The organism is Streptomyces sp. NPDC002386 (genome assembly GCF_053593175.1).
This window is the reverse complement of sequence record NZ_JBSFBX010000010.1, coordinates 1-56,463: the sequence shown is the minus strand read 5'-3', so window position 1 is coordinate 56,463 and position 56,463 is coordinate 1. Positions and strand designations below refer to the sequence as shown.

Below are 56,463 nucleotides of genomic sequence, written 5' to 3'. Positions count from 1 at the left end.
GCGTCGAGGCGGCCGCGCTCCTTGACCGCGTCGGCCAGCGAGTGGCCCTCGACCAGCTCCATCACGATCCACGGGCGGCCGTCGTGCTCCAGCACGTCGTGCACGGTGACGACGGCGGAGTGGTTGATGCGTGCCGCGGCCCGCGCCTCGGCCCGGGTGCGGGCGAGCAGAACGGCCCGGTCGCTGTCGGAGACGTAGAGCGCCGCTGTCAGTTCCTTGACGGCCACCTGCCGGTGCAGCACCTCGTCGTGGGCGCGCCACACCCGGCCCATGCCGCCGCTGCCGATGGAATCGGCCAGCCGGTAGCGGCCCGCTATGAGCAGGCCCTGCATCTGATTCACGTTGCCCCGCAATGCTATTGACAGGGTCAGACTAAGGACCGACCCTCCCCCTGGGAACACGAGGGGTACCAAGGTGACAGTCCTGTGACGGTTGCCGTATCCGGCGCGCGGGCGGTACCCAATCCCGTTTCACACAGGCGGTATACGGGGTGCTCAACCCGTGTAGCGGTACGTCGCGGTAGCTTGCTCGTAGAGCCGTGTCACCTCGTCGCGCTCGGCCTCCGGGCCCCGGACCTGGACGATGTGGTAGCGGCCGTTCAGCAGGATCGCCATGTTGCGCACGTACCGGTCGCGGCCCTGCCCGTCGGTCCAGGTGAACTGGCCCTCGGCCATGGTCCGCCCGCCCACCTCGATGGTCCGCAGACCGGTGGCGGTGGCCCAGCTCGAGTCCCGGTACGGCTGGAGTTCGCGCTCCTTGTCCCGCTGGTAGACCATCGGATCGCTGCCGTAGGTGCCCGTGCCGTCCCTTCCGGGGACGACGAGCAGCTCGAAGTTCCCGTGAGTGTAGACGACTTGGCCGCTGCCGTTCTTGGGTGCGCGGTCCCAGCCCTTGGCGACGGCGACCCGGAAGCCCTCCGGGTCCTTGCGCAGGGTGAACCCGTCGGCGACGGAGGGGTCGCCGCCGGTCTGGGTCTCGGTGGCGGGCCCGGACGCCGAGGGGCCGGAGTCGGACGGCCGCCCTGAGGACGGCCGCTCGGAGGGCGAGGGCGCGGAACTCGCCTGCCCCGCGCTGCCGGTGCGGTCCCCGCCCGTGGCGCCGCTCTCGCCCTGCTTCGGCATGAACAGCACCGCGTACGCCACCGCGCCGGCCAGCAGGAGCAGGATCAGCAGGAGCAGCAGCCGGCCGAGGCTGCGGGGCGAACGGGCCTGATCGGGGGCGCGCTTGTGCCGGGCGTGCGGATGGGTGGCGGGTACCCGGGCGCGCCGTCGGCGTACCAGCTCGCCGCGCCGCCGGACGATCGGCAGCCGCTTGGGGTCGGCGGGCGGCACGGGCACCACGTGGGCACCGGCGTCCGGCTCGGGCGCCGAGCGCACCAGGGAACGCAGCCAGCCGCTCAGCTCCTCGAAGTCCGGCCGGTCGGTCGGGTCCTGACGCAGCAGCGACTCCACGACCGGGCGCAGCGGGCCGCACTCCTCGGCGAAGGCGGGCGGCTCCGCGCACACGAGCTGCACCAGCTCGGCCGTGGACTCCTCGGGGTAGGGGGCGTGTCCCTGGACGGCGCGGAAGAGCAGCGCGCCCAGCGCCCAGAGGTCGGTGGCGGGCCCGATCGGCGCGGCCAGCTGCCAGTTCTCGTGCACGGGGCCCGCCTGTTCCGGCGCCCAGCGCTCGGTGACCGGCCCGACCACGGTCATCCGCACCTGCCGGGCCCGTTCGGCGGCAAGCGCGGTACCGGGCCCGCGGCGCACGGCCCCGACTCCGGCGCCGGGATCGTCCCAACGCGAGTCCATGGCGGAGGGGTTGGCGGATGTGTCCGGCACGGCGCCGGTGCCGGGTGCGGGGGCGGGTGTCCGGCCGGGAGACAGGGCGCTGGAGCCGGTGCCCGAGGTTCCGTGGCCCTGGGCGGCTGCCTGCCCCGGGACCACGGCACTGTGGCCCGGGCCGGCGGCGCCGTATCCGGGCGCGGGCGACAGGCCGGGGCCGGTACCGCCGTAGCGGGGCGCGGGCGACTGCCCGGGCACGGGCAGACGCCCTGCGCCGGGGGCCGGGTCGTCGCCGCCGGGCTGCGGTCCCGGGCGCGGCGGGTCGCCGGCCGGGCCGGTGCGGGGTGCGGCGCCGTGCCAGGCGGTGCCGGGCGCGCCGTGGGGGTCGGCCGTCCGGCCGGGCGGGACGACGGTCCGGCCGGCGGCGTACGGCGAGCGCGCCGCGCCCGCGGCACCGGTGTCGCCCTCGGCGGGCGGGCGGGCACCGGGCAGGGCGGCGCGGCCGTTCTGCTGGGCTTCCTGCACCCGGGCCGCGGCCCGGGTTCCGGCGCGGTAGGCGGCTATGGCCCCGGCGCGTGCGGCACGGACGTCGTCCCCGCTCTCCAGGGCACGGCGCCCGGACGGCGGAACCGGGACAGTCCCCGGGGGAGCGCCCCCCGGCACCGGCATTCCGCCGGCCGCCCGCGCCTGGATCGCGGCCCGCCGCGCGGCCTCGGGATCGGCGTCGGGAGACGGCGCGGCCACCGCGGGTCCGAGTGCGCCGCCGAACCCCTGGCTCCCGGCGCTGCCGGTCGTGCCCGGGCCGCCGGGTCCCGCGGGAGGGGCCAGGACGCCGGGCGGCTGCCCGCCGGGGGCCCGGGCGTCCGTGCCACCGCCGTCACCGGCCGGCCCGTACGGGTCCTGCGGCCCGTCCTGGGCCGGTACCGGGTCGTACCCGCAGAGCGCCTCCTCCGCCGCGCCGACCGCGAGTCCGGTCAGCATCACCCGGCCGTCGTCGCAGACGAGGACCGTGCGGGCGGTGATGTTGCGGTGCGTCCAGCCGTGGGCGTGCAGCACGCGCAGCGCCATGAGGACGTCCGAGGCGACCTCGGCCGCCCGGTACGGCGGCAGCGGCTGCTCGGCGAGCAGCGCGGACAGCGGCCGGGCGGCCACCCATTCGCTGACGATCCACAGCGAGCCGCCCTCGGCGAACACGTCGAAGACCTGGTCCAGGCGCGGATGGTCGGGGATGCGGGCCGCCGCCTGCGCGGCCTCCACGGCGCGCCGCACCGCGGGGTCCGACGGGCGGCGGGTGGCCGTACGAGCGGCGGGCGAGCGACGGGTGCCGCGCTCGCGGGCGGTGAAGCCCTCGGGCAGCCCCTCGGAGTCGAGCACCTCTGCCTCGACGACCTCGGGCAGCGGAACCTGACGGACCAGCACCTCCTGGCCGCTGTAGGTGTCGAACGCCCGGGTCTCGGTCAGCTCGTACTCGTCGGACGGCGGCAGCGGCAGGCGGTATCGGTCGGCGAGCACCCGGCCCGCGTAGTCGTCCACGTTGCCTCCCCCGGCCGCCTGGTCGTTCAGTTCCGTTCCCCTACGGTCCGTTCCCAATCCGCATCCGGCTCCGTACGGTCCGCAACCATTCACGATACGTGCCGGAGGCAACCCGCATTGAGGGGATGACGGATTCTCACGGATCCGAACCGGGCGCGGTCATGTCACGACTTGGGCTCGAAGGACTTCGTCAGCGTCCGCCAGGTGTCCTTGCGCAGGTCGCCCTGCCAGCTCGCGGCCTTGGCGGTGTACATCAGCGCGTACCCGAGATGCCCGTTCACCACGAACCCGCGGTCGATCGTCCGGTACCCGGTGCCGCCCTCGGAGTAGGTGAACTCCCAGTCGGCGGTGTTCCAGCCCCGGTAGTCCACCTTCTCTATGCGGATCCGGTGGTACTGGGAGCGCACCATGTAGCGCTCCTGGTTCTTCCAGTCCGCCACCGGGTCGTTCTTGGGGGTGCTGGTCCAGGCGACGAGCAGCTTCTGCCCGTCGGGCCCGGTGTAGCGGTCGCCGGCGGCGCCGGTCGACTGGTACTTCCAGCCCTTGGGCAGCCCGATCGAGTACCCCTGGCCGCCCTTGTGGGTCGACTCGGCGGGCGCGCTGCCGCCGCTCTTCGAGCCGGACGAGCCGGAGTCCTCGTTCTCGTCGCCGGAGGCGCTCGCGCTCGCCGCGTCGTCCGACGACGAGCCCGTGGAGGCGGACGCCGAGGCGTTCCCGTCGGTCCGTGTGCCGTCGCCGGGGCTGCTCTTGCCGCCCGTGTCCTTGTCCTCCTTGGTGGAGGCACTCGCGCTCGGCGCGGCCTTGGCACCGCTGCCGCGGTCGTCGCCCTTGTCGTCACCGCCGCCGAACACGAGGGCCAGTACGGTGCCGACGACCGCCAGCGCGACCACGATCGCGATGATCACCAGGGTCCGCCTGGGCACCACGTCGGTGAGCGGCGCCCTGGGTGCCGGCCGCGACGGCAGGTCCAGGTCCGGCGGCGGCACCACGGGCCACCCGGAACTCGGCTTGCCCGCGGCGGAGTTCGGTACGGAAGGCGAGCCCTGAGGGGCGGAACCATTCCGTCCGCCCCGCGAAGCGGCACCGGCCGTGGCCGCGGCGCCCGCAGCGCCCTCGGTGCCCGTGCCGCCGGTACCGGAGGTGGTCGTCCCGGCGTTGTTCTTCGCCCGCACGGCCGCCGCCGCTGTGGCGGCTCCGGCCGCCTTGCGGACCGAACGCAGGGCACCGCGCAGCTTCTCCCCGGCCTCCTCGCCCCGCTTGCCCTCCGGGCCGCCGGGCTGCGCCGGCAGCGGGACGACACGGGTGGCGTCCATCGGCTCGGGCGCGGGCGCGTGGATCACCGCGTTGAGCATGGTGCGGGCGCCGGCGTCGTCGAGCCGCTGCGCCGGGTCCTTGGTGAGCAGGCCGTAGATGACGTCCCTGAGCGGCCCCGCGTTCTTGGGCTCCTCAAGGGGTTCGGTCATCACCGCGGTCAGCGTGGCGATCGCCGAGCCCTTGTCGTACGGCGGCAGACCCTCGACCGACGCGTACAGCAGGCCGCCCAGGGACCACAGGTCCGCCGCGGGGCCCGGCTTGTGCCCGCGGGCGCGCTCCGGGGAGATGTAGGAGGGGGCGCCGACCAGCATGCCGGTGGACGTGATGGACGGGTCGCCCTCGACCTGCGCGATGCCGAAGTCGGTGAGCACGACCCGGCCGTCCTCGGCGATCAGCACGTTGGACGGCTTCACGTCGCGGTGCAGGATGCCCTCGCGGTGCGCGGAGCGCAGCACGTCGAGGACGGCGAGGCCCACCTCGGCGGCGCGCTTGGGCTCCAGCAGGCCGTCCTCACGGATGACCTCGGCCAGGGACTTGCCCTCGACCAGCTCCATGACGATCCACGGCCGGTCGTCCTCCTCGACCACGTCGAAGACCGTCACCGCGCTGTTGTTGCGGATCCGGGCGATCGCCTTGGCCTCGCGCAGGGTGCGCGTGATCAGGCGCCGCTTCTCCTCCTCGTCGATGTTCGACGGGAACCGCAGCTCCTTGACGGCGACCGTGCGGCCGAGGGTCTCGTCCTCAGCGCGCCACACCGTGCCCATGCCGCCGCGGCCCAGCACGTCTCCCAGCCGGTACCGCCCGGCGAGGAGACGCCGCTCGTTCTTGCCCTGACGAGTCTCCTGACGGGATGTTCCCGCCCGCTCCGCCTCCGACATGCGTCCCCTCATGCAACCCGCCCTGACAGAGCCTCCATTGTCTCTCACCCGACAAGTGGCCGACGCCCAGGGTGCCCCCTGCCGCGCCGGGGGCCGCGGACGCCGGAACACCCGCCGCACCGTCACCTTGAGTCCGCGTCAGGCCCAGCGCTCCACTCACCCTCCAGGAGTGCCCCGCTCCTTCCCGGGCACACACGCGGACTCGGCTCGGGAACCGCCCGGAACCGCCCCGCCGTCGCCGTTTCCGCCCTCGCACCGGGTACAACGGCCGGGCCCCCGGCAAGGGTCCCGGCCCGGGTCACCCGTCCGGGTGGTTCCGGCTACAGCGGCACGATGTCCGGCGCCCCCAGCCGGGCCGCGTCCGCCGTCAGGTCGTCCGGCTGGAGCTGGGACTCCCGCTCGGCCTCGACCCGCTTCTCGTAGTGCTCCACCTCGCGCTCGATCTGGCCCTTGTCCCAGCCGAGGACGGGCGCCATCAGCTCGGCGGCCTCGCGGGCGCTGCGGGTGCCCCGGTCGAAGGTCTCGATGGAGATGCGGGTGCGGCGGGTGAGCACGTCGTCCAGGTGGCGGGCGCCCTCGTGCGAGGCGGCGTACACCACCTCGGCGCGCAGGTAGTCGTCGGCGGCCTGCAGCGGTTCGCCCAGCGCCGGGTCGGCGGCGATCAGGTCCAGGATCTCCTCCGCCATGGAGCCGTACCGGTTCAGCAGGTGCTCCACCCGGACCACGTGCAGGCCGGTGCGGGCGGCGATCCGCGCCCGGGCGTTCCACATCGCCCGGTAGCCCTCGGCGCCGAGCAGCGGGATCTCCTCGGTGACGCAGTCGGCGACGCGCATGTCGAGCCCGTGCACCGCCTCGTCGACGGCGTCCTTGGCCATCACCCGGTACGTCGTGTACTTGCCGCCCGCCACGACCACCAGCCCGGGCGCCGGATGGGCCACGGTGTGCTCGCGGGACAGCTTGCTGGTGGCGTCCGACTCGCCGGCCAGCAGCGGCCGCAGCCCGGCGTACACGCCCTGCACGTCGTCGCGGCGGAGCGGCACGGCGAGCACCGAGTTGACGTGCTCCAGCAGGTAGTCGATGTCGGCGCTGGAGGCGGCCGGGTGGGCCTTGTCGAGGTCCCAGGAGGTGTCCGTGGTGCCGACGATCCAGTGCCGGCCCCAGGGGATGACGAACAGGACCGACTTCTCGGTGCGCAGGATCAGGCCGGTGGTGGAGTGGATGCGGTCCTTGGGCACGACGAGGTGGATGCCCTTGGAGGCGCGGACGTGGAACTGGCCCCGCTCCCCCACCATGGCCTGGGTGTCGTCGGTCCACACCCCGGTGGCGTTGACGACCTGCTTGGCGCGGATCTCGTACTCCCCGCCGCCCTCCACGTCCTGCACCCGGGCGCCGACGACCCGCTCGCCCTCGCGCAGGAACCCGGTCACGCGGGCCCGGTTGGCGACCCGCGCGCCGTAGGACACCGCGGTGCGCACCAGGTTGGTGACGAAGCGGGCGTCGTCCATCTGCGCGTCGTAGTACTGGAGCGCGCCGACCAGGGCGTCCTTCTTCAGGCAGGGCGCGACCCGCAGGGCGTGACGGCGGGTCAGGTGCCGGTGCAGGGGCAGGCCCCGGCCGTGCCCGCGGGCCATCGACATCGCGTCGTAGAGCGCGACGCCCGAACCGGCGTACCACCGCTCCCAGCCCTTGTGCTGCAGCGGGTAGAGGAACGGCACCGGTTTGACCAGGTGCGGGGCGATCCGCTCCAGCAGCAGCCCGCGTTCCTTCAGCGCCTCGCGGACGAGGGCGAAGTCGAGCATCTCCAGGTAGCGCAGGCCGCCGTGGATGAGCTTGCTCGACCTGCTGGAGGTGCCGGACGCCCAGTCACGGGCCTCGACCAGGCCGGTGGACAGACCGCGGGTGACGGCGTCCAGCGCGGTGCCTGCGCCCACCACTCCGCCGCCGACCACCAGCACGTCCAGTTCGCGCTCCGCCATCGCCGCCAGTGCCTCGGCGCGCTGCTCCGGGCCCAGAGTCGCTGTCCTCACCGCTGCCTCCCGCTGTCGCACGTCCTCGCGTCGGCCGCACCCGCGGTGGGGCGAAGCCCGTTCACCCCCTCCTCATGCCCAAATTCTGACCGGCTCGCCCTGTGCCGGCCACCACGCACCCGCGACCTGTGGACGACGTCCGCGCAACCACCCGGGAGACACACGAACACAATCCCACATAACGGTCATATTTACTCCTAGTGTGACAGTGCGCTCGTACATGCTGCCCACAGCGGTTGCGCACCTGTCCCGCTTCGGCTACTGGGAAGGACGGCCCACGCCCCATGCCCGCAGACCTCGCCGTGATCGGACTCGGTCCGTACGGCCTGCCGCTAGCCCAGGCCGCCGTCGCCGCGGGCATCCCGACCATCGGGTACGCCACCGGCCCCGAGGCCGGCTCGCTCAGCCCCGCCGAGCTGCGCCGGATGCGCTCCACCGGATTCCTGCCCGGCACCGACCCGGCCCAGCTCGGCCGGGTGCGCACCGCGGTGATCTGCGCGCCCACTCCGCGCGGCGCCGACGGCGGGATCGACCTCGGCCAGGTGGAGGGGGCCGCCCGCACGCTCGCCGAGCGGCTCCGCCCGCACACCACGGTCATCCTGGAGTCACCCGTGCTGCCCGGGACCACCGACGGGTTCCTGCGCCCCCTGCTGGAGGAGGGCTCCGGACTCCGCGCGGGGCGGGACTTCCACCTCGCCTACTCGCCCAGCCGCGTCGACCCCGGCAACCGCGACCGCAACCCGGCCAACACGCCCAAGGTGATCGGGGGCCTCACCCCGGCCTGCACCGAGTCGGCCGCCGCCTTCTACGGGCGGCTGACCGACAAGGTGGTCCGCGCGCGCGGGCTGCGCGAGGCGGAGACGGTGCAGTTGCTGGAGACGAACTACCGGCACGTGAACATCGCGCTGGTCAACGAGATGGCCGAACTCTGCCACGAGCTGGGCGTCGACCTGTGGGACGTCGTCCGCTGCGCGGAGACCAAGCCGTTCGGCTTCCAGGCCTTCCGGCCGGGCCCGGGCGTCGGCGGCCACGGCCTCCCCCAGGACCTGACCGGCCACGCGACCCGCACCCTGCGCATGGTGGAACTCGCCCAGCAGGTCAACCACCGCATGCCCGCGTACGTCGTCCGGCGCGCCGCCACCCTCCTCAACGAGCACGGCAAGTCCGCGCGCGGGGCCCGCGTCCTGCTGCTCGGCGTCACCTACAAGCCCGACATCGCCGACCTCCAGGGCACACCCGCGCGCGAGATCGCGGTCCGGCTGACCGAGCTGGGCGCGTCCGTGAGCTTCCACGACCCGTACGTCCACGCGTGGAGCGTCCTCGACCGCCCGGTCCCCCGGGCCGACGCCCTGTACGAGGCGGTCGCCGACGCCGACCTGACGATCCTGCTCCAGCAGCACCGCACCTACGACCTGCAGGGCCTGTCGGTGAAGGCCCAGCTCCTCCTGGACACCCGGGGCGCGGCCCCCACGGGGGCGGCGCACCGGCTGTGACGGGGGCGCGGCCCACCGACCGGGAATCCGCACGCGGTCGGGCACGCGCAAGGGCCGGTCGTCCTCCTGGACGACCGGCCCCTGACGTGTTGCCGAAGGCTCAGCGGCGGTGCTGGCTGTCCGCGACCGTCACCTCGACGCGCTGGAACTCCTTCAGCTCGCTGTAGCCGGTGGTGGCCATGGCGCGGCGCAGGGCGCCGAAGAAGTTCATGGAGCCGTCGGGGGTGTGGGACGGGCCGGTGAGGATCTCCTCGATGGTGCCGACCGTGCCCAGGTCGACCTTCTGGCCGCGGGGCAGCTCCTCGTTGACGGCCTCCATGCCCCAGTGGTGGCCCTTGCCGGGCGCGTCCGTGCCGCGGGCCAGCGGGGAGCCCATCATCACGGAGTCGGCGCCGCAGGCGATCGCCTTGGGCAGGTCGCCGGACCAGCCGACGCCGCCGTCCGCGATCACGTGCACGTACCGGCCGCCGGACTCGTCCATGTAGTCGCGGCGGGCCGCCGCCACGTCGGCGACCGCCGTCGCCATCGGGACCTGGATGCCGAGCACGTTGCGCGTGGTGTGCGCGGCGCCGCCGCCGAAGCCCACCAGCACGCCCGCCGCGCCGGTGCGCATCAGGTGCAGGGCCGCGGTGTAGGTGGCGCAGCCGCCCACGATCACCGGGACGTCGAGCTCGTAGATGAACTGCTTGAGGTTCAGCGGCTCGTGCGAGGACGACACGTGCTCCGCGGAGACCGTCGTACCGCGGATGACGAAGATGTCCACGCCCGCGTCCACGACCGCCTTGGAGAACTGGGCGGTGCGCTGCGGGGAGAGCGCGGCCGCCGTGACCACGCCGGAGTCGCGCACCTCCTTGATGCGGGCGCCGATCAGCTCCTCCTTGATCGGCGCCGCGTAGATCTCCTGGAGGCGGCGGGTCGCCTGGTCGGCGGGCAGCTCGGCGATCTCGTCGAGCAGCGGCTGCGGGTCCTCGTGCCGCGTCCACAGACCCTCGAGGTTCAGTACGCCCAGACCGCCCAGCTCGCCGATACGGATCGCGGTGGCCGGGGAGACGACCGAGTCCATGGGGGCGGCCAGGAACGGCAGCTCGAAGCGGTAGGCGTCGATCTGCCAGGCGATCGAGACCTCCTTCGGGTCCCGCGTACGGCGGCTGGGGACGACGGCGATGTCGTCGAAGGCGTACGCCCGGCGGCCGCGCTTGCCGCGCCCGATCTCGATCTCAGTCACGTCTTGGCCTTTCCCTGATGCGTTCAGCGTCTTCCAGTATCGCCGACGGGCACGGCGACGGCGGCCCCGGAGGTTCCGGGGCCGCCGTCGATACCCGTCACGCGCGCGCGTGCGTCACTTCTTGTTGCTGTAGTTCGGAGCCTCGACCGTCATCTGGATGTCGTGCGGGTGGCTCTCCTTCAGGCCCGCCGAGGTGATCCGCACGAAGCGGCCCTTGGACTCCATCTCCTCGATGGTGGCGGCGCCCACGTAGCCCATGGTCTGGCGCAGGCCGCCGACGAGCTGGTGCAGCACGTTGGCGAGCGGGCCGCGGTAGGGCACCTGGCCCTCGACGCCCTCGGGCACGAGCTTCTCGTCGGCGGTGACGTCGGCCTGGAAGTACCGGTCCTTGGAGAACGACCGGCCCTGGCCGCGGGACTGCATGGCGCCCAGCGAGCCCATGCCGCGGTACGACTTGAACTGCTTGCCGTTGATGAAGAGCAGCTCGCCCGGGGACTCCTCGCAGCCGGCGAGAAGGCTGCCCAGCATCACCGTGTCGGCGCCGGCGGCCAGCGCCTTGCCGATGTCGCCGGAGTACTGCAGGCCGCCGTCGCCGATCAGCGGGACACCGGCGGAACGGGCCGCCAGGGACGCCTCGTAGATGGCGGTGACCTGCGGGACGCCGATGCCGGCGACGACGCGGGTGGTGCAGATGGAGCCCGGGCCCACACCCACCTTGATGCCGTCCACACCGGCGTCGATCAGCGCCTGGGCGCCGTCGCGCGTGGCGACGTTGCCGCCGACCACGTCGACGTTCACGCTCGACTTGATCTTGGACATCCAGCTGAGGGCGTTGCTGTTGTGGCCGTGCGAGGTGTCGACGACCAGGAAGTCCACACCGGCCCCGGCGAGCGCCTGGGCGCGCTCCAGCGCCTCGGGGCTGGCACCGACCGCGGCGCCGACGAGCAGCCGGCCCTCGGCGTCCTTCGCGGCGTTGGGGTACTTCTCGGCCTTGACGAAGTCCTTGACCGTGATGAGGCCCTTGAGGACGCCCTCGTCGTCCACCAGCGGCAGCTTCTCGATCTTGTGCTTCCGCAGCAGTTCCATGGCCTCGGGGCCGGAGATGCCGACCTTGCCGGTGACCAGCGGCATCGGGGTCATGACCTCGTGCACGCGGCGGCCGCGGTCGCTCTCGAAGGCCATGTCGCGGTTGGTCACGATGCCGAGCAGCTTGCCGGCGGGGTTGGTGACCGGGACACCGCTGATGCGGAACTTGGCGCACAGCGCGTCCGCCTCGGCGAGCGTGGCCTCGGGGTGCACCGTGATCGGGTCGGTGACCATGCCGGACTCGGACCGCTTCACCAGGTCGACCTGGTTCACCTGGTCCTCGACGGAGAGGTTGCGGTGCAGCACGCCGACGCCGCCCAGCCGGGCCATCGCGATCGCCATGCGGGACTCGGTCACCTTGTCCATCGCCGCCGAGAGCAGCGGGATGTTCACCCGGACGTTGCGGGAGATGCGGGACGAGGTGTCGACCGCGTTGGGGAGCACCTCGGATGCGCCCGGCAGCAGCAGCACGTCGTCGTAGGTCAGCCCGAGTGTCGCGAATTTTCCGGGCACTCCGTCGACGTTTGCAGTCATGACACCTTCCCCAAATGGCCTTGATCGGTGCGGATGTCCATGCTAACGGCAAGCTTCGCTAGCAAATTCCACGTCAGGGCGCCGCTTCAGGCTTCGTATGTTCGTACGGGAGCGGGGGCGCGCCCGTTCAACGGAGGGAGCCGTGGTGGCTCCGTCCAGGGGGTTACTGCTCGGCCAGCGCGCGCAGGCGGCTCAGCGCCCGGTGCTGGGCGACCCGGACCGCGCCGGGTGACATTCCCAACATCTGCCCCGTCTCCTCCGCGGTCAAGCCCACGGCGATACGCAGCAGGAGCAGCTCCCGCTGGTTCTCGGGCAGGTTGGCCAGCAGTTTCTTGGCCCACTCGGCGTCACTGCTGAGCAGGGCGCGCTCCTCGGGGCCGAGGGAGTCGTCGGGACGCTCCGGCATCTCGTCCGAGGGGACGGCGGTGGAGCCGGGGTGGCGCATCGCGGCGCGCTGGAGGTCGGCCACCTTGTGCGAGGCGATGGCGAAGACGAAGGCCTCGAAGGGGCGGCCGGTGTCCCGGTAGCGGGGCAGGGCGAGCAGCACCGCCACGCAGACCTCCTGTGCGAGGTCCTCCACGAAGTGGCGCGCGTCGCCCGGCAGCCGGGACAGCCGGGTGCGGCAGTAGCGCAGCGCCAGGGGGTGGACGTGGGCGAGCAGGTCGTGCGTGGCCTGCGCGTCGCCGTCGACGGCGCGGTGCACGAGCGCGCCGAACGCTCCAGGGGCCGTGCCCGCCTCGTCGTCGCGCATCGGTCCATGGTGCCCTGCGGCCGTCCGGTCCGTCGCATCGTGCCCGTGGTTGTGCACCGAAGCGTTATGAGTAGGTGCGCCGGCACTCATCCCCTGCGCCCTCCCCTTCCGCTCGACCGACTCGTCCCCGAGAGACTCCACATCTCAAGGATGCGGCATCCGCGCCGAAACGAGCAGCGGGCGTCCGGCCACCGCCTCGCCCGGCCCCGTCCGCGCGTCTCCCACCGCCCACCGACCGGCCCGCGCCCGCGCGCCTCGCACCCGGTGGATGCCCGTCGGGCGAACGGCCGAACCGTTGCCGCGGGCGTGGGCCGTCCGGCGGACCACCGGGGTGACGCCCCGGGGAAGCCGGATGGCCGAAGATACCGGGCCGGCCGTGACCGTCACTCACGGTCACACCGCGGCCGGCCGGACCACGGTCTCGCCCGAACAGGCGCGCGCCCGTCGATCACATGACCGCGGGTCCTGGACGCGGGCCGCGGACACCGGCCGCCGGCGTCTCCCGGCAGACCGCCGAGCCGCACCCACCGTCGCCCGCCACCGCGCCACCTCACTCCCGGCCGCGCTCCGCCCCGTCCGCCGCGCGGCAGACGGGGATCCGCCAGGGGCCGGCCGCGGCCGTGCGCCACGGACCCGTCCTACCGGACCAGTCCCCAGCGGAATCCGAGTGCCACGGCGTGGGCCCGGTCCGAGGCGCCGAGCTTCTTGAACAGGCGGCGGGCGTGCGTCTTCACGGTGTCCTCGGAGAGGAACAGCTCGCGGCCGATCTCGGCGTTCGAGCGGCCGTGGCTCATGCCCTCGAGCACCTGGATCTCGCGTGCGGTGAGAGTGGGCGCCGCGCCCATCTCCGCCGAGCGCAGCCGGCGCGGGGCCAGCCGCCAGGTGGGGTCGGCGAGGGCCTGGGTCACCGTGGCGCGCAGCTCCGCGCGCGAGGCGTCCTTGTGCAGGTAGCCCCGGGCGCCGGCGGCCACCGCGAGGGCCACACCGTCGAGGTCCTCGGCGACGGTCAGCATGATGATGCGCGCACCCGGGTCCGCGGACAGCAGGCGGCGCACGGTCTCGACGCCGCCCAGGCCGGGCATGCGTACGTCCATCAGAATGAGGTCGGAGCGGTCGGCACCCCAGCGGCGGAGGACTTCCTCGCCGTTGGCCGCCGTCGTCACGCGCTCGACGCCGGGCACGGTCGCCACCGCGCGGCGGAGCGCCTCTCGGGCAAGCGGGGAGTCGTCGCAGACGAGGACGGATGTCATGACCGCCCTCCACAGCTGATGCGCGTCACCTTGAGCCTCCAGGCTGGTACGGAATCGTCACCTGTGCGGTCGACCGCTTGGGACGCCTGCCCGAGCGCTTGTGTCTTCAACCGCCTCCGCACTCTCAACGACGGTCACTCGAAAGAGTTACGGGGCTACATGCCGTCTTCGGCACTCTACGTGAGGGTCTCGACACGGTGCAGACATGCCCAACAGACTCTCAACTTTTCATCACAACCTATGCCCCATTTAGTCGCTTTTGCTCCCGTTTCTCAGTGTCTGGAGCTAGATTCGCAATGAGTCATATTTTCATCTCCTTAGACCGGAGATGTACGGTCGTTGGCACCGGATCCGCCCAGAACGGCTACAAGGGGTCACGTAATGGCAGATTTCTCCCGCCTTCCCGGACCGAACGCGGACCTGTGGGACTGGCAGCTGCTGGCTGCCTGCCGCGGAGTGGACAGCTCGCTCTTCTTTCACCCTGAGGGCGAGCGCGGGGCGGCTCGGAGCGCTCGAGAGAACTCGGCCAAGGAGGTCTGCATGAGGTGCCCGGTCCGTGCGGAGTGCGCCGCGCATGCGCTGGCGGTACGCGAGCCGTACGGAGTCTGGGGCGGCCTGACCGAGGACGAGCGTGAGGAGTTGATGGGGCGGGCACGCAACCGCCTGGTGGCGGCCTCGACCACCAATGGCGACACCGCCTCTCATCACTGAAGGAAACGTTTCTGCACCCACAGACCACCGGGTGCTTCCCATCCCCGCCGGGCACGCGGACCGCGTGCCCGCGACTCTGCCGCCTTACCGTTACTCCCGCCCGGCCGCCCGGGCGAGCTGCTCCAGTGTCGCCGCCACGGCCGGCACCTGTGCCAGGTCGGGCAGGGTGAGGGCGACGATCTGCCGCCGGACCACCGGTTCCAGATCCACCGTTCGCACCCCTCTCGGCCGTACCGACTCCACCGCGAGCTGCGGCAGTACGGCTACCCCGAGTCCCGCGCCCACCAGGCCGACCACCGCCGGGTAGTCGTCGGTGGCGAAGTCGATGCGGGGCGTGAATCCGGCGCTCTCGCACACCTCCACCAGCTGGCCGCGGCAGCGCGGGCAGCCCGCGATCCAGGGCTCCAGGGCCAGTTCCCCGATGCCGACGGACTCCGCGCGCGCGAGCGGGTGCCGTTCGGGCACCAGGGCGACCAGGCGGTCCGTCAGCAGGGGCCGTACGACGAGGTCGTCCCAGTCCTCGGCGACGGCCGCGCCCTCGTAGCGGAAGGCGAGCGCCAGGTCGCAGTCGCCCTCGCGCAGCAGCTCCACGGACCGCGGGGGCTCGGCCTCCTCGAGGGAGACGCGGGTGCCGGGGTGGGCGGCGCGAAGTGCGGCGAGGGCGGTGGGCACGAGGGTGGAGCTGCCACTGGGGAAGGAGACGAGCCGGACCCGGCCGGCGCGCAGGCCCGCGATCGCGGCGACCTCCTCCTCGGCCGCGGTGAGCCCGGCGAGGATGCCGGAGGCGTGCCGGACCAGGGCCTCGCCGGCCTCGGTGAGCCGCATCTCGCGGCCGCTGCGGACCAGCAGCGGGGTGCCGACCGAGGCCTCCAGGGCCTTCATCTGCTGGCTGACGGCTGGCTGGGTGCAGCCCAGCTCACGCCCCGCCGCGGAGAAGGAGCCGGTGCCGGCGACGGCGCGCAGGACACGGAGATGACGGGCCTCGATCACCCCAGAAGCATAAGCCTGACTTGGGTGTGGCGCCCAATATCGCCTCGACGCTTTGAGGTCCGGTCCCGTACCGTGCGCGCATGAAGCTTCTCTCGGTCAATCTGGGCAGCGCGCAGGCCGTGCCGTACACGGACCAGCCGCAGGGCGTGACGGGCATCGACAAGCGGCCCACCGACGGGCCGGTACGGGTGGCGGCGCCCGGCCCCAAGGGGACCGGCGCGAGCGGTCTCGCCGGGGACACCGTGTGCGACACCCGCCACCACGGCGGTGACGACCAGGCGGTGTACGCCTTCGCGCGCGAGGACCTCGACGACTGGGAGCGCGAGCTGGGCCGGACGCTGGCCAACGGGTGTTTCGGCGAGAACCTCACGACGGACGGTCTCGACGTGTCCGGGGCGCTGATCGGCGAGCGCTGGCGGATCGGTCCCCAGGTCGTGCTGGAGGTCACCTCCGGCCGGATCCCCTGCCGCACCTTCCAGGGCCATTTGGCCGAACGGGGTTGGGTCAGGAGATTCACCCGGAAGGGCGCGACCGGCGCCTATCTGCGGGTGATCGAACCGGGCGATATACGGGCGGGCGACTCCATCGAGATCGTGCACCGGCCGGACCACGGGGTGACGGCGGCCATGGAGTTCCGCGCGGTCACCACCGAGCGGGAACTGCTGCCCGGCCTGCTCGCGGCAGGCGACGCGCTGCACCCGGAGGCCCTGGCCGCGGCCCGCAAGTACGTCGCGGCCCAGACCCGCTGAGAGGCCGTCACCGCGGGCGGACGCGCTCGCTCCGGGTCACTACCCTTGGGCCATGACAACGGCTCTGATTACGGGATCGACCGCGGGGATCGGTGCCGCGTTCGCGCGGCGCCTGGCGGCTGACGGGCATGACCTCGTCCTGGTGGCACGGGACACCAAGCGGCTGCGCGAGCAGGCGACCGAGCTGCACGACCGGCACGGTGTCGAGGTGGAGGTGCTCACCGCCGACCTCGCCGAGGACAAGGGCATCGAGAGGGTGACCGACCGGCTCGGCGACCGGCGCAACCCGGTCGACCTGCTGGTCAACAACGCCGGCTTCGGCAACAAGGGCCGCTTCCTGGAGGTGCCCATGGCCGACGAGCTCAGGATGCTCAAGGTGCACTGCGAGGCGGTGCTGCGGCTGACCTCGGCGGCCACCGGGGCGATGCGGGAGCGCGGCCGGGGCGGTGTGGTCAACGTGGCGTCGGTGGCCGCCTTCGTGCCCCGGGGCACCTACGGCGCCTCGAAGGCGTGGGTCGTGCAGTTCACCCAGGGCGCGGCGCGGGACCTGGCCGGCAGCGGGGTCCGTCTGATGGCGCTGTGCCCCGGCTTCGTGCGCACCGAGTTCCACGAGCGGGCCGGCATGGGCACGGACAACATCCCCGGCTGGATGTGGCTGGACGCCGACAAGCTGGTCGCGGCGGCGCTGGCCGACCTCGCCCGCGGGAAGTCGCTGTCCGTTCCGGACCCGCGCTACAAGGCGCTGATGGGTCTCGTGAAGGTCACCCCGCGCGGTCTGCTGGGCGGGATCAGCTCGCGGACGGGCCGCAAGTACGGGCCCCAGTAGCACGGGTGACGCCGCCGTTCCGGTGGGAAGATGGTCGGGTCGGTACCGGACCAGGGGGGCCGGAGGCGGTGACATGACCTTCGTACAGCTCATCGAGTGCAGGACGAGCCGGCTGGACGAGATGAACCGGCTCATGGACGACTGGGTCACCCAGAGCAAGGGACGGCGCACGGCGACGCACGCGGTGGTCGGCAAGGACCGCTCGGACGCGTCGCACATCGTCGAGGTGGTGGAGTTCCCGTCGTACGAGGAGGCGATGCGGAACTCGAACCTCCCGGAGACCGGCAGGATCTTCCGGGACATGGCCGCCCTGTGCGACGAGACACCGACGTTCACCGACCTGGACGTCGTCAGGGACGAGCAGCTGGGCCTCGACGCCGTGCGGCGGCTCTTCGCGGCCCTGGAGAGCGAGGGCGAGCTGCCGCCGCTCAACGACCTGCTGGACGAGGACATCCACAGCCACGACCCGGTGAACCCGCAGGACACCATCGGGCTGGACAGCGTCCGGAGCGAGTACCGGATGTGGCGCGCCGCCTTCGACTTCGCCTTCACGGTCGACGACGTGCTGGCCCAGGGCGACCAGGCCTGCGCGCGCTGGACCTGGAACGCCACCCACAAGGGCGACTTCCTGGGCATCCCGGCGACCGGCCGCCAGGTCACCATGACCGGCATGACCCTCTTCCGCTTCGGCCCCCACGGCAAGATCACCGAAACCTGGTGGCAGCACGACCAGCTGGGGCTGATGCAGCAACTGGGGGCGCTGGACGAGCTGGAGCAGTAGGCGGGGGGTGAGCGCAGCTCCCTCAAGTGAAGGGCAACGACCAGGACGACCCGGTGCGCGGCTCCGCGGTTCCGCCGAGCACGGTGCCCGGCCCGACGGGTGCCCCCTGGACGTCGCCCCGAACGATGTGCAGCGGGGTGGACAGACCGCTCACCGTGCCGGTTCGGCCTAGGGAGCAGGCTGGGAGGACTGCACCTCACCGGGTGGCTTCAGGTCCGGCTGCGCCCATGTCCCGGCGATCGCGGTGGCGAACGCGGTGGCCCCGGCCACGAGCACAGTGCCGGCGGGGACCGTGATCGACGACAACCGGCGGAAGTTCCTGATCTGGGACCACTTCATTCCGGCGGCCCGGGCGAGCGACCATTCCCACCAGAGCCCCAGCAGCATGCACAGGACGAGCGTCTGCCCTGCGACCCCGCCGCACCCAGCCGCCAGATCGCTCAGGGAGGGGTCCCGCGTGTACTGCGGGTCCACAGTGAGGGTCGCCATGGGAAGGACCTCGGCCGGCAGGATCGCCAGCATGAGCCAGGCCGCCTTGCCTACGGGCGTGAGCCCGCGCAGCATCGCGTAGAAGTAGCCGAAGACGAATCCGTACAGCGCCCAGTGCGTGAACCGGAGAGTCTGGAACAGCACGTCCAGGTGGAACGGCATGAAATAGTCCGCTCCCACGGTGCCGCTCTGCACGGCCTTGTACACGGCCCACGGCAGGGCCAGAAGCTGTGCCCGTCCCGCGGCGGCGATCCCCGCGCTCCAGGGGCTGCGTCCCGCGTTCGTGCCCAGGGCGAAGCGCTTGGCACGTCTCATCCTCGACTCCGGGTCGTCGTTGCGCCCGGGTACGGCCAGTCCACGCCAGCGGTCGGAGAAGTCCGACAGGGTCATGTCCTCCGCGAGCGCGGACCGGGCGGATCGCTGGAAGTCGGCCCGTGTGTCCCAGATCAGCTGGGTCGTGAGCCAGCGGTCCATGAAGCGGGCGTGTCCCCGGCGGCTGACCCGCCGCAATCTGGCCGTGGAGCCGTCCGATCCGAGAGGCAGCAGTATCAGGGAGGCGAGCGCCACCGAGGCCACGGCGAGCGCCTCTCCCCACATCGTCAGGGTGCGCAGATCCGGGGCGCCGAACGCCATGAGCGCGGCACACAGCAGCAGCACCCTGCCGACGGGCTCCACGGCTCGCCCGGTACGACCGATGGCGCCGCGCCTCCAGAGATAGGCGATCTGCAGGACGATGCCGCAGACGGCGACGACGAAGAGCGGCCATGCCGCGTAACCCTTGAAGAGGGACACCCGATACTGGCTCCAGAGGTCGTCCTCCAGCTGATCGCCGTACGTGACGTACCGGGTCATCGTCAGATACGCCACCGCATACGGAGAGATCACCGCGGCCCAGAGGAGCAGGAAGCAGATCGTACGGACCGCCGGCCTCAGCGTGCGGCACAGTGCGGGCGCCGACAGCGAAGCGAGCCACGCCGCGGCAGGCCACGTACAGATCAGCACAGCAGCGGCGTTCCATCCCGTCACCGTCAGGTGATCGTCGGCGATGACGGAAGTCTGGCCGAGTTCGTAGGTGACGACGACTGTCCAGAGCAGTGCCCCGGCGGTGGGAGCCCATCTACGCAACGCGGGCTTCCTGTTCGGCCGTTTCCCGCAGATCGCCAAGGCGAAGGCGAGCAGCGCGGCCACCGTCAGCCGAAGCCACAGCCCGGTGGCCAGTACCGTCCCGCCGGCCTCTATGAGTAGCAGGGCGACAAGCGGAGGCGCACAGCTCACGATGAGCGTCCGGGGCGACGGCGGCCTGCCGGTCACCACCCGGTGAGTGAACCACCATGCCGAAACCGGAAGGACGTACCAAAGCCAGAGACCGAGGACAGCCTGCGGCGTCCACATGGAGGCCGGGGGGATCGGCAGAGAGGTCTCGATCAGGTCGATGCGTGTGGCGCCCGGCTGGACGAGCGGAACCGGCAGGGCGACAAGGGCGCAGGGGCACACGGCCGCCGCGAGCACCAGTGAGGCTTTCGCCCACCTGCGCGGCACGGCGGGTCCCGCCAGCCTTGCCACCAGGGCGGCGGCGACGGCACCGATCCCGCCGACAGCGACCGCGAATCCGGTCACCAGCTCGCCCGTGGTCTGAGGACGGGCCGTCGGCAGCCGGGTGGTCCTCACCGTGCGGGTCAGGTCGACCGAGCAAGTGGCCGGCGGGCTCTTCTTCCTCGAGTCCGTCGCGGTGTCCACACGCCATGTGACGGAATCCTGGGACTGCGACTCGACTGGCCCGAGGACGCCGGTGAACGACCACTTCGGCGCGCTCACCGTCACCAGCCACACGGCGGGGTAGCCACCGTCACCGCCTGTCTCCATGGCGGACAGCGGGCACAGCGGAATTCTCAGCCTCTGCTCGCCCGACCGGCGGACCAGATAGACGGCGTAGAAGGACTGCACCTGCGCTCGCGCGCCGGACGAACGTTGGGTCACCCTGACCGGTCGGGTCTTGTTCCCGTCGAAGTACGGCAGCTTGCCATCGCGATAGACCGCGAACGTACCGCAGTGTCCGTAACCGTTCCTCCGCACCTGCGCCAGGGCGCTGCTCCGCGCCGGAAGCGTGTAGGAGCAGGTCCGGCTGACCACCACTTCCTGCCGCGACCGGTCCCAGCCGACCCTCATGGTGATGGTCCCCACAGGTTCCTTCGGCTTTCGGCCGTCGGCCGCTGCGGCCCGGCCGGCACCGGGGAGCCACAGGGACAGCATGATCAGTAACAGCGCTGCGCCGACTCTCAGCAGCGGCGCGGCCGACGCCCTGCGGTTCGTTGAAGGCAGCATGGGCCCACCCCCCGTACGCGTGCCACGCACCCGTGCCCCCACCGGGCGTGAGCCTCTCGTTCCACGTCCGTCGATCACCGTCGACCGGACCTGACGATGATGGCCCCGTTCGCTCCGGTCCGCGAGGTCTTCGCCGGAAGAGGCATGTGGGACGGTATCGCCGCCGCTGGGTGCCCCGCCGACCTCATCTCCGCGGGTGTCCGGATCGTCGCCAGGGGCAGCGGCCTCAACATCGATCAGACGATCATCAACAAGTAGGCAGAACATGACTGACCTGGAACTTCTGGCGGCCTTCCCGGCCACCGGTGAAGCGGGCCTCGTGCCCAACGACTGGAAGCGGACCGCGGCGGTGCTGGGCGTCACCTTCCCCTCTGCCTTCATGCGTTTTCTGGACGTTTTCGGAGGTGCGAAGTTCGACGACTTCCTTCGCGTCTACCGGGCGGGCGCCGACAACCTGAACGCCGACCTCCTGACCCGGACCCAGCAGGCCAGGAAGACCATGGCCACGACCCGGCCCCATATCCAGAAGCTGCTGGCTGAACGGGGAACCAAGACGTCCGAGCTGGTGTGCTGGGGCGGCACGGACAACGCGGACATGTGCTTCTTGATCCCCGATGGGGACCACCGCAAGTGGGCTGTTCTGTGTGTCATCGGCCGGGGAGGCGAGTACGACCTCTTCGAAGGTCCGGTGGAGGGCTACCTGCTGCGCATCCTGCGGCGGGATCTTGTCAGCGACGTCTTTCCGGAGGGCTTCCCGGACGAAGCGCCCGCCTACGAACGTCACCCGCACATCTGAGTCACCGGAAGCGGAGCACAGGGGAGCGTGACGTCCTGCCCCGGTGCTCCCTCAAGACGGTGTGGGCCGTCGTACCCACCGAGCTCCCGTAGGCACCGCGTGGACGTCAGTAGCGGTGCCGGGCCTTGATGATCACGACTTCATTGTCGGTGCCCCGGTGGACGAGTCGGTGCTCGTCGTCGGTCCGGCGTGTCCAGTAGCCGGACAGGTGATCACCGGAGTGTCGGAAGCCTTGTCGGCGGCAACAGCTGCGCACTCACTCAGAAGGCGCCCGGTGATGCAAGCCGGGTGCCTCCAGGCCCCCCGTCCCGGCCTCGCTCACCGGCTCATCGCCGTCTCCCGGCCGATGCGGGACAGCTTCTCCGGGTTGCGGACCGCGTAGAGGCCCGTGACGAGGCCGGCGTCGAGGCGGAGGGCGATGACGGTGTCGAGTTCGCCTCCGCGGTGGAGGAGCAGGGCCGGGTGGCCGTTGATCTGGGCCGGCCGGACGGAGACCGAGGTGCCGATCCTCCCCAGGACCTGGATGACCTCGGCGGCGCCCACCACGGGCCGCAGCGCGGCGCGGACGATCCCGCCGCCGTCGGTCAGCAGGACGACGTCCGGTGCGATCAGGTCGAGCAGGCCGCGTGGGTCCCCCGTCTCGACGGCCCGCCGGAACGCGGCGAGCGCGTCGCGGGCCCGGTCCGGGGAGACGGTCTCGCGGGGGCGGCGGGCCGCCACGTGGGCCCGCGCCCGGTGGGCGATCTGGCGGACGGCGGCCGGGGTCTTGTCGACGGCCTCCGCGATCTCGTCGTACCCCAGGTCGAACACCTCGCGCAGGACGAACACCGCGCGCTCGGTCGGTGCCAGGGTCTCCAGTACCAGCAGCATCGCCATGGAGACGCTGTCGGCCAGCTCCACGTCCTCGGCCACGTCGGGCGCGGTCAGCAGCGGCTCGGGGAGCCAGGGGCCGACGTAGGACTCCTTGCGGCGGCGGAGCGTGCGCAGGCGGGTCAGCGCCTGGCGGGTGGTGATGCGGACCAGGTAGGCGCGCCGGTCGCGCACCGCGCCGAGGTCGACGCCGGCCCAGCGCAGCCAGGTCTCCTGGAGGACGTCCTCGGCGTCGGCGGCCGAGCCGAGCATCTCGTAGGCGACGGTGAAGAGCAGGTTGCGGTGGGCGACGAAGCTCTCCGTGGCGGGATCGGGGCCGGTGGACGGCCCGGCGGTGCCCTCGGTGTGCGCGCTCTGCTCGGTCATGGCCGGCTCCCCTGTTGGCTCTCGTCCGTGTCACGCACAAGACGCCGTGGCGGGCCGGATCGTGACACCGCGGCGGGTGGGCCGCGTCACACCCGAGGGCTGTCACACGGTCCGGGCGGGCGGCGTCTCGTGGTCGTCAGGACGCCGCGGACGATGCGCCCGGCGGCACCCGCACGAGTGAGGACGAGGTCATGGAACCCCGTTTCAACCTGTTCGACAGCCCGACCGCCGCGATGGTCGCCAGGCGGTTCTTCAGCACCTCGCTGGTCCTGGACGAGTCGACGCTCCCGAAGGCCCTGCGGGAGCTGGTGGAGCTGAGGGTCGGTCAGCTCAACGGCTGCGGCTTCTGCGTCGACATCCACTCCAAGGAGGCCGCGGCCGCCGGTGAGTCCGCGCTGCGGCTCAGCCTGGTCGCCGCCTGGCGTCATTCCACCGTGTTCACCGAGGCCGAGCGGGCCGCGCTGGCGCTCGCCGAGGAGGGCACCCGGCTCGGCGACCGGGGCGTGACCGACGAGACCTGGGCCGAGGTGCGCAAGCACTTCGACGACGACCAGGTCGGGGCACTGGTCTGCCTGGTCTCCCTGATCAACGCGGCCACCCGGATGAACGTGATCGTGCACAACCCGGGGGGTTCGTACGAGCCGGGGATGTTCGACCGCCTGTCGAGCTGACCGGCAGGCGGTTCCGGCGGGCGGGAAACGCCGGAGCGGAGGACGCCGGGAGCGCAGACGCGGGAGGCCCGGCACCCCGAAGGGTGCCGGGCCTCGTCGCTGAGGTGCCTCAGTGGGAGTGGCCGTGGCCGTGGCCCGCCGCGGCCGGCTCCTCCTCTTCCTTCTTCTCGACGACCAGGGTCTCGGTCGTGAGCAGGAGGGAGGCGATGGAGGCGGCGTTCTCCAGGGCGGAGCGGGTGACCTTCACCGGGTCGATGACGCCGGCCTTGACCAGGTCGCCGTACTCGCCGGTGGCGGCGTTGAAGCCCTGGCCCTTGTCGAGCTCGGCGACCTTGGAGGTGATGACGTAACCCTCCAGGCCGGCGTTCTCGGCGATCCAGCGCAGCGGCTCGACGGCGGCGCGGCGGACGACCGCGACACCGGTGGCCTCGTCGCCGGTCTTGCCGAGGTTGCCCTCGAGGATCTTGACGGCGTGGACCAGCGCGGAGCCACCACCGGAGACGATGCCCTCCTCGACCGCGGCGCGGGTCGCGGAGATGGCGTCCTCCAGACGGTGCTTCTTCTCCTTCAGCTCCACCTCGGTGGCGGCGCCGACCTTGATCACGCACACGCCGCCGGCCAGCTTCGCGAGGCGCTCCTGGAGCTTCTCGCGGTCCCAGTCGGAGTCGGTGTTCTCGATCTCGGCCTTGATCTGCGCGACGCGGCCCGCGACGTCGGCGGAGTTGCCGCCGCCGTCGACGATCGTGGTGTCGTCCTTGGTGATGGTCACGCGGCGGGCGGAGCCGAGCACGTCCAGACCGACCTGGTCGATCTTGAGGCCGACCTCCTCGGAGATGACGGTGCCGCCGGTGAGGGTGGCGATGTCCTGGAGCATGGCCTTGCGGCGGTCGCCGAAGCCCGGGGCCTTCACCGCGACGGCGTTGAAGGTGCCGCGGATCTTGTTGACGACCAGGGTCGACAGGGCCTCGCCGTCGACGTCCTCGGCGATGATCAGCAGCGGCTTGGAGGCACCCGACTGGATGACCTTCTCCAGCAGCGGCAGCAGGTCCTGGATGGAGCTGATCTTGCCCTGGTTGATCAGGATGTACGGGTCGTCGAGGACGGCCTCCATACGCTCCTGGTCGGTGACGAAGTAGGGCGACAGGTAGCCCTTGTCGAAGGCCATGCCCTCGGTGAAGTCCAGCTCCAGACCGAAGGTGTTGGACTCCTCGACGGTGATGACACCGTCCTTGCCGACCTTGTCCATGGCCTCGGCGATCAGCTCGCCGACCTGCTGGTCCTGGGCGGACAGCGCGGCGACGGCGGCGATGTCGGACTTCTCGTCGATCGGGCGGGCCGAGGCGAGCAGGTCGTCGGAGACGGCCTTGACCGCGGCGTCGATGCCCTTCTTCAGCAGCGCCGGGGAGGCACCGGCGGCGACGTTGCGCAGACCCTCGCGCACCAGCGCCTGGGCCAGCACGGTGGCGGTGGTGGTGCCGTCACCAGCGATGTCGTTGGTCTTGGTCGCCACCTCCTTCACCAGCTGGGCGCCGAGGTTCTCGTACGGGTCCTCGATCTCGACCTCACGGGCGATCGTGACACCGTCGTTGGTGATGGTGGGCGCGCCGAACTTCTTGTCGATGACGACGTTGCGGCCCTTGGGGCCGATCGTCACCTTCACCGTGTCGGCAAGCTTGTTGACGCCGCGCTCGAGGGCGCGACGGGCGTCCTCGTCGAACTTCAGGATCTTCGCCATGACAGCGGGAGCCCTCTCGGAAATCTGTGGGTGAAAAAGGCACTGCGCCCCGGGCGCCCGGCTTCTTATGTGGTCGCGGGGGCCAGGGGCGCAGCGTCAAGCATCAAAAGTGCTCGAGGTGTCTTACTTCTCGATGATCGCGAGGACGTCGCGAGCCGAGAGGACGAGGTACTCCTCGCCGTTGTACTTCACCTCGGTGCCGCCGTACTTGCTGTACAGGACGACGTCGCCGACCTTGACGTCGAGCGGCAGGCGCTCGCCGTTCTCGAAGCGGCCCGGACCCACGGCGAGGACGGCGCCCTCCTGGGGCTTCTCCTTCGCGGTGTCCGGGATGACCAGGCCAGAGGCGGTGGTCTGCTCGGCGTCGAGCGGCTGGACCACGATGCGGTCCTCGAGCGGCTTGATGGCAACCTTGGAGCTGGTGGTCGTCACGGTCCGACCTCCCCCTTCGGAGATCTCACGGGGTTAACTGTCTGAGGTGGCGACCAGGTGGATCCGTCGTCGCGGGTGCCGGACCTGCCCGTCGCGTGGTTGGCACTCTCATCTGCCGAGTGCCAGAGCCGAGACTATGACCGCGATTAGCACTCGGTCAAGCGGAGTGCCAATGGCGGTGCGGCGCGTCGGCCCGGCCGGGGCCGGTGGGGAGCGTCCCGGGTGGGCGGCTCAGGCCAGGTAGTCCTCCAGGCGGGCCACTGTCAGGCCCTGGCTCTGGGCCCGGCGCAGCAGGCGGGCGGTGCGTTCCGCCAGGCCGGGGCCGGCGTCCCGGCCGGGGCCCACGAGGACGATGTCGCCGGGGGCCAGGTGCCGCGGTCCCCCGCGGTAGACGATGCCGCCGGAGCCGACGGCGGCGCGCCACAGGACGACGGCGGAGACGCCGCAGTCGGCGGCGGCGCGCAGGGTGGTGGCGTCGTAGGCGCCGCGGGGCGGCCGCAGGAGGCGGGGGCGGACACCGAAGCGGGAGCCGAGCTTGTCGCGCTGGCCGCAGATCTCGGCGCGCTGCCCGGCGTAGGGCAGTCCGGGCAGTGCCGGGTGGTCGAGGGTGTGGTTCTCGATCGTGGCGCCGACCGCGCGCAGCCGGGCGAAGCGGCCGTAGCCGGGGCCCGCGACGGTGTCGGTGAGGAAGAGGCTGACCGGCAGCCGGAGTTCACGGACCATGTCGGCGAACCGCGGATCCCGCTCGGCGCCGTCGTCGTAGGTGAGGAAGACGACCGGGTCGGTGGTGTCGACGTGGTCCACGACCGGGAGCGGCGAGGCGTCGGTCCGGCGGGCGCCGAGGGGCCGGGCCGGGTGGCTCGGCGGGGCGGCGAGCGGGGCGTCCAGACCCCAGCGGCGGTGCGCCGCGCCGACGGCCGCGCTCGGCGGCCGGGCCCCCTGGGCGGCCCGCTTGCCCAGTCGCTCGATGGGGTCGACGGACTGGGCGCAGCCGGTGAGCAGGAGGGCCGCGGCGAGCGCGGCCGCCGCAGCGGTCCGCGTGCGCCGCGGCCGGCCCGCCGGCCGCCCCCGGCGCCTCACAGGTAGTCCTCCAGGCGCGCCACGGCGTACCCCTCGCGCGTGACCTTGTCGAGGAACCTGCGCATGTCGTCGACCATCGTGCCGTTCCAGTCGTCGCGGCCGCGGAAGTGGGTGAGCACGATGTCGCCGGGGTGCAGGCTGCGGTCCCAGTCGCGGTACTCCCAGTGGTCGACGAAGACCTCCTCGTCCCAGATCGGCGCGTACTTGATCCCGCAGGACTTGGCGGCGCGCAGGGTGTCGCCGTTGTAGTTGCCGTAGGGCGGCCGGAAGACGGTGGGCGCCTTGCCGAACTGCTTCTTCATGATGTCCTGCATGCCGCAGATCTCGTCCCGCTGCTGCTCGTAGGAGAGGCCGGGCAGGTAGGGGTGGGTGAGGGTGTGGTTGTTGAGGGTGTGGCCCTCGGCCTGCATCCGGCGGAAGTAGCCGTAGTCGTCCTTCACCAGGTAGTTGCTGAGGAAGGCCGAGTAGGGGATCTTCAGGTCGCTCATCATGCGCAGGAACGCCGGGTCCTTCTCGGCGCCGTCGTCGATGGTGAGGAAGACGACCTTCTTGCCGGTGGGGACGGTGGTGAAGACCGGGGGCAGGTTCTCCTCCTCCTGGCCGTCCACCTCGAAGCCGTCGCGCGGGGTGATCTTCGGCTTGACGGCCGGGGGCGCCGGGGGCGCGAGCGGCACCCGGGCCAGCTTCCAGCGCTGGGCGGCCGCGACCAGCCGGGCCTGTTCGGCGGCGCGGCGGGCCTCGGGGGTCAGGGCCTGGGCGGGGCCGCCCTGGCCGGAGTTGTGGCCCGGCCCGGAGTGGGCGCCGGAACCCTGGCCCGGGGAACCGCAGCCGGAGACGAAGGCGGCCGAGACCAGAACGGCCACGCCGCAGCGCAGGGCGGTCCCGGGGAGGGACGGACGTGTGTCACGAGACCGCTTTTTGTCATTTTGTACTACTTCTCGCATGGCGTCGGATCCTCGCAGGCCCCGGCGCCGAACCCGGTCCGACACCGCCGCCGGAGGCGCACCATCCACCGACTGGCCCACAATGACCCGGTGAACGACCTCGCCCTCCTCCTCACCCCCGAAGGCCGCGCCCTGCTCGACGAGGTGCGCGACACCGACCCCGCGCGCGAGCTGGCCGTCGCCACCCGGCTGCGCCGGGACCACCCCGCCGAGCTGGTGTCCGCGGCGCTGGGGCAGGCACGGCTGCGGCAACGGGCGGTGGCCAAGTTCGGCGAACGGGACGCCGCCCGGATGTTCTTCACGCCCAACGGCGTCGAGCAGTCGACGCGGACGAGTGTGGCGACGCACCGGGCCGAGTGCCTCCGGGCGAACGGGGTGCGGTCCGTCGCCGACCTGTGCTGCGGGATCGGCGGCGACGCGATCGCGTTCGCCCGCGCCGGGATCCGGGTGCTGGCCGTCGACCGTGACCCGCTGACCTGTGAGGCGGCCCGCGCCAACGCCGACGCGCTCGGTCTCGCCGGCTTGATCGAGGTGCGCGAGGCCGACGTGACGGAGGTGGACACGGCCGGATACGACGCCGTGTTCGTCGACCCGGCCCGCCGGTCCGGCAAGCGCGGCCGCATCTTCGATCCGGAGGCCTACTCCCCTCCCCTGTCATGGGCGGTGTCCGCCGCGCTCGGGGCGCCGCGCGGCCTGCTGAAGATCGCCCCGGGCATTCCGCACGAGGCGATCCCCGCGGACGCGACGGCCGAATGGGTCTCGGACGGAGGGGACGTGAAGGAGGCCATCCTGTGGTTCGGCCCGGACGTGACGCCGGGGGCCCGGCGGGCGACGCTGCTCCCCGCCGGCGCCGGCATCTACGTGACACCCGACACCATGCTCCCCGACCCGCGGGTCCGGCCGGTCGGGCGGTACCTGTACGAGCCGGACGGCGCCGTCATCCGCGCCCACCTGGTCGCCGAGGTGGCCGAGGACCTGGACGGTGGGCTGATCGACCCGACCATCGCCTACATCACCTCCGACGAGCTGCACAACACTCCGTACGCCACCGCCTACGAGATCACCGACCAGCTCCCCTTCAACGTCAAGAGGCTCAAGGCCCTGCTGCGCGAGCGCGAGGTCGGCATCCTGACCGTGAAGAAGCGGGGCTCGGCGGTCGAGCCCGAGGAACTGCGCCGCAAGGTCAGACCCCAGGGCCCGCACTCCGCAACGGTCTTCCTGACCCGGGTCGCGGGAGCCCCGACGATGCTGGTCGGCCGCCCGGCGCGCTGAGACCGCGACCGGCCCCTCAGCCTGCCTCGGCGGCCCGGCGCAGCAGCAGGGCGCGCTCGCGTGCGTTGCGGGTGAGCGAGGCCGCGCGTTCGAACTCCGCGCGGGCCTCCGCCGTACGGCCGAGGCGGGACAGCAGGTCGGCGCGGACGCTGGGCAGCAAGTGGTAGTCGCGCAGCGCGGGTTCGCCGGCCAGGGCGTCGACGAGCGCGAGCGCTTCGGCCGGGCCCTCGGCCCTCGACACGGCCACCGCGCGGTTCAGTTCGACGACCGGCGACGGGGCCCGGGCGGCGAGCAGGGCGTAGAGGGTGGCGATGGTCCGCCAGTCGGTCTCCGCGTAGGTGAACGCGTGCGCGTGGCAGGCCGCGATGGCCGCCTGGAGGGCGTAGGGGCCGGGTGCGCCGGTGGCGGTGGCCTCGGCGCGGGCCAGGGCCCGGATGCCGCGGGCGATGAGCATACGGTTCCAGCGGCGCCGGTCCTGGTCCTCCAGCAGCACCGGGGTTCCGTCGGGGGCGGTGCGGGCGGCGGTGCGCGAGGCCTGGAACTCCAGCAGCGCGGTGAGGCCGTGCACCTCCGGCTCCTTCGGCATCAGCCCGGACAGCAGCCGGGCCAGCCGCAGCGCGTCCTCGCACAGCCCGGGGCGCAGCAGGTCGTCGCCGGCGGTGGCCGCGTAACCCTCGTTGAAGATCAGGTAGATGACGTCGAGGACCGAGCCGAGGCGGGCCTCGCGGTCGGGCCCGTACGGCACCTCGAAGGCGACGTTCCGCGTCGCGAGGGTGCGTTTGGCGCGGACGACGCGCTGGGCGACCGTAGGCTCCGGGACGAGATGGGCGCGGGCGATCTCCGCCGTGGTGAGACCGCCCAGCAGGCGCAGGGTGAGGGCGACGCGGGCCTCGGGGGACAGCACCGGATGGCAGGTGGTGAAGACGAGCCGCAGCAGGTCGTCGTCGATGTCGTCCGGGTCGGCGGGCTCGGGCGGCGGGGCCGTGTCCGGGAGGGTCCGGCCGATCTCCGCGAGCTTGCGGGCGTAGGTCTCGCGGCGCCGGACCAGGTCGACGGCGCGGTGCCGGGCGGTGGCCGTGAGCCAGGCGCCGGGGTTGTCGGGCACACCGTCGCGGGGCCACCGCTCCAGGGCGGCGACCAGCGCGTCCTGCGCCAGTTCCTCGGCGATGCCGAGGTCCCGCACGATCCGGGCGACGCCGGCGACGACGCGCGGGTACTCCAGCCGGAAGACGGTCTCGATGGCGTGTGCCGCGGTGGGCTGTGTTTCCACAGCCCACCATGCAACACCCCCGGGCCCTCCGGAGCCAAGGAGGGCTCAGCCCTCGGCGATCTCCCGGACCTCGCAGGTGACGGTCCAGAACTCCTCGTGGGTCTTCAGGAACCGCTTGGTCCACTCCAGCGCCTCGGCCATGTCCTTGCACTGCATGAGCGCGTAGCCGCCGACGACCTCCTTGGACTCGGTGAAGGGCCCGTCGGTGACGGAGATCCTGCCGCCCTCCCAGCGCACCCGGGCGCCCTGGGCGGAGGGGGTGAGTCCGGCGGTGTCGAGCATGACGCCGGCCTTGGTGATCTCCTCGATCAGCTCGCCCATCCGCTGCATCAGTTCCTCGCTGGGGCCCTCGGCGGGGGCGGAGTTCTCCTCGATGCGCACGAGCGACAGGTAGCGGGGCATGGTGACTCCTCGGTCCGGGCGACGGGGCCGGTCCCCGCCGCTCACCTGTACGTCGAACGGGAGACGGCCGGATCGACAGCCGCGCGGACATTTCCCGAAGATTTTTTTCCGGCCGCCCGGAGGGGCCGCCGCTCAGCGCGGCGACGCCCGCAGTTCGCCCGCCGCCGGCTCCTTCGCCACCACCCGGTCGGGGTCGGACGGCGCCGTGCCGATCCGGTCACGGAAGGAACGTGGATCCGGATGGTGAGAGGACTGCCGGCGGAAGCCCTGAGATCCGGCCTTCTCGGAGACTGCTCATCCGAGGCTCACCGTGGGCACCGGATTGCTGCCGCTCCAGGAGGCGTTGAACCCGAAGGTCACCGAACCGCCGTCCGGCACCGCGCCGTTGTACGAGGCGTTCGCGCACGACACCTCCGTGCCCGACTGGGTGCAGGTGGCGTTCCAGGCCTGCGTGATCCGCTGGCCGGCTCCGTAGGTCCAGTTCACCTTCCAGGAGGACAGCGAGGCACCCGAGCAGGAGATCCTCACCTGGCCGGTGAATCCGCCGTCCCACTGGCCGGTCAGGCCGTAGGCGGCCGAGCAGGCAGCGCCCGGCGGCGGTTCGCTCGTGCCGCCTCCCCCGCCCAGCGCCTCGGCGATCGCGTGATACGCCGGTTTCGGCTGGTAGTTCTCGTCGTACGGCGTCGCCGCCCCGTAGCCGGGAAAGGTGCTCGGCACCCAGGAGTCGGAGTCGGTGAAGCCCCACACCGTGACGTCGACGCACCGGGTCACGGCCGTGCAGGCGGCCGTCACGGACTTGAAGTCGGCCGCCTGCTGCGCCAGTTTCGCGCTGTCGGCGGGCAGGGACATCCGGACGTCCAGCTCGGTGACGGCCACGTCCACGCCGAGGTCCGCGAAGCGCTGGATGTTCTGCTGGAGCGAAGCCGGCACCTGGCCGAGGATCAGATGGGCCTGGAGGCCGACGCCGTCGATCGGCACACCCTGCTGCTTGAGGGACCTGACCAGGTTGTACAGGGCGGTGGACTTCGCGTTCACGCCCTCGACGTTGTAGTCGTTGATGTACAGCTTGGCGTTCGGGTCGGCCGCGTGCGCCCAGGTCAGGGCGTTGGCGATGTACCCGGAGCCGAGGCCGTCGTACCAGATCGTCGAGCGGTAGCTGCCGTCCTCGTCGAAGGGCTCGTTGACCACGTCCCAGACGGACACCTTGCCCTTGTAGCGGCCGACCTCGGTGCCGATGTGGTCCCGCAGCAGGGTGCCGAGCTGGGCCGGGGTCCAGCTCCCGTTGGTCAGCCAGCTCGGGTTCTGGCTGTGCCAGACCAGGGTGTGGCCGCGCACCTGCTGGTCGTGGGCCTGGGCGAAGGCCACGATCTGGTCGGCCTCGCTCCAGTTGAAGCTGCCCCGGGTGGGCTCGACCGAGCCCCACTTCATGGCGTTGCCCGGGGTGAGCGAGCCGAACTGCGTCCCGGTGATGTCCGCGTAGGCGCCGGTGAGCTTGGAACCGGTGACCGCGGTGCCGATGACCTTGCCCTTCGCCGCGGCGAGGTCGCGCAGCGGCGGGTCGGCGGCACGGGCGGTGCCGGTACCGGCCGTGCAGAGGGCCGCGGCGGCGACCAGGGCGGCCAGACAGGCGCGTAAGGAAGTTCTGGAGGTTCTCATGGCGGGGGGCCTCCGAAAGTTTCGGTCGTACAACCGACTGACTTCGGAGGAGTGTGCGGGCGCACGCCCCACCCGTCAATACGTCGTCTTCCGGCCACTCATGTCACCCGGCGGCCGGCGCCGCCGTACTGCTGCGCACCACCAGACTGGTCGCCAGCTCCACCCGGGTCGCCGCCCGCTCGTCCTCGGCGCGGCCCAGTTCCAGCACCAGCCGGGCCGCGGCCTCGGCCATCTCGGTCAGCGGCTGGCGCACGGTCGTCAGCGGCGGCCCCACCCAGCGGGCCACCGGCAGATCGTCGAAGCCGACCACGCTGAGGTCCTCCGGGATGCGCAGCCCCAGCTCGCGCGCGGCCTCGAACAGGCCGAGGGCCTGGAGGTCGTTGCCCGCGAAGACGGCGGTGGGCCGGTCCGGGCGGCGCAGCAGTTCCAGGCCCAGCCGGTAGCCGGCGTCGTGGTGGAAGTCGCCGGTCGCGACGAGCGAGGAATCGACCGGCAGCCCCGCCGTCTCCAGCGCGGCCCGGTAGCCGTCGACGCGGGCCCGGCTGCACATCATCCGGGAGGGGCCGCTGATGGCGCCGATCCGGGTGTGGCCCAGCTCCACCAGGTGACGGGTGGCGGCTAGGCCGCCCTGCCAGTTGGTGGCGCCGATCGAGGGCACGTCCGGACCCGGGTCGCCCGCCGGGTCCATCACCACGAACGGGATGGACCGGCTGGTCAGCAGCGCGCGCTGGGACTCGTCGAGGCCGGACAGCACCAGGACCACGCCGTGCGGGCGGCGGGCGGCGACCTGGTCGGCCCAGGTGCGGCCCGGGGTGAGCCGCCCGGCCGACTCGGACAGCACCACGCTCAGGCCCGCGTCCCGGGCCACGTTCTCCACGCCCCGGATGACCTCCATCGCCCAGGCGCTCTCCAGCTCGTGGAAGACCAGGTCGATCAGCGGGGAACGGGACGCCTCGGCGCGCCGGCGCCGGTAGCCGTAGGCGCGCAGCAGCTCCTCGACACGGGTGCGGGTCGCCGGGGCCACGTCGGCGCGGCCGTTGAGGACCTTCGAAACAGTCGGAGCGGAGACCCCGGCCTCCCGGGCGATTTCGGCGAGGGTCGCCGTCTGCGTTTCTGCGGGCTTCGAAGGCTTCATGCCCGCGATCGTATCCCTGCGGCACCTCTTGACGAAGGTGTTCTCCCGCCATAGGTTTCCGGAACATTCGACGCATTGACCGAAACATTCGTAAGCCCGCTGTCGAGAGTCCGACCGCCCGAGAGCGCGAGAGTGTGCCGACGAACGGGGTACCGCCCGACGTCCCGACCCTTCCGACGGGAGTTTCATGACCACCGCTCCTTGGCGCGACCCCGCCCTGCCCGCCGCCGCGCGCGTCGACGACCTGCTCTCCCGGATGACCCTGGAGGAGAAGACCGCCCAGCTCTACGGGGTGTGGGTGGGCGCCGCCACGGACGGCGACGGGGTCGCCCCGCTGCAGCGCGAGATGACCGCCGACTACGACTGGGACGAGCTGATCACCCATGGCCTCGGCCAGCTGACCCGCTCCTTCGGCACCGCCCCGGTGGACCCGGCGCTGGGCGCGCAGGCACTGGCCCGTGCCCAGCGCCGCATCGCCGGGGCGAGCCGCTTCGGCATCCCGGCGGTCGCCCACGAGGAGTGCCTGGCGGGCTTCACGGCGTGGGGCGCGACCGCGTACCCGGTACCGCTGGCCTGGGGCGCGTCCTTCGACCCGGCGCTCGTCACCGAACTGGGCCGGCACATCGGCCGCGACCTGCGCTCGGTCGGCGTCCACCAGGGCCTCGCCCCCGTGCTGGACGTGGTCCGCGACCCGCGCTGGGGCCGGGTGGAGGAGACGATCGGCGAGGACCCCTACCTGGTCGGCACGGTCGGCACGGCCTACGTGCGCGGCCTGGAGTCGGCCGGGGTGGTCGCCACGCTCAAGCACTTCGCCGGGTACGCCTCCTCGGTGGGCGCCCGCAACCTCGCCCCCGTACGGGCGGGCGTACGGGAGTTCGCGGACGTGACCCTGCCGCCGTTCGAGATGGCGCTGCGCGAGGGCGGAGCGCGCTCGGTGATGGCCTCCTACACCGAGACCGACGGCGTACCGGTCTCCGCCGACCCCCGGCTGCTCGACGACCTCCTGCGCGGCGAGTGGGGGTTCACCGGCACAGTGGTAGCCGACTACTTCGGCGTCGGCTTCCTGCTGAGCCAGCACCGGGTCGCGGAGGACGAGGCCGGGGCGGCGCACCTGGCCCTGGCGGCGGGCGTCGACGTCGAACTGCCGACCCTGAAGTGCTACGGCGCCCCGCTCGTCACCGCCGTGCGGACGGGCCGTGTCCCGGAGTCGCTGGTGGACCGCGCGGCCCGCCGGGTCCTGCTGCAGAAGTGCGGGCTCGGCCTGCTGGACGAGGACTGGCGGCCGGAGCCCGGCGGCCCGGTCGACCTGGACTCGGCCGCCAACCGCGCCCTGGCCGGCCGGCTGGCCGAGGAGTCGGTGGTCCTGCTCGACAACCCCGACGGGCTGCTGCCGCTGGCCCCCGACACCCGGATCGCGGTGGTGGGCCCCCGCGCGGCGGACGCCCTGGCGATGCTCGGCTGCTACTCCTTCCCCTCCCATGTGCTCCCCCACCACCCCGAGGTCCCGCTCGGCGTCTCGATCCCGACCCTCCTGGACGCCCTGCGCACCGAACTGCCGGACGCCAAGGTGACGTTCGCCGAGGGCTGCGGGGTCCGCGACCCGGACACCGCGGGCTTCGCGGAGGCGGTGGCCCGGGCGGCGGAGGCGGACGTGTGCGTGGCGGTCCTCGGCGACCGCGCGGGCCTGTTCGGCCGGGGCACCTCGGGCGAGGGCTGCGACGTGGCGGACCTGCGGCTGCCGGGGGTCCAGAGCGAGTTGCTGGACGCGCTGGTCGCCACCGGCGTCCCCGTAGTCCTGGTCCTGCTCACCGGGCGCCCGTACGCGCTGGGCCGCTGGCACGGCCGGCTCGGCGCGGCCGTCCAGGCCTTCTTCCCGGGCGAGGAGGGCGGTCCGGCCGTCGCGGGCGTCCTGTCCGGCCGGGTGAACCCCTCGGGCCGTCTCCCGGTGAGCGTCCCGCGCGCCCCCGGCGGCCAGCCGTGGACCTATCTCCAGCCCCCGCTGGGCCTGGCCGGCGAGGTCAGCAGCCTGGACCCGACCCCGCTGTACCCCTTCGGCCACGGCCGCTCGTACACGACGTTCGCCTGGGAGGACTTCACCGGCGACGGGGGCGACGCGGGCTACGAGGGCGACGGCACAACGGAGATCGGCACGGACGGCTCGTACGACCTCTCGCTGACCGTCCGCAACACCGGTGACCGCGCGGGCGCCGAGGTCGTCCAGCTCTATCTGCACGACCCGGTGGCGTCGGTGACCCGCCCGGACGTCCGGCTGACCGGCTACCGGCGACTGGAGCTGGCCCCGGGCGAGTCCCGCCGGCTGACCTTCCGTTTCCACGCCGACCTGTCGTGCTTCACCGACCGCACGGGCGCCCGCGTGGTGGAGCCGGGCGCCCTGGAACTGCGGCTCGGACCGTCCAGCGCGGAGGTACGGCACACCGCCCGGCTGCGGCTGACCGGACCGGTGCGGGCGGTCGGGTCCGAACGGACACTGCGCTGCGAGGTGGAGGTGTCGGAGACGGGGTGAACGCGAACACCCCGCCACCGGATGACCGGTGGCGGGGTGTCGGATGGAGCGCCGGGCAGGCCTTGCACCTGCATCTCCCCACAGGAAGTGGGGCGTCTTTCCTTGGACCACCAACGCACTGCGTCCGGACCGGGTTTCCGGCCGTTCGCGTGTGATGATCATAGCCCGAGGACGGGCCTTCGCGCCACCTCAGCGTTCCGCTTCCCCGTCCACCGGCTCGAACCGCCACCGGTGGACCGCCCTCGTCACCAAGGTGCCGTCCGGTTCGGGCAGTTCCGGGAGCTCGGCGTCGTACGGCGCGTCCCACCAGGTGATGACCAGCACCCGGTCCTGCGGGGCCCGGAAGGTCTCCCGGCGCAGCGGCTGGCGGGGAAGCTCCTGCGCTCGCGCCCAGGCCAGCAGTTCCGGGCCCCGGCCCGCGGTGGCCCGGGCCTCCCACATCAGGGCGACGGTCACGAGTACAGGTTCTCCGTGCCGGCCTCGTGCGCGTGGGCGTGGCTCTGCCCCGGCACGTGCGGGTCGGTCACCGGCAGCGAGGAGTCGGCGGACAGGTCCCAGTCGGAGGCGGCGCGGTTGCGGGAGACCATCTCGGCGCCGAGGGCCGCGACCATCGCGCCGTTGTCCGTGCACAGCTTGGGACGCGGGACGCGCAGCCGGATCCCGGCCGCCTCGCAGCGCTCCTGGGCGAGGACGCGCAGCCGGGAGTTGGCCGCGACACCGCCGCCGATCATCAGGTGGTCGACCCCCTGGTCCTTGCAGGCGCGGACGGCCTTTCGGGTCAGCACGTCGACCACGGCCTCCTGGAAGGACGCGGCCACGTCACGGACCGGGACCTCCTCGCCGGCCGCGCGCCTGGCCTCGATCCAGCGGGCCACCGCGGTCTTCAGACCGGAGAAGGAGAAGTCGTACGCGGGGTCGCGCGGGCCGGTCAGACCGCGCGGGAAGGCGATCGCCGCGGGGTCGCCCTCACGGGCGTAGCGGTCGATGACCGGGCCGCCGGGGAAGCCCAGGTTCAGCACCCGGGCGATCTTGTCGAAGGCCTCGCCGGCCGCGTCGTCGATGGTGGCGCCCATGGGGCGGACGTCGGAGGTGATGTCCTCGGACAGCAGCAGGGAGGAGTGGCCGCCGGAGACCAGCAGGGCCATGGTCGGCTCGGGCAGCGGGCCGTGCTCCAACTGGTCCACGCAGATGTGCGAGGCCAGGTGGTTGACGCCGTACAGGGGCTTGCCCAGGGCGTAGGCGTAGGCCTTCGCCGCCGAGACGCCGACCAGCAGGGCGCCGGCGAGCCCCGGGCCCGCGGTGACCGCGATGCCGTCGAGGTCCTTCGCGGTGACGCCCGCCTCCTTCAGCGCGCGGTCGATGGTCGGGACCATCGCCTCCAGGTGCGCCCGGGAGGCCACCTCGGGCACGACACCGCCGAAGCGGGCGTGCTCGTCGACGCTGGAGGCGACGGCGTCCGCCAGCAGGGTGGTGCCGCGGACGATGCCGACGCCGGTCTCGTCGCAGGAGGTCTCGATGCCGAGGACGAGGGGTTCGTCAGCCATTGATCTCGGTTCCTTGTACTGGGGGTGAGTCCGCGGCGGGGCCGCTGTCGGATGCTGTGGTCAGGCGCATCACCAGGGCGTCGACGTTGCCCGGCTGGTAGTAGCCGCGCCGGAAGCCGATGGGTACGAAGCCGAAGCGCTCGTAGAGCTTCTGGGCGGCGATGTTGTCCACCCGGCACTCGAGCATGACCTCGGCGCACTCGAAGGCGGTGGCCGCCTTCAGCAGCTCGGTCAGCAGCCGGCCGCCGAGGCCGGTGCCCTGGTGGGAGCGGGCGACGGCGATGGTCTGGACGTCGCCCACGTCGCCGGCGGCCGCGAGGCCCGCGTAACCGACGATCCGGCCGTCCTCCTCGGCGACCAGGTACCGCCGGTTGGCCTCGGCGCCCCGGGCGTGGGCCAGCTCGGACCAGAACATGCCCCTCGACCAGGCGTCGTCGGGGAACAGCCCCCGCTCCAGCTCCAGGACCGGGTCGATGTCCCACCAGCGCATCTCACGCAGTCGAGGCTCCGTCACTTCGGGGTGACCACCTTGTAGTTCTTGGGGACCTGCGCGTCGGGGCGGCGCAGGTACAGCGGGCGCGGCGCCGGCAGTTCCTCGCCGGCGGCCAGCTTCTCGGCGGCCAGAGCGGCGAGGGCGGCGGCGGACACGTGCTCCGGTTCGTGGGCGCTCGGGAACGTGTCCGGGTAGAGCAGCGCGCCGGCGCCGACGGCGGGCAGCCCGGCGACCCGCTCGGCGATGTCGGCGGGGCGGTCGACGGCCGGGTCGGTCAGGCGGGTGCGGGAGTCGGCGTAGGTCGCCCAGTAGACCTCCTTGCGCCGGGCGTCGGTCGCCACGACGAAGGGGCCCTTCTCGATGTCGGCGGCGTAGGCGAGGCCGTCCAGGGTGCACACGCCGTGCACCGGGACGCCGAGCGCGAGGCCGAAGGTGTCGGCGGTCATCAGGCCGACCCGCAGACCGGTGTAGGGGCCGGGTCCGGTCCCGACGACGATCCCGGTGACGGCCTCCAGCTTGAGCCCGGCCTCGGCTAGCACCCGGTCGACGGCCGGCAGCAGCAGCTCTCCGTGCCGGCGGGCGTCCACCTGGCTCGACGACGCGATGACGTCCGTACCGTCGTGCAGCGCGACGGTGACGGCGGGGGTGGCGGTATCCAGAGCGAGCAAGAGCACGCGAACAGCCTACGGCGCCCGCGCCGCTCGCATCGCCGGACCGGTGCGGCGGTGACCGACTGCTACGGTTCGTACGAAGTACGACATATGGCATGAAACAGAGGTGGACGCGCGTGGCAGGGACCAGCTCGGGGATCGTGGCCGGCCTCACCGCGGCGGCCATCGGCGTCGTCGGATTCCTCGCCTACCAGGCACAGGCGACCGTTCCGCCGAACCTGAGCGGCAGACCCGGGCCGAACGCGGCGTCCGCCGGGGCGGCCGGGAAGGCGCCCCGCGACCGGCTCCGCCCGGGGGCCCTGCCGGGCGGCTCCGGAACGGGTGAACGGGTCGTGTACTCGGTGGACGACGACCGGGTCTGGCTGGTCGACGACCACAACCGCGTGCAGCGCAGCTTCGGCGTGAGCCCCGGCACGGTGGACCCGCCCGCGGGCAGGTACTGGGTCACGTCCCGCTCGAACGCCGTCACCGGGACGGACGGCCTGCCCATCGAGCACGTAGTGCGGTTCACCAGTGTGGACGGCGTGGTGATCGGCTTCAGCGCGGCGGTGCGGGGCGGGGACCCCCTGGCGGGGGACGGGGTGAAGACGGGCGGTATCCGGGAGCGGCGCGAGGACGGCGACGCGATGTGGAAATTCGCCACGATCGGCGTACCCGTCGTGGTGATCCGCTGACGGTGGCGCCGCGGCGGCCGCGGCCGTGCCGCCCCCGGGCGGCCCTTGTGCCCGCGACCGCGCCGGCGGCCGGCTAGGCGGCCTGCCGCCGCTCCGGCCGCACCGGGCGCTCCGGCCTGGACGGCGCCGGCTCACACGGCGGCCGCGAGACCGCGCGAGCGGCCTCGCACGACGCCAGCAGCTCGCGCATCGACACCCCGCCGAACACGGTCGGCTCGGCCGGCGGCTCCGTGGGCCGAGAAGCGGACATGGACGCCTCCTGAAGTGCGGGGGCGGGCGCGGTTAGGTATGCCTAACCGCGAGCGGTACTCCATGTGACCACGCCCGGGACATCCCGCGCAATACGTTACCGACGCCTTGTCGGAAAGTGGCCGCGGTCAGGCCGCGAGCGTGCCCAGATCCGCGCTCGCCCACCGCTCCCCGAGGCCGGTGACCGTCACCTGCCGGACCTCGTCGGTCGTGTCGCCGACGGCCCGGTGGATGACGACCTGGAGGCGGTCCTCGGTCAGCTCCTCGACCTTGCCCTCGCCCCACTCCACGACGATCACCGAGTCGGGCAGGGAGACGTCGAGGTCGAGGTCCTCCATCTCGTCGAGGCCGCCGGAGAGCCGGTAGGCGTCCACGTGGACGAGCGGCGGCCCGCCACCGAGGGAGGGGTGCACCCGGGCGATCACGAAGGTCGGCGAGGTGACCGCGCCGCGCACGTCGAGCCCTTCGCCGAGCCCTCGGGTCAGCGTCGTCTTGCCCGCGCCCAGTTCGCCGCTGAGCATCACCAGGTCACCCGGGCGCAGCAGCTTGGCCAGGCGGCGGCCCAGCTCCCGCATCTGCTCGGGAGAGGTGACGGTCAGCCGGATCTCAGCGGGGTCGTGCGGTGCTGCTGGTGCTGCTGGCTGTTCCATAGCCACTTACGGTAGCCCCTGCCGGCACGGCGCCCGCGCGGGTGAGCAGGTCGGCCAGGCGGTCGGTGACCACTTCCGGGTGCTCCAGCATCACCAGGTGCCCGGCGTCCGGCACGAGCACCAGTTCGGCGTCCGGGAGGAGGTCGGCGATGGCCTCGCTGTGCTCGCTGGGCGTGACCAGGTCCTGCACACCGGCGAGCACCAGCACCGGGAAGTCCCGGAAGCAGAGCAGCGCCTCGGTCTTGTCGTGCTCGGTGAAGGCCGGATAGAACTCGGCGACCACGTCGATCGGCGTCGACTCGATCATCCGTTCGGCGAACCGCTCCACGGCGGGATCGACGTCCCGGGACGCGAACGAGTACCGCTTGATGACCCCGGCGAACAGGTCGGCGGTGGCCCGGCGCCCCTTCTCCACCAGTTCCGCCTGCTGTCCGAGCGCCCTCAGCACGCCCGGGAGTATCCGGCGCACCGCGTTGACGCCGGCCACCGGCAGCCCGAAGTTGACCTCGCCGAGCCGGCCGGAGGAGGTGCCGATGAGCGCGGTGGCCACGACCCGGTCGCGGATCAGCTCCGGGAAGTGGGCGGCCAGCGCCATGATGGTCATCCCGCCCATGGAGTGCCCGACCAGCACGACCGGGCCGTCCGGCACGGCCGCGTCGAGGACGGCCTTCAGGTCGCGGCCGAGCTGGTCGATGGTGAGCGGCACGCCGTCCTGGGTCTGGGCCACCCCGCGGCCGGACCGGCCGTGGCTGCGCTGGTCCCAGTGCACGGTGCGCACGACCCCGCGCAGGGCCGCCCGCTGGAAGTGCCAGGAGTCCTGGCTGAGGCAGTAGCCGTGGCAGAAGACGACGGTGACGGGGGCGGGCGCCTTGCGGCCGAAGAGCCTGCGGCGGCGCGGGGAGACGGCCGGACCCGGGTCGGGATCCACGTCGTCGACCTCGTAGTACAGCTCGGTGCCGTCGTCGGCGTACGCCTTGCCGGGGGTGCCGCGCAGGGTGCCGTAGGGGCCGGCCGAGTCGAGCACCAGCCGGGCCCGGCGGCGCATCCCGCGGCCCACGGTCATCCGCTCGACGGCCACCCCGGCGGCCGCGCCCGCGGCCAGGACGCCTATCGCGGCACCGGCGATGCCGGTCGTCCTGCGCCAGTTGCCGGCCGCCCCCGCGGCGGAGGCGGCGGCCGCCGAGGCGACGGCTTCCACCAGGGCCTCCGCACTGCTCTCGCTCACTTCCGCTCCTCTTCGCCGTACTGCAGTTCGCTGGGTGGGTGAAACGGGTGATGCCGGGATGGTACGGGTGGTGCCGGTGTTGTCCGTGTTACCAGTGGGGGCAGGAGTAACCGGGCATGGGTGACCGCCCCCCTGAAGGGGTTACCCCTCCTGGGGCCCGTTCACATGGACGCGGGGGACACGCGTTCCGATCCGGGTGACGATCTCGTACGCGATCGTGCCGCAGGCCTGCGCCCAGTCCTCGGCGGTGGGCTCACCGCGGTCCCCGGGACCGAACAGCACCGCCTCCGCACCGGCCTCGGGCTCGTCCCCGCCCAGGTCCACCACGAACTGGTCCATGGCCACCCGCCCCGCGACGGTCCGCCACTTGCCGTCCACCAGCACCGGGCCGGTGCCGGAGGCGTGCCGGGGGATGCCGTCCGCGTAGCCCACGGGGACCAGGCCGAGGGTGGTCGCGCCCGGGGTGACGTAGTGGTGGCCGTAGCTGACGCCGTGTCCGGCGGGGACGTGCTTGACCAGCGCCAGCGACGCGCTCAGCGTCATCACCGGACGCAGGCCGAAGTCCGCCGGGGTGCCGATCTCCGGGCTGGGCGAGATGCCGTACATGGCGATGCCCGGCCGGACGAGGTCGAAGTGGGTCTCCGGAAGGGTCAGCGTCGCCGGGGAGTTGGCGATGTGCCGCACCTCGGGGCGCACGCCCCGGTCCTCGGCGTACGCCACCATCTCCCGGAACCGGGAGAGCTGGGCGGCGATGGACGGATGGCCGGGCTCGTCGGCGCAGGCGAAGTGCGACCACAGACCGGTGACCCGGAGCAGGCCCTCGCGTTCGGCCCGCAGGGCCCCCTCGACCAGTTCGGGCCAGTCGGCGGGCTGGCAGCCGTTGCGCCCGAGCCCGGTGTCGGCCTTGAGCTGCACACGCGCCGGCCGGCCCGCCTGCCGGGCGGCCTCGGTGACCTCGCGCAGCGCCCACGTCCCGCTGAGGGAGACGTCGATGTCCGCCTCGACGGCCTGCCGCCAGGGCCCGCCGGGCACCCAGAGCCAGCACAGGACACGGGCCCGGAGACCGGCGGCGCGCAGCGCGAGCGCCTCCTCGGGCGTGGCCGTGCCGAGCCAGGTCGCGCCCGCCTCGACGGCCGCGCGGGCACACGGCAGCGCCCCGTGGCCGTACGCGTCGGACTTGACGACGGCCATCAGGGCCGCGCCCTTCGCCCGGGCCCGCAGGGCCCGCACATTGGCACGCAGGGCGGCCAGATCGATCTCGGCCCGGGCCCGCAGAGGCGCGGTCGTCTCAGCAACAGTCTCACTCATGGCGCCCCCAGTCTCTCAGAGGACCGCGGCGGCCCCCGGGCACACCGGCCGGAGCACCGCCGGGGGGGCCGCCCGCGCGGACCCCGCGGCGGATCCGGGGCGAGCGCGTGGAGGTTGCCGCACGAGTCTTGCGGCGCCCTCGGCGGCAGGTGTAGCAATGGCGCACGGAAAACTTGAACATTATTCAAGTTCCTGTTCGTCACTTCGCGTTCGTCCCCCCACCGAGCCGAGGAGCAGCAGATGTCCACGGAACGCCCCGCCCGCAGCCGGCGCACCGTCCTGGCGGCGGGAGCCCTCACCGGCCTCGGCCTGGCGGGCGCCCAGTTGGCCGGCCCGGCCGCGGCCGGCGCCGCGACCGCCGACGGCACGTCGTCCGCGGGTGACACACCGTCCGGCGGTGACACCGCCTACCTCGTCGGACGGGGCGTCGCCGACGCCACCGGCGAGGTCGCCGAGGTCGGCATGATGGGCTACGGCCGGTTCGACCAGCAGGCGGCCGGGCTGCACACCCGGCTGCGGGCCCGCGGGTTCGTGGTGGTGGACCGGGCCACCGGTCGGCGCGTCATGCTGATCGTCGCGGACTCGCCGATGATCTTCGAGAGCGTGCACCAGGAGGTGCTGCGGCGGCTCGCCGAGCGGTACGGCGGCCTCTACACCGAGCAGAACGTGCTCATCACCGCGACCCACACCCACGCCGGCCCCGGCGGCTACTCGCACCATCTGCTGTACAACGCCACCACGTTCGGGTTCCACCGCAAGACCTTCGAGGCCGTGGCGGAGGGTCTCGTCGAGGCCGCCCGGCGGGCCCACGACGACCTGGCGCCGTCCGACCTGGTCCTCAGCCACGGGACGCTGACCGGGGCCAGCGCCAACCGGTCCCGGGTGGCCTTCGACCGCAACCCGCGGGCCGACCGCGACCACTTCCCGGACGCCGTCGACCCGCACACCGCGCTGCTGCGGGTGGAGCGGGCCGGCCGGGCGGTGGGCGCCATCAACTGGTTCCCGGTGCACGGCACCAGCATGTCCGGGGACAACCGCCTGGTCAGCGCGGACAACAAGGGGTTCGCCGCGTACCACTGGGAGCGGGAGGTCAACGGCGTCGACTACCTCGCCGACGGTTCCCCGGCGTTCGTCTCGGCGTTCGCCCAGACCAACAGCGGCGACATGTCCCCGAATCTCGACCTGCGGCCCCCGACCACGCCGGAGGACTTCGCCCACACCCACGCCAGCGGGCTCCGGCAGTACGAGGCCGCAGCGGCGCAGCTCCACGAGCCGGGCGTCACACTGTCCGGCCCGGTGGACTCCCGGCTGGTGTACATCGACCTCTCCGACGTCACGGTGCGCCCCGAGTTCACCGGCGACGGGCGGACCCACCGCACCTCGAAGCCCTGCATCGGCGCCTCCATGGCCGCCGGGAGCATGGAGGACGGACCGGCGTTCCCCGGGTTCGAGGAGGGCGAGAACCCGTTCTGGGACGCGGTGTCCGACTCCGTCGTCTACACCGTCTCGCCCGAGCTGAAGGAGGCACAGGCGCCGAAGGACGTCTTCGTGCCCATCGGTGAGATGAACCGCGTCTACCCGTGGGTGCAGGAGCGGGTGCCGGTGATGCTGGTGCGCATCGGCCGGCTGTACCTCGTCGGCATCCCGGGCGAGGTCACCATCTGCGCGGGCCTGCGGCTGCGGCGCACGGTCGCCGCGATCGTCGGCGCCGACCTGGAGGACGTCCTGGTCGCCGGCTACGCCAACGCGTACTTCCACTACCTGACCACCCCGGAGGAGTACGACTCCCAGCAGTACGAGGGCGGCAGCACCCTGTTCGGCCGCTGGCAGCTCCCTGCGCTCCAGCAGACGGCGGCCGCCCTCGCCACCGCCCTGCGCGACGGCACCGAGGTGCCCGTCGGCCCGGAGGCACCGGACCTGTCCGGCGAGGTCCTCTCCCTGCAGCCCGGGGTGGTGCTGGACGCGCCGCCCATCCTCAGGTCGTTCGGGGACGTGCTGGAGACACCCCAGGACGGCTACCGGGCCGGTGACCGGGCCCGGGTCGTCTTCGCGGGCGCCCACCCGGGCAACGACCTGCACCGGGGCGGCACGTACCTGGAGATCCAGCGCCAGGAGTCCGGCGGGGCCTGGCACCGGATCGCCGACGACGGCGACTGGTCGACCCGGTTCCACTGGGAGCGCTACGGCGTCGCCGCCTCCAAGGTGACCATCACCTGGGACATCCCGCAGGACACCGCCCCCGGCACGTACCGGATCGTGTACCGCGGCGACGCCCGGAACCTGCTCGGCACCATCACCCCGATCACCGGCAGGTCACCGGCTTTCGCGGTGCGCTGACCCGGAGGCCGGACGGCGGCCCGGAGCGCCTCCCCCAGGCGCGCCGGCCCCCGTCCGCCCGGAGCCGCTCAGGCCAGGGCGTCCCGGACGTCCCGCCACGCCTGGGGCAGCCGCTCCGCGATGTCGTGCGCCCCGGCCGGCGCCCCCGAAGCGGCGAACCGCCCGGCCAGCCCGTGCAGATACGCCGCCACGCTCCCCGCGTCCCGCGCGGACAGCCCGGCGGCCAGCAGCGACCCGGCCAGCCCCGACAGCACGTCCCCGCTCCCCGCGGTGGCCAGCCAGCCCGTGCCCGTGGCGTTCACCCGCACCGCGCCGCCCCGCGGGTCGGCGACCAGCGTCGTCGACCCCTTCAGCAGCACGGTCGCCCGGTACACCGCCGCCAGCTCCCGCACCGCGGCCAGCCGGGCCCCCTCGACCTCCTCCCGGCGCACCCCGAGCAGCGCCGCCGCCTCCCCCGCGTGCGGGGTCATCAGCGTCGGCGCCGTACGCCCGCGCACCGCGTCCCGCTCCGCCAGCCGCAGCCCGTCGGCGTCGAGCAGCACCGGCACATCGGTGTCCAGCACCTGAGCCACGGTCGCCGCGTCCTCCCCGGCGCCGGGCCCGACGACCCACGCCTGCACCCGGCCGGCCTTCGCCGGGCCCTGGTCGGACACGAGCGTCTCCGGGAACCGGGCGATCACCGCGTCCGCGGCGGGCCCGACGTACCGCACGGCACCGGCCCCGCCGCGCAGCGCCCCGGAGACGGCCAGCACGGCGGCCCCCGGATAGCGCGCCGAGCCGGCGGCGATCCCGACCACGCCCCGCCGGTACTTGTCGCTCTCCGCCGCCGGCCGGGGCAACAGCCGGGCCACGTCCGCGTGTTGCAGCGCCTCCAGCTCGGCTTCGGGCGGCAGGCCGAGACCGATGCCGACCAGCCGCACGGTTCCGGCGTACTCCCGCGCCGGGTCGATCAGCAGCCCCGGCTTGTGCGTGCCGAAGGTGACGGTGAGGTCGGCCCGGACCGCCGCTCCCCGCACCTCGCCGGTGTCGGCCTCCACCCCGCTGGGCAGGTCCACCGCGACGACGGCCGCGCCCGACCGCTCGACGGCGTCCACCAGGTCCTCCGCCTCCGGCCGCAGCCCGCCCTTGCCGCCGATGCCGACGATGCCGTCCACCACCAGGTCGGCCCGCGCGATCCACTCCCCGGCGCGGCCGGGCACCGTGACCGAGCCGCCCGCCCGGCGCAGCGCCGCGAGACCGCCCGGGTGGGTGCGCTCGGGCGGCGCCAGCAGTACGGCCGTGACACCCGCGCCCCGCCGGGCCAGCCGTGCACCCGCGTACAGCGCGTCCCCGCCGTTGTCCCCGCTCCCGACGAGCAGCACCACCCGCCGTCCGTAGACCCGTCCGAGCAGGTCGGCGCAGGCGGCGGCCAGCCCGGCGGCCGCCCGCTGCATCAGCGCGCCCTCCGGAAGCCGTGCCATCAGCTCCCGCTCGGCCGCCCTCACCGTCTCCACGCTGTACGCAGTACGCATGGCTTCGAGTCTGCCCCGGAAAGGCCACCCGCCACACCCGGAGCCCGCCGGAGCCGCCCGCGGCGCTCAGCCCTCGGCGACCACCACGGCCGACGCGATCCCGGCGTCGTGGCTGAGCGACACGTGCCAGGAACGCACCCCCAGTTCCGCCGCCTTCGCGGCGACGGTGCCCTTCACCCGCAGCCGCGGCTGACCGCTGTCCTCGACGTACACCTCGGCGTCGGTCCAGTGCAGTCCCGGCGGCGCGCCCAGCGCCTTGGCCAGCGCCTCCTTGGCGGCGAACCGTGCCGCGAGGGACGCGATGCCGCGCCGCTGCCCGCTGGGCAGCAGCAACTCACTGTCGACGAACAGCCGATCGGCCAGTCCAGGCGTCCGATCCAGCGACGCCCGGAACCGATCGATCTCGGCGACGTCGATACCGACCCCGATGATGCTCATGGGCAGACCCTAAGGCGCGCGGGTGCGCGGCCGCGGCAGGTCACTCCACCGTGACCGACTTCGCCAGGTTCCGCGGCTGGTCGACCTCGTTGCCCCGGGCCGTGGCCAGCTCGCAGGCGAAGACCTGGAGCGGCACCGTGGCCACCAGCGGCTGCAGCAGGGTGGGCGTGGCCGGGATGCGGATGAGGTGGTCGGCGTAGGGGACCACCGCCTCGTCGCCCTCCTCCGCGATCACGATGGTCCGGGCCCCGCGCGCCCGGATCTCCTGGATGTTGGAGACGATCTTGTCGTAGAGCACCGAGCGGCCGCGCGGCGACGGCACGACCACCACCACGGGCAGGTCCTCCTCGATCAGGGCGATCGGGCCGTGCTTCAGCTCGCCCGCCGCGAAGCCCTCGGCGTGCATGTAGGCGAGTTCCTTGAGCTTGAGCGCGCCCTCCAGGGCGACCGGATAGCCCACGTGCCGGCCCAGGAACAGCACCGTGTCCTTGCCGGCCAGCGACCGCGCGAGCGCCCGTACCGGCTCCATGGTCTCCAGCACCCGGTCGACCGCGCCGGCGATGTGGGACAGGTCCTTGATGACGGCGCTGATCTCGTCGCCCCACTTGGTGCCGCGCACCTGGCCCAGGTACAGGGCCACCAGGTAGCACGCCACCAACTGGGTCAGGAACGCCTTGGTGGAGGCGACGGCCACCTCCGGCCCGGCGTGGGTGTAGAGCACCGCGTCCGACTCGCGCGGGATCGTCGAGCCGTTGGTGTTGCAGATCGCCAGCACCTTGGAGCCCTGCTCGCGGGCGTGCCGCAGCGCCATCAGGGTGTCCATGGTCTCGCCGGACTGCGAGATGGCGATGACGAGGGAGCGCCCGTCGAGGATGGGGTCGCGGTAGCGGAACTCGCTGGCCAGCTCCACCTCGCACGGGATGCGCGTCCAGTGCTCGATGGCGTACTTGGCGATCATGCCGGCGTGGAAGGCCGTGCCGCAGGCGACGATGACGACCTTGTCCACCTCGCGCAGCTCCGACGGCGTGATCCGGACCTCGTCCAGCGTCAGGGAACCGGCCGCGTCGATGCGCCCGAGCAGCGTGTCGGCGACCGCCTTGGGCTGCTCGGCGATCTCCTTGAGCATGAAGTAGTCGTAGCCGCCCTTCTCGGCGGCCGACGCGTCCCAGTCCACGTGGTACGAACGCACCTCGGCGGGGCGGCCGTCGAAGCCGGTCACCGTGACACCGTCCCGGCGCAGCTCCACCACCTGGTCCTGGCCCAGCTCGATCGCCGAGCGGGTGTGCTCGATGAACGCGGCGACGTCGGAGGCCAGGAACGCCTCGCCCTCGCCGACACCCACCACCAGCGGCGAGTTGCGGCGGGCGCCCACCACCACGTCCGGCGCGTCGGCGTGCACCGCGACCAGCGTGAACGCGCCGTCCAGGCGCCGGCACACCAGCCGCATGGCCTCGGCGAGGTCGGCGCAGGACGAGAACTCCTCCGCCAGCAGGTGCGCGACGACCTCGGTGTCCGTCTCGGACGCGAGTTCGTGCCCGCGCTCGGCCAGTTCGGCCCGCAGCGCCGCGAAGTTCTCGATGATGCCGTTGTGCACGACGGCGACCCGGCCCGCGTTGTCGAGGTGCGGGTGCGCGTTCGCGTCCGTGGGCCCGCCGTGGGTGGCCCAGCGCGTGTGGCCGATACCCGTCGTGCCCGCCGGCAGCGGGCGGTCGACGAGTTCCTTCTCCAGGTTGACCAGTTTCCCGGCCTTCTTCCCCGCGGCCAGCCCGCCGTCCGCGAGCACGGCGACACCCGCCGAGTCGTAACCCCGGTACTCCAGCCGCTTCAGCCCGGCCATCACGACATCGAGCGCCGACTGCGACCCCACGTATCCCACGATTCCGCACATGTGCCGCAGCCTACGGGCGACCGGCCGCCCGAAAGAGCCGCCGCGTGCCCGAAATCAGAAATTCCCACCGCGGTGGGACACACCCGCCCGGCCCCGGTCCACGCCGGGGCGCGCACGTGACGCACCCCACCCCGCAGCCCTGTTCAAACTCCGTTAACAATGGACTGTGATCTCACCGGTCTCCCCGATGCCCAGGAGCGCCCACCGGTCCAGGCCGGAGGCGACTCCCTACGTCGACCTCACGCGCGCCGAATGGAGCGCGCTGCGGGACAAGACGCCGCTGCCCCTCACCGCCGAGGAGGTGGAGAAGCTGCGCGGGCTCGGTGACGTCATCGACCTCGACGAGGTGCGGGACATCTACCTCCCGCTGTCGCGCCTGCTCAACCTCTACGTCGGCGCCACGGACGGCCTGCGCAGCGCCCTCAACACCTTCCTCGGCGAACAGGGTTCCCAGTCCGGCACCCCGTTCGTGATAGGCGTCGCCGGTTCGGTGGCCGTCGGCAAGTCCACCGTCGCCCGGCTGCTGCAGGCCCTGCTGTCCCGCTGGCCCGAGCACCCGCGCGTCGAACTGGTGACGACCGACGGGTTCCTGCTGCCCACCAGGGAACTGGAGTCCCGCGGCCTGATGTCGCGCAAGGGCTTCCCCGAGTCGTACGACCGCCGGGCGCTGACCCGTTTCGTCGCCGACATCAAGGCGGGCAAGGACGAGGTGACGGCCCCCGTCTACTCCCACCTGATCTACGACATCGTCCCGGACAGCAGGCTCACCGTGCGCCGCCCGGACATCCTGATCGTCGAGGGGCTGAACGTCCTGCAGCCCGCCCTGCCGGGCAAGGACGGCCGCACCCGGGTCGGTCTCGCCGACTACTTCGACTTCAGCGTCTACGTCGACGCGAGCGCCGAGGACATCGAGAGCTGGTACCTCAGCCGCTTCCGGAAGCTGCGCCGGACCGCCTTCCAGAACCCGGACTCGTACTTCCGCAAGTACACCCAGGTCGCCGAGGACGAGGCCCTCGACTACGCCCGCACCCTGTGGCGCACGATCAACAAGCCCAATCTGGTGGAGAACATCGCGCCCACCCGCGGCCGCGCCACCCTCGTCGTCCGCAAGGGCGCCGACCACAAGGTGCAGCGGCTGCGGCTGCGCAAGCTCTAGGGAGACGCCCCTGGGGCCGGTCCGCCGGACGCGCCCCAGGTGTGACGTGCCCATGGAAGCCTGTTAGAAAGGCGCCATGCTGCATCTGCGCCTGATCACCCCGGCCGAGAAGACGGACGAGGTGGTGCGGCTGATCGGGACGACGGTCGGCACGGCCCACCTCGTCGTACTGCCGGGGGCCGCCCGCGACCCCGCCGGGGACGTCGTCCTGTGCGACGTGGCACGCGAGGCGGGCGACGAACTCCTCACCGCCCTGCAGCGGTTGGACCTGGAGACGACGGGTTCCATCGCGGTCGAGGACATCGACCTGTCGCTGTCCCGCCGGGCCGACCGGGCCGAGGACGAGGCGCCCGGCGAGGCCGCGGACGCGGTGCTGTGGGAGCACCTGACGGAGGCGACGCACGAGGAGTCGACCCTGTCGGTCACCTACGTCGCCTTCCTCACCCTGGCCACCATGATCGCGGCCTGCGGTGTGGTGCTGGACAACGCGGTCCTGATCGTGGGCGCGATGGCGGTCGGCCCGGAGTTCGGTCCGCTGGCCGGCATCTGCACGGCCCTGGTGCAGCGCCGCCCGCGGCTGGCGCTGCGCTCGGTGACCGCGCTGCTCGTGGGCTTCGCGGCGGCGATGGCGGTGACGGTCGGCTTCAGCCTGTTCATGGACGCCATCGGGCTCTTCCACCGGTCCCAGCTGGAGGGTGAGCGCCCCAACACGGCGTTCGTCTACGCCCCGGACGCCTTCTCGTTCGTCGTGGCGGTGCTGGCCGGGATCGCGGGCACCCTGTCCCTGACCTCCGCCAAGTCGGGCGCGCTGGTCGGCGTGGCCATCTCGGTGACGACCGTGCCGGCCGCCGCCAACGCGGCCGTGGCCCTCGCCTACGGTGACCCGGGCCAGATGGCCGGCTCGACGAAGCAGCTCCTGCTGAACCTGCTGGGCATCGTCCTGGCCGGCACCCTGACCCTGCTGACCCAGAAGTGGTTCTGGGCCAGGCAGCGGCACCAGCGGCCGAACGTGGAACAGGTCTAGGATTTCCCGTTCGGCCCGATCCGGACGACGGGCCCTAGCCGAGGGCCGACTTCACCGCGTCGGCGAGGCGTCCGGCGACGGACCGGGCCTGGTCGATGTCGGCCGCCTCGACCATCACCCGCACCAGCGGCTCGGTCCCCGAGGAACGCAGCAGCACGCGGCCGGTCTCGCCCAGCTCGCGCTCCGCCTCGGCCACGGCGGCGGCCAGGTCGGCCGAGGTCCGCACCCGGGACTTGTCCACGTCCGGGACGTTGATCAGGACCTGCGGCAGGCGCTCCATCACCGAGGCCAGCTCCCGCAGCGTACGGCCGGTCTGCGCGACCCGTGCCGCCAGCAGCAGCCCGGTCAGCGTGCCGTCGCCGGTCGTCGCGTGGTCGAGGATGATGACGTGTCCGGACTGCTCCCCGCCGAGGGCGTAGCCCTTCTCCTTCATCTCCTCCAGCACGTACCGGTCGCCGACGGCGGTCTGCACGAGGTGGATGCCCTCCCGCTCCATCGCCAGCTTGAAGCCCAGGTTCGACATGACCGTCGCGACGACGGTGTCGGAACGCAGCTCGGAACGCTCCCGCATGGCCAGCGCGAGCACGGCGAGGATCTGGTCGCCGTCGACCTCCTCGCCGGTGTGGTCCACGGCGAGGCAGCGGTCGGCGTCACCGTCGTGCGCGATGCCCAGGTCGGCGCCCTGCTCGACGACGGCCGCCTTCAGCTTCTCCAGGTGGGTGGAGCCGCAGCCGTCGTTGATGTTGAGCCCGTCCGGCTCGGCGCCGATCGTGACGATCTGGGCACCGGCGCGCGAGAACACCTCCGGCGAGACCCCCGAGGCCGCGCCGTGGGCCTCGTCCAGGACGATCTTCAGGCCGTCGAGGCGGTTCGGCAGCGCGCCGAGGAGGTGGCCGACGTACTTCTCGAAGCCCTCGTCGTACGGACGCGCCCGCCCGACCCCGGCACCGGTGGGCCGCTCCCAGGGCTCGCCGTGGCGGTGGGACTCGTACACCGACTCGATACGGTCCTCGAGCTCGTCGGCCAGCTTGTGGCCGCCGCGGGCGAAGAACTTGATGCCGTTGTCCGGCATGGCGTTGTGGCTGGCGGAGAGCATCACGCCGAGGTCGGCGCCGAGCGCGCCGGTCAGGAACGCCACCGCCGGCGTCGGCAGCACGCCGACCCGCAGGACGTCCACACCCGCGCTGGCCAGGCCGGCGACCACGGCGGCCTCCAGGAACTCCCCGGACGCACGCGGGTCCCGTCCGACCACGGCCGTCGGTCGGTGGCCCTCGAAGGTGCCCGCCTCGGCCAGCACGTGCGCCGCCGCCACGGACAGGCCGAGCGCCATCTCGGCGGTCAGGTCCGCGTTGGCGACACCGCGCACGCCGTCCGTACCGAAGAGTCGTCCCACTTGTCCTCCTGAGGAAGCGTCCATGCTGCCGGGAATCATGGCAGACGCCACGACATCCGATCACACAAGCCTCTGAGCGTCTTGTGTCGTTATACGCCCTTGGGCGGGGATAAACGAACGCCCCGGCGGCACAGAGGCGTGCCGCCGGGGCGTTCGGAGTACGAGCAGGCAGCTGTGATTAGCGCTTGCTGTACTGCGGGGCCTTGCGGGCCTTCTTCAGACCGGCCTTCTTGCGCTCGACCGCACGGTCGTCGCGCTTGAGGAAGCCGGCCTTCTTGAGCGGGCCGCGGTTGTTGTCGACGTCGGCCTCGTTCAGCGCACGGGCGACACCGAGACGGAGCGCACCGGCCTGGCCGGAGACGCCGCCACCCGCGATACGGGCGATGACGTCGTAGCGGCCCTCGAGCTCGAGCACCTTGAAGGGCTCGTTGACTTCCTGCTGGTGCACCTTGTTCGGGAAGTAGTCCTCGAGGGTGCGACCGTTGATCTTCCACTTGCCGGTGCCCGGGACGATCCGGACGCGGGCGATGGCGTTCTTGCGACGGCCCAGGCCGGCGGCCGGCTGGGGCTCGCCGAAGCGGGACGCCATGGACTCCGAGGTGTACTCACCCTCGACGGGGACCTCGGACTCGGTGGTGTAGCTGTCGATGTCAAGCTCTTCGAGCGGCTGCTCGGCAGTGGTCTCGGCCACGATTCTCCTCAGATTCTCTGTCAGTCTTAGGGGGTGGCCGGAACTACTGCGCGACCTGGGTGATCTCGAACGGCACCGGCTGCTGGGCAGCGTGGGGGTGCTGGTCACCCTTGTAGACCTTCAGCTTCGAGAGCATCTGACGGCCCAGGGAGTTCTTGGGGAGCATGCCCTTGACGGCCTTCTCGATGGCCTTCTCCGGGTTCTTGTCCAGCAGCTCGTCGTAGCGGACGGAGCGCAGACCACCCGGGTAGCCGGAGTGGCGGTACGCCATCTTCTGGGTCCGCTTGTTGCCCGACAGGTGCACCTTGTCGGCGTTGATGATGATGACGAAGTCACCAGCGTCGACGTGCGGCGCGTAGATCGGCTTGTGCTTGCCCCGGAGGAGGGTCGCTGCGGTGGTGGCGAGACGGCCCAGAACAACGTCCTGAGCGTCGATGACGTGCCACTGGCGCGTCACATCGCCGGGCTTGGGGCTGTACGTACGCACGGTTCGTAGCCTTCGCTTCGAGTGAATGGTCCTGAACAGGTCACCGAAACGATCACGACAGCCTGGGCCACTGCGGCGACGCATACCGCGTACGTGGGGTTGCTGGTCATCGGTTTGGTGGACCGGTGTAAGGGCCCGTCCCGTGAGAATGAGCAAGCCAATACACAACGAGGAAGCAGATTACCTGTACGCCCCCGGACGGGTCAAAACGAGGCATGCCGACGGACAAAGGTCGCATGCCGACGCTCGCGCTCCAGTATCGCCCGCCCCCCGTCTAAGATGCGCCCCATGAGTTACGGGCAGGGGGGACCCCAGTCTCAGTGGGATCCCTGGAAACCTAATTCCCAGCAGCCCTGGACCAGCGGCGGTGACGACGGCACCCCCGACTGGGCAGCGCTCGCCGAGGCCTCCGAGACGCGGAACAAGCGTCGACGGCTGCTGTTCATCGGCGGCGGCGCGCTGGCCACGATCGGCGTCGGCACGGCCGTCGCCATGGCCGTGGTCTCGGCGAACGGGGACAACGACGCCTCGGGCAGGCCCACGAAGCTGCCCGCCAGCGCCTCCCTGCCCAGCGGCTCGGCCACGGCACCGTCCTTCGCGCCCACCAGCGCCCCGCCGCCGCTGGACCCGAAGGACTTCATAGCCAACGCCAAGAAGGACACCGCCCCGCTGAGCCCGGAGACGCTCTTCCCCGGCACCCGGCTCACCATGGGCGAGACGGTGTACAAGAAGGGCGCCACCGCCGACACCGGGAACTGCGCCTCCGCCACCGGCGGCAACCTGCCGAAGATCCTCGACGCGAACGGCTGCACCCGGCTGATGCGGGTGAGCTACGTCAACGGCGACATCGCCGTCACGGTCGGTGTCGCGGTCTTCGACGACGAGGCGCAGGCCACGAAGGTCAAGACCCAGGCGGGCAGCAAAAAGAGCCTGGTGAACGCCCTGGCCGGCAAGGGCATCAAGAGTTTCTGCGACTCCGCGATCTGCCGGACGACCACGAACGCCTACGGCCGCTACGCCTACTTCACGATCAGCGGCTTCACCGGCGGCAAGAACGTCACCACCAAGGACACCAAGGTGTTCCGCACCGGCGACGACCTGGCCCAGTTCACCGTCAACCAGATCCACCGCCGCGGTCAGGCGCAGGCCTCCGCGGCGGCGAACCGGTAGCTCAGCAGCACCCCGCCGACGGAAGCGACCGCTTGTTCCGGGCCTCCTTGTTCCGGGCGGCCAGCAGTTCGTCGGCGGGATAGCCGACCTCCTCCAGGGTCAGCCCGTGCGGCCGCACCACGTGCACCGCGCTGTCCCGCACCCCGGCGGCCAGCACCTTCCCGGGCCACTCCGGCCCGCGGTGCCCGTCCCCCACGAACAGCAGCGCGCCGATCAGCGAGCGCACCATGTTGTGGCAGAAGGCGTCGGCGCGGACCGTGGCCGTGACGACCCCGTCCCCGCCGCGCACCAGGCTCAGCTCCTGGAGGGTGCGGATGGTGGTCGCGCCCTCGCGCCGCTTGCAGTAGGCGGCGAAGTCGTGCTCGCCGACGAGCGCCCGCGCGGCCTCGTTCATGGCGTCCACGTCGAGGGGCCAGTCGTGCCACAGGACGTGGCCCCGCAGCAGGGGGTCGACTCCCCCGGGGTTGTCGGTGACGCGATAGGCGTAGCGCCGCCAGACGGCCGAGAAGCGGGCGTTGAAACCGGCGGGGGCCTCGCTGAGCCGCCACACCCGGACGTCCTTGGACAGCCGTCCGGCCAGCCGCTTCAGCAGCTTCTCGCGGTGCTCGGCCCACAGCTCGGCGGGCAGGTCGACGTGCGCGACCTGGCCGCGGGCGTGCACCCCGGCGTCCGTCCGCCCGGCCACCGTCAGTTCGTACGTCTCCTTGGACCGGGTCACGGTCCGCAGGGCGTCCTCGATCTCCCCCTGCACGGTCCGCCTGCCGCCGGCCTGCTTGGCCCAGCCGTGGAAGTCGGTTCCGTCGTAGGAGAGGTCGAGCCGGATGCGTACGTGTCCGGGCTGTACTTCGTCACTCACACAGGGATCCTCTCAAGTACGCGAAAGCGGGCCCGCCCCGGAGGGCGAACCCGCTTCCCGCGTCAGGCAGAGCCTCAGGCGTCCTTCGACTCCTCGGCGGGAGCCTCGGCCGGAGCCTCGGTGGTCTCCTGCGCCTTGGCCTCGTCCGACTCCTTGACCGCACGCTTGGTGGCGGCCTCGGCCTCACCCACGGCGTTCTGCTGCACCGTCAGCGCCTCGACCAGCTCGATGACGGCCATGGGCGCGTTGTCGCCACGGCGGTTACCGATCTTGGTGATGCGGGTGTAGCCACCCGGACGGTTCTCGTAGCGCGGGCCGATCTCGGTGAAGAGCGTGTGGACGACGCTCTTGTCCGTGATCACCTGGAGCACCTGACGGCGGTTGTGAAGGTCGCCCTTCTTCGCCTTGGTGACCAGACGCTCGGCGTACGGGCGCAGGCGGCGGGCCTTCGCCTCGGTGGTGGTGATACGGCCGTGCTCGAAGAGCGCCTTCGCGAGGTTCGCGAGGAGCAGCTTCTCGTGCGCGGCGCTGCCGCCCAGACGGGCACCCTTGGTGGGCTTCGGCATTGTTCTTCTCCTGTGTGTCTGCCCCGGCCGTGTCAGGTACCGGGGTCAGTATCCGAGCAGACGGTCGTCTGTCGGAGATCCGGGGGTCCCGCCGGGACCCCCGGAGGTGAGACCGGTCAGTACTGCTCGGTCTCCACGAAACCCGCGTCCGCGTCGTCGTCGGCGCCGAAGGCGTCGGCGGCGGCGGTCGGGTCGAATCCGGGCGGGCTGTCCTTGAGGGCCAGGCCCATACCGGCCAGCTTCGCCTTGACCTCGTC

Annotated in this window: 50 protein-coding genes and 1 pseudogene (1 of these 51 only partly in view); 14 read left to right on the top strand and 37 right to left on the bottom strand. The window is 72.5% G+C overall.

Features of this window, described 5'->3' with window-relative positions; all coding sequences use genetic code 11:
- From ACWCPN_RS20885 to ACWCPN_RS20870, 4 genes are all read right to left on the bottom strand, one after another.
- Positions 1-332 carry the start of a serine/threonine-protein kinase gene (locus tag ACWCPN_RS20885; RefSeq protein WP_451208673.1) on the bottom strand. 1,375 nt of this gene lie to the left of the window's left edge, so 332 of the gene's 1,707 nt are visible here — the first part of the coding sequence; its start codon is at positions 330-332; its stop codon lies beyond the left edge, outside the window.
- A gap of 162 nt (positions 333-494) precedes the next feature.
- Positions 495-3,296, bottom strand: a complete 2,802-nt coding sequence (locus ACWCPN_RS20880; RefSeq protein WP_451208155.1) for a protein kinase — start codon at positions 3,294-3,296, stop codon at positions 495-497.
- A gap of 164 nt (positions 3,297-3,460) precedes the next feature.
- Positions 3,461-5,488, bottom strand: coding sequence for a protein kinase domain-containing protein (locus tag ACWCPN_RS20875; protein WP_451208152.1), 2,028 nt, complete (start codon positions 5,486-5,488; stop codon positions 3,461-3,463).
- 320 nt (positions 5,489-5,808) lie between these two features.
- Positions 5,809-7,515 (bottom strand): glycerol-3-phosphate dehydrogenase/oxidase, encoded by a 1,707-nt coding sequence (locus ACWCPN_RS20870; RefSeq protein ID WP_451208150.1) that lies wholly within the window; start codon positions 7,513-7,515, stop codon positions 5,809-5,811.
- Between the two features lie 284 nt (positions 7,516-7,799).
- On the opposite strand from ACWCPN_RS20870, the gene ACWCPN_RS20865 reads away from it, so the two are divergent.
- Positions 7,800-9,008, top strand: coding sequence for a nucleotide sugar dehydrogenase (locus tag ACWCPN_RS20865; protein WP_199211643.1), 1,209 nt, complete (start codon positions 7,800-7,802; stop codon positions 9,006-9,008).
- 100 nt (positions 9,009-9,108) lie between these two features.
- Here ACWCPN_RS20865 and ACWCPN_RS20860 read toward each other — a convergent pair whose 3' ends face one another.
- The 4 genes from ACWCPN_RS20860 to ACWCPN_RS20845 form a co-directional block, all read right to left on the bottom strand.
- The gene (locus ACWCPN_RS20860) at positions 9,109-10,233 is read right to left on the bottom strand and encodes a GuaB3 family IMP dehydrogenase-related protein (RefSeq protein ID WP_451208147.1); all 1,125 of its coding nucleotides are present in this window, start codon (positions 10,231-10,233) and stop codon (positions 9,109-9,111) included.
- Positions 10,234-10,347: 114 nt separating this feature from the next.
- The gene (gene guaB / locus ACWCPN_RS20855; protein WP_451208144.1) at positions 10,348-11,853 is read right to left on the bottom strand and encodes an IMP dehydrogenase; all 1,506 of its coding nucleotides are present in this window, start codon (positions 11,851-11,853) and stop codon (positions 10,348-10,350) included.
- Between the two features lie 163 nt (positions 11,854-12,016).
- Positions 12,017-12,604 carry a sigma-70 family RNA polymerase sigma factor gene (locus ACWCPN_RS20850; protein WP_351672097.1) on the bottom strand — a complete coding sequence of 196 codons (588 nt, stop codon included), beginning with the start codon at positions 12,602-12,604 and terminating at the stop codon, positions 12,017-12,019.
- 638 nt (positions 12,605-13,242) lie between these two features.
- Positions 13,243-13,854, bottom strand: coding sequence for a response regulator transcription factor (locus tag ACWCPN_RS20845; protein ID WP_003948568.1), 612 nt, complete (start codon positions 13,852-13,854; stop codon positions 13,243-13,245).
- 381 nt (positions 13,855-14,235) lie between these two features.
- Between ACWCPN_RS20845 and ACWCPN_RS20840 the strand changes: the two genes are divergently transcribed.
- A complete protein-coding gene (locus tag ACWCPN_RS20840) occupies positions 14,236-14,565 on the top strand; it encodes a WhiB family transcriptional regulator (RefSeq protein ID WP_451208141.1) in 330 nt (109 codons plus the stop codon).
- Between the two features lie 90 nt (positions 14,566-14,655).
- Here ACWCPN_RS20840 and ACWCPN_RS20835 read toward each other — a convergent pair whose 3' ends face one another.
- Positions 14,656-15,555, bottom strand: coding sequence for a LysR family transcriptional regulator (locus ACWCPN_RS20835; protein WP_451208138.1), 900 nt, complete (start codon positions 15,553-15,555; stop codon positions 14,656-14,658).
- An 80-nt stretch (positions 15,556-15,635) separates the two neighbouring features.
- Between ACWCPN_RS20835 and ACWCPN_RS20830 the strand changes: the two genes are divergently transcribed.
- From ACWCPN_RS20830 to ACWCPN_RS20820, 3 genes are all read left to right on the top strand, one after another.
- Entirely contained in the window at positions 15,636-16,304 is a 669-nt protein-coding gene (locus ACWCPN_RS20830) for an MOSC domain-containing protein (RefSeq protein WP_451208135.1), read from the top strand.
- A 52-nt stretch (positions 16,305-16,356) separates the two neighbouring features.
- Positions 16,357-17,130: an SDR family NAD(P)-dependent oxidoreductase gene (locus ACWCPN_RS20825; protein WP_451208132.1), complete on the top strand. Its 774-nt coding sequence runs from the start codon at positions 16,357-16,359 to the stop codon at positions 17,128-17,130.
- Between the two features lie 73 nt (positions 17,131-17,203).
- On the top strand, positions 17,204-17,911 hold the full coding sequence (locus ACWCPN_RS20820) for an ester cyclase (protein ID WP_451208129.1): 708 nt from the start codon (positions 17,204-17,206) through the stop codon (positions 17,909-17,911).
- A 168-nt stretch (positions 17,912-18,079) separates the two neighbouring features.
- Here the strand turns inward: ACWCPN_RS20820 and ACWCPN_RS20815 are convergent, their stop codons facing one another.
- Entirely contained in the window at positions 18,080-20,581 is a 2,502-nt protein-coding gene (locus ACWCPN_RS20815; protein ID WP_451208127.1) for a hypothetical protein, read from the bottom strand.
- 406 nt (positions 20,582-20,987) lie between these two features.
- Here ACWCPN_RS20815 and ACWCPN_RS20810 point away from each other — a divergent pair, with 406 nt between their 5' ends.
- On the top strand, positions 20,988-21,518 hold the full coding sequence (locus ACWCPN_RS20810) for a hypothetical protein (RefSeq protein ID WP_451208125.1): 531 nt from the start codon (positions 20,988-20,990) through the stop codon (positions 21,516-21,518).
- 106 nt (positions 21,519-21,624) lie between these two features.
- Here ACWCPN_RS20810 and ACWCPN_RS20805 read toward each other — a convergent pair whose 3' ends face one another.
- Both ACWCPN_RS20805 and ACWCPN_RS20800 read right to left on the bottom strand, forming a co-directional pair.
- On the bottom strand, positions 21,625-21,774 hold the full coding sequence (locus ACWCPN_RS20805) for a type II toxin-antitoxin system YoeB family toxin (RefSeq protein WP_451208122.1): 150 nt from the start codon (positions 21,772-21,774) through the stop codon (positions 21,625-21,627).
- Positions 21,775-21,836: 62 nt separating this feature from the next.
- Positions 21,837-22,754, bottom strand: coding sequence for an RNA polymerase sigma-70 factor (locus ACWCPN_RS20800; protein WP_451208119.1), 918 nt, complete (start codon positions 22,752-22,754; stop codon positions 21,837-21,839).
- Between the two features lie 191 nt (positions 22,755-22,945).
- Between ACWCPN_RS20800 and ACWCPN_RS20795 the strand changes: the two genes are divergently transcribed.
- Positions 22,946-23,425: a carboxymuconolactone decarboxylase family protein gene (locus tag ACWCPN_RS20795; protein WP_451208116.1), complete on the top strand. Its 480-nt coding sequence runs from the start codon at positions 22,946-22,948 to the stop codon at positions 23,423-23,425.
- 109 nt (positions 23,426-23,534) lie between these two features.
- Here ACWCPN_RS20795 and groL read toward each other — a convergent pair whose 3' ends face one another.
- The 4 genes from groL to ACWCPN_RS20775 form a co-directional block, all read right to left on the bottom strand.
- On the bottom strand, positions 23,535-25,160 hold the full coding sequence (gene groL, locus ACWCPN_RS20790) for a chaperonin GroEL (RefSeq protein WP_451208113.1): 1,626 nt from the start codon (positions 25,158-25,160) through the stop codon (positions 23,535-23,537).
- Between the two features lie 123 nt (positions 25,161-25,283).
- On the bottom strand, positions 25,284-25,592 hold the full coding sequence (gene groES / locus ACWCPN_RS20785; RefSeq protein WP_020132158.1) for a co-chaperone GroES: 309 nt from the start codon (positions 25,590-25,592) through the stop codon (positions 25,284-25,286).
- 231 nt (positions 25,593-25,823) lie between these two features.
- Complete coding sequence (locus tag ACWCPN_RS20780; RefSeq protein ID WP_451208110.1) at positions 25,824-26,672, bottom strand: polysaccharide deacetylase family protein; 849 nt, start codon at positions 26,670-26,672, stop codon at positions 25,824-25,826.
- Positions 26,669-27,616 carry a polysaccharide deacetylase family protein gene (locus ACWCPN_RS20775; protein WP_451208107.1) on the bottom strand — a complete coding sequence of 316 codons (948 nt, stop codon included), beginning with the start codon at positions 27,614-27,616 and terminating at the stop codon, positions 26,669-26,671. Before ACWCPN_RS20775 ends, ACWCPN_RS20780 begins: the two co-directional genes overlap by 4 nt.
- Positions 27,617-27,706: 90 nt before the next feature.
- On the opposite strand from ACWCPN_RS20775, the gene ACWCPN_RS20770 reads away from it, so the two are divergent.
- Complete coding sequence (locus tag ACWCPN_RS20770; protein WP_451208105.1) at positions 27,707-28,888, top strand: class I SAM-dependent methyltransferase; 1,182 nt, start codon at positions 27,707-27,709, stop codon at positions 28,886-28,888.
- Positions 28,889-28,904: 16 nt separating this feature from the next.
- On the opposite strand, the gene ACWCPN_RS20765 is transcribed toward ACWCPN_RS20770, so the two are convergent.
- The 4 genes from ACWCPN_RS20765 to ACWCPN_RS20750 form a co-directional block, all read right to left on the bottom strand.
- Positions 28,905-30,158, bottom strand: a complete 1,254-nt coding sequence (locus ACWCPN_RS20765; RefSeq protein ID WP_451208102.1) for an RNA polymerase sigma factor — start codon at positions 30,156-30,158, stop codon at positions 28,905-28,907.
- Between the two features lie 45 nt (positions 30,159-30,203).
- Complete coding sequence (locus ACWCPN_RS20760; protein ID WP_199211628.1) at positions 30,204-30,560, bottom strand: YciI family protein; 357 nt, start codon at positions 30,558-30,560, stop codon at positions 30,204-30,206.
- A 294-nt stretch (positions 30,561-30,854) separates the two neighbouring features.
- The gene (locus tag ACWCPN_RS20755) at positions 30,855-32,216 is read right to left on the bottom strand and encodes an endo-1,4-beta-xylanase (RefSeq protein ID WP_451208099.1); all 1,362 of its coding nucleotides are present in this window, start codon (positions 32,214-32,216) and stop codon (positions 30,855-30,857) included.
- A 103-nt stretch (positions 32,217-32,319) separates the two neighbouring features.
- A complete protein-coding gene (locus tag ACWCPN_RS20750) occupies positions 32,320-33,351 on the bottom strand; it encodes a LacI family DNA-binding transcriptional regulator (RefSeq protein WP_451208097.1) in 1,032 nt (343 codons plus the stop codon).
- Positions 33,352-33,538: 187 nt separating this feature from the next.
- Here ACWCPN_RS20750 and ACWCPN_RS20745 point away from each other — a divergent pair, with 187 nt between their 5' ends.
- A complete protein-coding gene (locus tag ACWCPN_RS20745; RefSeq protein ID WP_451208095.1) occupies positions 33,539-35,875 on the top strand; it encodes a beta-xylosidase/alpha-l-arabinosidase in 2,337 nt (778 codons plus the stop codon).
- 189 nt (positions 35,876-36,064) lie between these two features.
- Here the strand turns inward: ACWCPN_RS20745 and ACWCPN_RS20740 are convergent, their stop codons facing one another.
- The 4 genes from ACWCPN_RS20740 to tsaB are packed head-to-tail and all read right to left on the bottom strand — an operon-like array spanning position 36,065 to position 38,586.
- A complete protein-coding gene (locus ACWCPN_RS20740; protein ID WP_451208093.1) occupies positions 36,065-36,331 on the bottom strand; it encodes a hypothetical protein in 267 nt (88 codons plus the stop codon).
- Positions 36,328-37,419, bottom strand: coding sequence for a tRNA (adenosine(37)-N6)-threonylcarbamoyltransferase complex transferase subunit TsaD (tsaD, locus tag ACWCPN_RS20735; RefSeq protein WP_451208090.1), 1,092 nt, complete (start codon positions 37,417-37,419; stop codon positions 36,328-36,330). The genes ACWCPN_RS20740 and tsaD overlap by 4 nt, the downstream gene beginning before the upstream one ends.
- Complete coding sequence (gene rimI, locus ACWCPN_RS20730) at positions 37,412-37,909, bottom strand: ribosomal protein S18-alanine N-acetyltransferase (RefSeq protein WP_451208670.1); 498 nt, start codon at positions 37,907-37,909, stop codon at positions 37,412-37,414. The genes tsaD and rimI overlap by 8 nt, the downstream gene beginning before the upstream one ends.
- A gap of 20 nt (positions 37,910-37,929) precedes the next feature.
- Positions 37,930-38,586, bottom strand: a complete 657-nt coding sequence (gene tsaB / locus ACWCPN_RS20725; RefSeq protein ID WP_199211623.1) for a tRNA (adenosine(37)-N6)-threonylcarbamoyltransferase complex dimerization subunit type 1 TsaB — start codon at positions 38,584-38,586, stop codon at positions 37,930-37,932.
- Between the two features lie 113 nt (positions 38,587-38,699).
- On the opposite strand from tsaB, the gene ACWCPN_RS20720 reads away from it, so the two are divergent.
- Positions 38,700-39,257 (top strand): hypothetical protein, encoded by a 558-nt coding sequence (locus tag ACWCPN_RS20720; RefSeq protein ID WP_451208087.1) that lies wholly within the window; start codon positions 38,700-38,702, stop codon positions 39,255-39,257.
- Between the two features lie 73 nt (positions 39,258-39,330).
- Here the strand turns inward: ACWCPN_RS20720 and ACWCPN_RS20715 are convergent, their stop codons facing one another.
- The 4 genes from ACWCPN_RS20715 to alr form a co-directional block, all read right to left on the bottom strand.
- Positions 39,331-39,507, bottom strand: coding sequence for a hypothetical protein (locus ACWCPN_RS20715; protein ID WP_451208084.1), 177 nt, complete (start codon positions 39,505-39,507; stop codon positions 39,331-39,333).
- A gap of 127 nt (positions 39,508-39,634) precedes the next feature.
- Positions 39,635-40,156: a tRNA (adenosine(37)-N6)-threonylcarbamoyltransferase complex ATPase subunit type 1 TsaE gene (gene tsaE, locus ACWCPN_RS20710; RefSeq protein ID WP_199211621.1), complete on the bottom strand. Its 522-nt coding sequence runs from the start codon at positions 40,154-40,156 to the stop codon at positions 39,635-39,637.
- The gene (locus tag ACWCPN_RS20705) at positions 40,113-41,381 is read right to left on the bottom strand and encodes an alpha/beta fold hydrolase (protein ID WP_199211620.1); all 1,269 of its coding nucleotides are present in this window, start codon (positions 41,379-41,381) and stop codon (positions 40,113-40,115) included. Before ACWCPN_RS20705 ends, tsaE begins: the two co-directional genes overlap by 44 nt.
- A gap of 141 nt (positions 41,382-41,522) precedes the next feature.
- On the bottom strand, positions 41,523-42,689 hold the full coding sequence (gene alr / locus ACWCPN_RS20700; RefSeq protein WP_199211619.1) for an alanine racemase: 1,167 nt from the start codon (positions 42,687-42,689) through the stop codon (positions 41,523-41,525).
- Between the two features lie 240 nt (positions 42,690-42,929).
- Between alr and ACWCPN_RS20695 the strand changes: the two genes are divergently transcribed.
- A complete protein-coding gene (locus tag ACWCPN_RS20695) occupies positions 42,930-45,026 on the top strand; it encodes a neutral/alkaline ceramidase (protein WP_451208080.1) in 2,097 nt (698 codons plus the stop codon).
- A gap of 68 nt (positions 45,027-45,094) precedes the next feature.
- Here ACWCPN_RS20695 and ACWCPN_RS20690 read toward each other — a convergent pair whose 3' ends face one another.
- The 3 genes from ACWCPN_RS20690 to glmS all read right to left on the bottom strand — a co-directional run bounded on the left by ACWCPN_RS20690 (position 45,095) and on the right by glmS (position 48,863).
- Complete coding sequence (locus tag ACWCPN_RS20690; RefSeq protein WP_451208077.1) at positions 45,095-46,537, bottom strand: NAD(P)H-hydrate dehydratase; 1,443 nt, start codon at positions 46,535-46,537, stop codon at positions 45,095-45,097.
- Between the two features lie 66 nt (positions 46,538-46,603).
- Entirely contained in the window at positions 46,604-46,975 is a 372-nt protein-coding gene (locus ACWCPN_RS20685; RefSeq protein WP_451208074.1) for a holo-ACP synthase, read from the bottom strand.
- Positions 46,976-47,015: 40 nt separating this feature from the next.
- On the bottom strand, positions 47,016-48,863 hold the full coding sequence (gene glmS / locus ACWCPN_RS20680) for a glutamine--fructose-6-phosphate transaminase (isomerizing) (protein WP_199211615.1): 1,848 nt from the start codon (positions 48,861-48,863) through the stop codon (positions 47,016-47,018).
- 187 nt (positions 48,864-49,050) lie between these two features.
- Here glmS and coaA point away from each other — a divergent pair, with 187 nt between their 5' ends.
- Both coaA and ACWCPN_RS20670 read left to right on the top strand, forming a co-directional pair.
- On the top strand, positions 49,051-50,019 hold the full coding sequence (gene coaA / locus ACWCPN_RS20675) for a type I pantothenate kinase (protein ID WP_451208668.1): 969 nt from the start codon (positions 49,051-49,053) through the stop codon (positions 50,017-50,019).
- Between the two features lie 76 nt (positions 50,020-50,095).
- Positions 50,096-51,043, top strand: a complete 948-nt coding sequence (locus ACWCPN_RS20670; RefSeq protein ID WP_451208071.1) for a DUF389 domain-containing protein — start codon at positions 50,096-50,098, stop codon at positions 51,041-51,043.
- Between the two features lie 34 nt (positions 51,044-51,077).
- Here ACWCPN_RS20670 and glmM read toward each other — a convergent pair whose 3' ends face one another.
- The 3 genes from glmM to rplM all read right to left on the bottom strand — a co-directional run bounded on the left by glmM (position 51,078) and on the right by rplM (position 53,614).
- Positions 51,078-52,436 (bottom strand): phosphoglucosamine mutase, encoded by a 1,359-nt coding sequence (gene glmM, locus ACWCPN_RS20665; RefSeq protein ID WP_365120942.1) that lies wholly within the window; start codon positions 52,434-52,436, stop codon positions 51,078-51,080.
- A gap of 178 nt (positions 52,437-52,614) precedes the next feature.
- A complete protein-coding gene (gene rpsI, locus ACWCPN_RS20660) occupies positions 52,615-53,127 on the bottom strand; it encodes a 30S ribosomal protein S9 (RefSeq protein ID WP_004927169.1) in 513 nt (170 codons plus the stop codon).
- Between the two features lie 43 nt (positions 53,128-53,170).
- Complete coding sequence (rplM, locus tag ACWCPN_RS20655) at positions 53,171-53,614, bottom strand: 50S ribosomal protein L13 (RefSeq protein ID WP_014674395.1); 444 nt, start codon at positions 53,612-53,614, stop codon at positions 53,171-53,173.
- Between the two features lie 288 nt (positions 53,615-53,902).
- On the opposite strand from rplM, the gene ACWCPN_RS20650 reads away from it, so the two are divergent.
- Entirely contained in the window at positions 53,903-54,784 is an 882-nt protein-coding gene (locus ACWCPN_RS20650; RefSeq protein ID WP_199211613.1) for a hypothetical protein, read from the top strand.
- A gap of 1 nt (position 54,785) precedes the next feature.
- On the opposite strand, the gene truA is transcribed toward ACWCPN_RS20650, so the two are convergent.
- From truA to ACWCPN_RS20635, 3 genes and pseudogenes are all read right to left on the bottom strand, one after another.
- Positions 54,786-55,640 (bottom strand): tRNA pseudouridine(38-40) synthase TruA, encoded by an 855-nt coding sequence (truA, locus tag ACWCPN_RS20645; RefSeq protein ID WP_250402389.1) that lies wholly within the window; start codon positions 55,638-55,640, stop codon positions 54,786-54,788.
- A gap of 74 nt (positions 55,641-55,714) precedes the next feature.
- On the bottom strand, positions 55,715-56,206 hold the full coding sequence (rplQ, locus tag ACWCPN_RS20640) for a 50S ribosomal protein L17 (RefSeq protein WP_451208066.1): 492 nt from the start codon (positions 56,204-56,206) through the stop codon (positions 55,715-55,717).
- A 116-nt stretch (positions 56,207-56,322) separates the two neighbouring features.
- A pseudogene (locus ACWCPN_RS20635) lies at positions 56,323-56,463 on the bottom strand (DNA-directed RNA polymerase subunit alpha); the annotation flags it as partial.

What these genes read in the sequence shown, in the direction of transcription:
- ACWCPN_RS20875 (WP_451208152.1), bottom strand. Translation starts at nt 5,488, where the DNA reads ATGTCGGAGGCGGAGCGGGCGGGAACATCCCGTCAGGAGACTCGTCAG.
- ACWCPN_RS20865 (WP_199211643.1), top strand. Translation starts at nt 7,800, where the DNA reads ATGCCCGCAGACCTCGCCGTGATCGGACTCGGTCCGTACGGCCTGCCG.
- guaB (WP_451208144.1), bottom strand. Translation starts at nt 11,853, where the DNA reads ATGACTGCAAACGTCGACGGAGTGCCCGGAAAATTCGCGACACTCGGG.
- ACWCPN_RS20850 (WP_351672097.1), bottom strand. Translation starts at nt 12,604, where the DNA reads ATGCGCGACGACGAGGCGGGCACGGCCCCTGGAGCGTTCGGCGCGCTC.
- ACWCPN_RS20845 (WP_003948568.1), bottom strand. Translation starts at nt 13,854, where the DNA reads ATGACATCCGTCCTCGTCTGCGACGACTCCCCGCTTGCCCGAGAGGCG.
- ACWCPN_RS20840 (WP_451208141.1), top strand. Translation starts at nt 14,236, where the DNA reads ATGGCAGATTTCTCCCGCCTTCCCGGACCGAACGCGGACCTGTGGGAC.
- ACWCPN_RS20830 (WP_451208135.1), top strand. Translation starts at nt 15,636, where the DNA reads ATGAAGCTTCTCTCGGTCAATCTGGGCAGCGCGCAGGCCGTGCCGTAC.
- ACWCPN_RS20825 (WP_451208132.1), top strand. Translation starts at nt 16,357, where the DNA reads ATGACAACGGCTCTGATTACGGGATCGACCGCGGGGATCGGTGCCGCG.
- ACWCPN_RS20820 (WP_451208129.1), top strand. Translation starts at nt 17,204, where the DNA reads ATGACCTTCGTACAGCTCATCGAGTGCAGGACGAGCCGGCTGGACGAG.
- ACWCPN_RS20810 (WP_451208125.1), top strand. Translation starts at nt 20,988, where the DNA reads ATGACTGACCTGGAACTTCTGGCGGCCTTCCCGGCCACCGGTGAAGCG.
- ACWCPN_RS20800 (WP_451208119.1), bottom strand. Translation starts at nt 22,754, where the DNA reads ATGACCGAGCAGAGCGCGCACACCGAGGGCACCGCCGGGCCGTCCACC.
- ACWCPN_RS20795 (WP_451208116.1), top strand. Translation starts at nt 22,946, where the DNA reads ATGGAACCCCGTTTCAACCTGTTCGACAGCCCGACCGCCGCGATGGTC.
- groL (WP_451208113.1), bottom strand. Translation starts at nt 25,160, where the DNA reads ATGGCGAAGATCCTGAAGTTCGACGAGGACGCCCGTCGCGCCCTCGAG.
- ACWCPN_RS20775 (WP_451208107.1), bottom strand. Translation starts at nt 27,616, where the DNA reads ATGCGAGAAGTAGTACAAAATGACAAAAAGCGGTCTCGTGACACACGT.
- ACWCPN_RS20760 (WP_199211628.1), bottom strand. Translation starts at nt 30,560, where the DNA reads ATGCCCCGCTACCTGTCGCTCGTGCGCATCGAGGAGAACTCCGCCCCC.
- ACWCPN_RS20755 (WP_451208099.1), bottom strand. Translation starts at nt 32,216, where the DNA reads ATGAGAACCTCCAGAACTTCCTTACGCGCCTGTCTGGCCGCCCTGGTC.
- ACWCPN_RS20750 (WP_451208097.1), bottom strand. Translation starts at nt 33,351, where the DNA reads ATGAAGCCTTCGAAGCCCGCAGAAACGCAGACGGCGACCCTCGCCGAA.
- ACWCPN_RS20745 (WP_451208095.1), top strand. Translation starts at nt 33,539, where the DNA reads ATGACCACCGCTCCTTGGCGCGACCCCGCCCTGCCCGCCGCCGCGCGC.
- tsaD (WP_451208090.1), bottom strand. Translation starts at nt 37,419, where the DNA reads ATGGCTGACGAACCCCTCGTCCTCGGCATCGAGACCTCCTGCGACGAG.
- rimI (WP_451208670.1), bottom strand. Translation starts at nt 37,909, where the DNA reads ATGCGCTGGTGGGACATCGACCCGGTCCTGGAGCTGGAGCGGGGGCTG.
- ACWCPN_RS20715 (WP_451208084.1), bottom strand. Translation starts at nt 39,507, where the DNA reads ATGTCCGCTTCTCGGCCCACGGAGCCGCCGGCCGAGCCGACCGTGTTC.
- tsaE (WP_199211621.1), bottom strand. Translation starts at nt 40,156, where the DNA reads ATGGAACAGCCAGCAGCACCAGCAGCACCGCACGACCCCGCTGAGATC.
- alr (WP_199211619.1), bottom strand. Translation starts at nt 42,689, where the DNA reads ATGAGTGAGACTGTTGCTGAGACGACCGCGCCTCTGCGGGCCCGGGCC.
- ACWCPN_RS20695 (WP_451208080.1), top strand. Translation starts at nt 42,930, where the DNA reads ATGTCCACGGAACGCCCCGCCCGCAGCCGGCGCACCGTCCTGGCGGCG.
- ACWCPN_RS20690 (WP_451208077.1), bottom strand. Translation starts at nt 46,537, where the DNA reads ATGCGTACTGCGTACAGCGTGGAGACGGTGAGGGCGGCCGAGCGGGAG.
- ACWCPN_RS20685 (WP_451208074.1), bottom strand. Translation starts at nt 46,975, where the DNA reads ATGAGCATCATCGGGGTCGGTATCGACGTCGCCGAGATCGATCGGTTC.
- glmS (WP_199211615.1), bottom strand. Translation starts at nt 48,863, where the DNA reads ATGTGCGGAATCGTGGGATACGTGGGGTCGCAGTCGGCGCTCGATGTC.
- coaA (WP_451208668.1), top strand. Translation starts at nt 49,051, where the DNA reads ATGCCCAGGAGCGCCCACCGGTCCAGGCCGGAGGCGACTCCCTACGTC.
- ACWCPN_RS20670 (WP_451208071.1), top strand. Translation starts at nt 50,096, where the DNA reads ATGCTGCATCTGCGCCTGATCACCCCGGCCGAGAAGACGGACGAGGTG.
- ACWCPN_RS20650 (WP_199211613.1), top strand. Translation starts at nt 53,903, where the DNA reads ATGAGTTACGGGCAGGGGGGACCCCAGTCTCAGTGGGATCCCTGGAAA.
- rplQ (WP_451208066.1), bottom strand. Translation starts at nt 56,206, where the DNA reads ATGCCGAAGCCCACCAAGGGTGCCCGTCTGGGCGGCAGCGCCGCGCAC.